Here is a 57,671-nt window from a genome sequence, read left to right on the forward strand (position 1 = left end):
TAGCTAAAATTTTACGTCTAAAATGTTCTGAATAACTCATTGCACCATTGTATTGGTTTTATAATGATTTGACTATAGTTGCAACTCTTTTATGACAAGCCATCAAACTGACGTCGAGCATGTTTAAAGGCGGTTCTAAGACCTTCTTCCAGCGTAGGGTGATAAAAGGGTTTCTTTAGGATCTGGTGAATATCCTGATCGGCATCAATCATCCAAGCTAATAAATGGGCCAGATGTTCTGCTTGTGAACAGAAGAGTTCTGCACCGAGTAATTTACCTGAGTTTTTATCAATATAAACTTCTACTCCACCTAAGTTCTCTGCCAAAACTAGGGCACGTCCTTGGTTTTCATAAGAGACGAATCCCCGAATAAATTCGACGTGTTGATCTTCTAGCTGTTTAAAACTTTTTCCGACAATCGCCATTCCAGGATGACAAAATACAATCGCCAATGGGGTTAAGGCAGGAATAGGCTTTACATCCGGATAATTTAAACAGTTATAAACCGCCTGTTTACCCGCATGCGCGGCTTCATGTTGAATGGGTGCATCAGGTGCGGCATCACCCACTATAAATATAGGTAGGTCTGCAAGTTGTTTGGTTTCTTTATCGATAGGAAGGTTCTTGATATCCTTGAATGTGGAATTTAGCTGATCTAGACCTAAATGATTTATATTGCTTTGCCGACCTGTGGCACCTAAAACATATTCAACTTCAATACTCTTAGTCTGATCATTTTCTGTAAAATTAATCTTTATTTTATCAGTTTGGATCTCAATCTCATCTGGTAAGGTTTTAAATTTGATATTGAGTTCTTTACTTAATTGCTCTTGTGCTAGTTTTTGTAAGATCGGGCTAGTTAAAGCACCTACTTTTTGGCTACGCGCAAACATCGTGGTTTTTACACCTAGTCGTTGCATGGCTTGAGCTAATTCAATTGCAATGATGCCACTCCCGATCACCGCTAAAGACTTAGGTAATTGGGAAAATTCAAATATTTCATTGGAAGTAATGTATTTTTCTCTTAATTTTTGTTTTAAAGTTTCATTAATATTGGGCCGTGAGCCTACTGCGACAATAAAACTTTTGGCCTGATAGGATTGTCCATTGACTTCGATCGTTTGGGGATCAACAAATTTGGCTTTTCCGGAAATTTTATGTGAGCTGTCCCATTGATCGACACCTTTCAAGGTTGCACGAATAAAACGTTCTCTAAAGACATGCACACGTTGCATAACATCTGAAGTATCAATGACAGCGTTATGCTTTAAAGCAAGTTCTTCAGCAGTTTGAATATCATGCATGCGATTTGCAGATGAGATCAGCAGTTTGCTTGGCATACAACCTACACGTGCACAGGTGGTATCCCAGGGGCCATCATTGATAATTAAAATATTCTGAGTATGTTTGATGGCTTCGTTATAAGCACTGATTCCTGCAGTGCCTGCGCCGATGATGATGAGGTCATGCATAAAATGTTTACTCAGTTCTCAACAACTAACTATTTACCTTAATATTTACAATGTTTTCGATGTAAATTATGTAACTACATTGCTTATTTTTGCTAATTTGAGTAAATTTTGTATAAAAGCCAGAAGACTAACTTTATGGCAGCTTAAATATTATATCTAGTGGGAAAAATCATGAGTTTGTTTATAAATTTAAAAAAATTAGGGGTAAACACAACAGTTTTAGCGACATCAATTTCATTGGTCGCTTGTGGCGGTGGGGGAAGTGATGGTTACTACAATAATGGTTCTCCAAGTGGCAATACTGGGGAAGGGAATACAAGTGATAACAATCAATCAGAAACAGATACTTCAAAGGTAGCAAATAGTCTTAGTATTTCATTACAAGATATTGAAGGCAAACCTTTACAGATTGCTCAAGATAATAGTCAAGTCAAAATAGCAGTTAAAGTATTAAATATAGATAAAGGTGGAATCGCAGGTAAAGATGTACGTTTAAGTATTGGCGGAGAAGATTTGGGGGTAGAAAGTACTAACTCTAAAGTTTCTTCAGATGAAAATGGGGTTGCATTATTTACATTAAATATTCCTGCATTACAAACTGATACTGGAAAGGTTCAACTAACAGCAAAGGTTGAAGGAACTACAGTCTCAATTCCTTATACATTGAATATCAAAAAAACAAGTACAATTATCAGTGATTATAATCTTAATGTACCACAAGGTTTAGTGTTAAATTTGCCAAAAGGCTCTACTGACGTTGTAGTACAAGTAACGGATGCCAAAAGTGGTGCAAAAGTTGGTCAGACTGTTGAATTAACTTTACCTCCTGAAATGAATGGTAAATTTATAGTTGAAACAGGTTCATCAGTAACAACAGATACTCAAGGTAAAGCGACTTTTAAAATTAGTGCAAATCCGAATCTGACATCAGATGATATTGCAAATTTTGTTGAAAGTTCACAAAAACTAAGTTTTAAGTTAATTGATGAGTATCGTGCTGAAAAAAATGCAGTAACGTCTCTTACATTTAAAGATATTTCAAGTGTAGTAAATAAACTCGAAATTATTACACCAGAAGATTCTATTGCAGCCAAAGATGGCACAGCAAAAATTCTCGTATTTGCAAAAAATAGTGCAGGAAATGTTTTAAAAAATACCCAAGTCAAGTTAGCTGTAGATGCAATCGCGAAATATTATGGGGTCCAACTTGATAAAAATGAGGCTACAACAAATTCAGAAGGTTATGCTGAGTTCACTTTAAAGAGTAACTCGAATTATCCAATTGCTCTTTCACAAAGAGGAATTGAGCTTACTGCCACATACGAAAATAATCCGGATATTAATGGTAAAGCAACGGTACAGGTCGTAACTGCTGATAGTAGTGTAAATAATCAAGAGGCAATTCAGCGTTTAGAAATCGCATCTGCATATAAAGTGAATGCAGTTAATGATAGTGTCGAAATTAAAGTTAAAGCAATAAATTATAAAGGATTAGGGGCTTCTAAGGGTAATATCACTCTCAGCTTGAATGCAGGGGCAACATCTAATGGTGTTACTTTTGATGGTGCTGCAACTCGTGATGTAGATCCAAATGGCTTTGTAACTTTTAAGCTTAAGACAATTTCTCTGACACCAACACCTACACAAAAGGCAATTGATGCTTTAATTGATGCTGGTATTGAAGCAACTTTTACTGCAGATAATGGTGCAAGCAATAAGATTAATATTATTGTAGATAATGAAATTGTCTCTGAAAAAACAATTGATTATTTACAGATCGATCCAATATTAAATACCTTTGACTATAAAAAAGATCAAACTATTACAGTAAAAGTTAAAGCTCTTGATGAAAAAGGTAGTCCTTTAATCGGTGAAAAATTACAATTAAATAAGAATACACAATTTCAAAGCTTGGGTTTAAGCTTAAATGGTAATGCAGAAGCAGCAACACGTGATGATGGCTATGCAATATTTGAACTAGATTATAAGTATAATGGGTCTGAGCCTCAAAGAATTGCTGCTGAACAAGGTATAAATATAGTTTTCTCTGCAGTTAGAGACAGTAAAAAAACTCAATCTATTAAACTTAACTTTGCTACACAAGCTAAGCCAGAACTGGACTATTTAACTGTTGATACTGACGGGATAAAATCTATTATCTTGGGTGTAGAAAAAATAGTAACAGTACGAGTGGCTGCAGTTGATAAAAATGGAGATGCCTTAGCAAATCAATTAGTAAACTTAAATGTGAAAGACAATATTTCACTAACTAAAGGTGTTTCTTATGCCTCACCAACCGAGGTGACAACAGATAGTAATGGCTTGGCTGTATTTAGCTTAAAAGTTAAAGCACAAAACCAAAGTGATTATGATGCCTTAATGAATGGTTTTGATATTGAAGTAACTCCTATCGGATCAGATACAAAAAAGATTAGTAGACATATTGAATTATCTGCATTTACAACTGATCCTGAAGCGAACAGTAAAGTCGCTCAATTAATGATTGATCCTATTACTAATGCATTTAGTTACGTTCAAAATCAAAATATTGTTATAAGAGCAAAAGCATTAGATGATAAAGGAAACCCACTCGTTAATGCACGTGTAAATATTGAATCATCCTTATCTAGTACAGATATGAAAGCTTTGCAATTAAGCCTTGTGAGTCAGGCTGAACAAGTTACAGATGCAGAAGGCTATGCGACATTTATATATAGTTATAAATATGATGGAACATCTACACAAGCTAATTTAGCGAAAGCAGGCGTAGAATTTACTATTCGTTCTGCTATTACTAATAAGGTAGATAATATTGCTATTAAATTTGCTACCTTACCAAAAGTGTTGGATTATTTTAATGTAAGTTTATCTCAATATGCCCTGGCTCTTGAGGGTGGGGAAAAAGTAATTAGTATCACAGTAGATGCTAAAGATATTAATGGGGATATTTTAGCTGGACAGCAGGTTTCAATTGGTTTAAATGATGCTGCATTACCAAATGGTATAAAGTTATTAACTCCAAGCTCACTTATTACTGATAATGCAGGTAAAGCTGTATTCCAAATAAGTATTGATCCAAAAACAGCTGAACAAATTGCAAATTTAGATGCAAATGATTTAACAATTGCAATTCTCGGTAAGCGCCCTGATGGTTCATCATATTCAGCAGTTCAAAAAGTTGAACTTTCGAAACCGGTTGAAGTATTACCAGACTTAGCTAATCTTCTGTTTACTACAATAGATGATAAACCATTAGATACAATTTCTGTACTTGGTGGTGAAACACGAGTTAAAGTTAAAGCAGTCGATGAAAATGGAAAACCAATTCCTAATACACCAATTGCAATTGCTTTATCTAGTCTCACTTCTAGTCGTGTGTCATTAAGCAATATACCAACTCAAACGAATAGTGAGGGTAAAGCTGAATTTACCGTGACCGTAGCCGAGGGAGAGTATGACCCTAGTTTGATCAAAAATGGCATTATCTTTGCTGTAGTAGGTACAAACTTAAATAATGGTGACCGTTTACAGCAAACAGGTGCAATTAATATTACTGCTCCTGCAAATGCGTTAAACCCACGTTTAACCTCAGATGTAAAAACAGTGACAGCTGGGCAAACAATTAAAGTGTATGCAGCTGTTAAAGATGAAATGGGAGTTAATACTGTTACAGGTACACCGATGCGATTAAGCTTGAATAAAGAAGCGATCGATGCTGGTGTTAAGTTAAAAGCCAATGGTGTTGATATAGAGGGTGTGCTTATACCAGCAGATAGTTCAATTGAATTTGCCTTAGAGGTACCAAAAGGTATAACGACGGATATATTACAATCTATTCGAGTTACAGGTGTAATTCGAGATCCAAAGGGTAATGAAATTCCTGCTATTTTAACGTTTACAGTTGAAGATGTCGAAAACCCAAACCATCTTGAAATCAATAGTTTTAAAAACACTTTGAATCCAGGTGATGACAGAACAGTTGTCGTTGTACGTTTACTCGATGCTTCTAATAATCCTGTACGTAATGAAGAAGTCACCTTGGCTGTACGTAAGACAAACACCACCACAGGTAAAAATGTAGGCTTTATTACTGAAGAAAATACTTCTGATGAAAATAATCATCCTTTACCAGAAAATATTGCTGAGAAATGGACTGTCAAAACTGATGAAGATGGACGAGGCTTCTTCACCCTATATATTCCAAAAGAAGGTTTTGATAAAGATGCTTTGATAGCAAGTGGTATTACCTTAGATGCAACTAATACTACGAATGGTATTGATGTGAAGCAGGTTCTTCATTTAAATGTTACAGATCCGACATCGACTACACCAAGACACAATATTTTCATCAAACCAGATCAATCAACTATTAATGTTGTCGATGGAACGGCAACTGTTAGCGTCAGTTTACGTGATCAGTTTGGTGGAGCAGTTTCTAATGAATATATTACATTGAATTTAAAGAACTCGAACTTCAATGGAGCTTATATTCAAGGCGCTTCCGGGATTGTGACAAATAATAATGGTGAAGCTAAATTCATCATTAAAATTGATGAAAGCTTACGTCGTAATTATACTGAGACTGCTTTTATCAATGAAGATTTGGAGCTGAGTGCAAGTTTTTCAGGTGCTACCCAAACTCATATACTGGATGTAGTCAGAAAATCTGTTAACAATCTAGTGATTAATATTACAGATAATCATTTAGAACCTGTAGCCAATGGTAATGCTTATGAGCAAACGTTAAAAGCTACAGTAAAAGATGAACTTGGAAATTTAGTAAAAGAACAGAATGTAAGCTTTGAAATTAAACCTCAAAGTTATATTAGAGGGCAAAATTTATGGGCATTAGCACCAACAAATTCCATAACTCCTCCAACTAGTGAAATGAAATGGGTGTTTGCTGGTCAAAGATATTATCAAGGTGATAATGCTGCTAATCCTGAATTAGTTAATCAGAGCTTGCACTGTAACTTTGCTGTAGATGTTACCCAAGTCACAAATGCGAATGTAGCATTAGATGTTGTTAAGTTTAAGGCAAGTAATGATGCGACATGGACTGGGGTTACAAATAATTCAGGTGAAATTAATTTTGTAATAACTTATCCAAAAACGTATGCTCAATGGTTAAATGTACGTATTGATGCTACAGCAGAATCAAATTCGTATAGAATGTCAAATAGTTATCCTCATCTTCTACGTAACCAGCAAGGTAATGATAAGAATTTCAATGGAATTTATTCGATTAATGCAATTAGTCCATTTGGTACAAATACTTCAGAGTGTACACCCTAAAATTTAATGAATTGTAGATAAAATTTACCTATAATTCAAAAAAAACAGCGCTTCGGCGCTGTTTTTTTATGGGAACTAAAATTTAAAAAACTAAATTGATGTTCCCATGCTCACACCCACAGTCGGCTTCAAATTCATCGAGTTACAGCCTGTAAAAGCCAAACTACAACATGCAATAATCAATAACTTATTCATGAATCAATCCTTGAGATTTAGCCTGATTAAACAAAGCTGCTGAACGTGTACCACTTCGGCAAACCATCAAAATCGGTTTAGGCAACTCATTATAATATCGAGCAAATTCTTCAATATTCGCCTGAGAAAGTTGGCCACTCATTACAGGCTGATAAATCACACTCACTTGAGATTTCTCTGCAATGGAGCGTAATTGACTCACCGTGACACTATTACCAGTTTCCTGATCAGGACGATTTACAATCACAGATTTGAAACCTTGTTGAATCAATTGCTGGAACTTGTTGGTGGTCATTTGCCCTGAAACACTGACTGTAGAGGTCAGTGCATGGCTTAGATTATTTGCAGCAACAACCAGTGAGGCACAGCTTAAACAGCTGGCCAGTACCACACCTTTCCAGAACAAATTAGTCATCCAGCAGATCCATCTGTTTTGCCAGTTGATATAAGTTATTCGAGCGGTTTCCAGTACGACAGAACATCAAGATCGGTTTTGGTAACTCATTATAGTGATTGGCAAAAGTGCGTACATCAAGCTCAGTAATCTGACCGGCTACTACTGGCTGGAATACATAATCCAGACCGGCATTGCGTGCAGCTTCCTCGATTTGTGCACTGGTCGGCTGCTCGGAACCCCCTTCCATGTCCGGACGGTTGTTGATAATCGATTTAAAACCTTTCTCAACCACTTGAGTTACGTGTTCCGGACCAATTTGACCAGCAAAACCTACATTTTCGCTCATGACGCCACTCCATCATTTCATTTATATCGATATGCTTTATGATAGCATTAAGCTGAAAACATGCTGAACCTGTTCTGAAATTTTTATAAATGATGATAACCATAAGATAACGCAATGGAGCGCGTATGCAGGCTTATACAGTTGAACCACTGTATGTTAAAAGCGGTCAGGACGTGATTGCTGCAGATTTTTATCGGCCTAAAAATATAGAAAAACCGGCCGTGATCTTGATGGCTCATGGTCTGGCTGCCTTACGTCAATTTAAACTGGTGCAATATGCCCAGCGTTTTGCCAGTGCCGGCTATGCGGTGGTTTTATTTGATTATCGCTATTGGGGTGGTAGCACCGGACGCCCGCGTGAACTGGTGTCGATTAATGCCCAGCTCGATGACTGGCGAACCATGATCAGACATATTCAGGAACGCAAATCGATTGACAGTAAACGGATTGTGCTCTGGGGTACGGCCTTAAGTGGTGGGCATATATTGACGCTTGCAGCGGAGCTGAAAAATATTCAGGCGGCGATGGTACAGGTACCTTTTGTCGATGGGGCTGAAAGTGCCCAACTATATCCTTTACAGCAACTCCCCAAGGCGCTTAAAGTTTCCAGTCAGGATTATATGGGGGCCAAGGTCGGTATGGCACCGAAGACCTTACCTGTGGTTGACCCGCATGAACTCTGTTTTATGCCGACGCAGGACAGTTATGAAGGCTATCTGTCGATTGTCAATCCGGATTATTACTGGAGTGGTCACATTCCTGCACGGGCATTCTTTCAGCTGATGCGTTATCGGCCAATTCAGGAAGTAAGAAAGATTAACATTCCAGTCCTGTTTATTGCGGCAAAACTGGATAGTCTGATTCCCATTGAATCCAGTCGTGAAGCTGCGACCAATATTGCACCATTTGTGCAATATCATGAGTGGAATATCCGGCATTTTGATATTTATCATGGGGAATGGTTTGAAAAAGCAGTTTCGACCCAATTAGAATTCTTACATCAACATATTGGAGTGCGCTAGATGATTATTGTATGTCCGGAATGTCTGGCCAAAAACCGTGTCCCTGAAGATAAACTCACTGCCAACCCTGCTTGTGGTCAATGTCATCAAGCCCTGATTCCACTGGTACCAATTGAGCTGAATGAGCAGAATTTCAGCCAGTTTGTCACGCATAGTGACTTGCCAATCCTGATTGATCTCTGGGCAGAATGGTGTGGTCCCTGTAAAATGATGGCACCGCATTTTGCGACGGTCGCGAAGCAATATCCAAATGTGGTTTTTGCAAAAATTGATACAGAAGCGAATCCTCGCTTAAGTTCGGCATTTAATGTTCGCAGTATTCCGACGCTGGTGTTGATGAATAAAAGCAACGAAATTGCTAGAATAAGCGGTGCATTACGGTCAAGCGAGCTGCAAAAATGGCTTGATCAGCAGTTAAATACCCAACCCTAATTCAAATGCCTGGAGTGAAAGTGTCAGATTCTCAAGTAAGACCAGAGGGGATTCTTTCCCTACAGACGATCGCAATGCCTGCAGATACCAACTGGAGTGGTGATGTCTTTGGTGGCTGGATCGTTTCACAAATGGACTTGGCAGGCGCGATTCACGCAGAGCGATTTTCAAAGGGACGTTGTGCCACGATTTCAATTAACCAGATGACGTTTCTGGTCCCGGTGAAAGTCGGGGACGTGATTAGTTGTTATACCAAAATTTTAAAAGTTGGCAAGACATCTATCCAGATGGAAATCGAGGTTTGGGACAGTCATGATGATTCACGCCCACCAATTCGGGTAACTGAAGGGGTGTTTACTTTCGTTGCGGTAGATGTCAAAGGTAACAAACGTCTGATTCCAGAAGAAGCAAAACAGAAGCTTTTAGAATCCCAAACAGCACAATGATGACTTGAAATAAAAAATCCCAGATTAATGATCTGGGGTTTTTTTTGTCTGTATTGATATCAGGTCTGCTTCAATTGCTTTTTGGCAATCCAGGCCCAGAGCATCTCGCATTGAATCGGTGCTTCACCTGATTCATCACTTACCATAACATGAACCAGTGTTTCACCTTTGTCTGAACTTTGCATAAGCCGTTGCTGTTCAGTAGTCAAGGTAGCAACTGCCGTCAGGGCACCTTTGGTCGGACGTTTAAAGTCTACTTTTAGACTCTTAATCAAAACCACTGCGCTATCCGGTACATTCATTGCGGTTACAAATCCTGTTGCTGTTTCTGCCAGCAGGGCCATTGCACATGCATGGATTTGTCCGATATGGTTCTGCATGGCTTTATGATTGGCCATACTTACTACCACTTTGGACGCACTCATTTCCTCATAACGAATCTTGGCAGAGCCGACCATCGGGACCACCCGGCCAAAAGTTTTACTTAACAAAGCAGTACGAATGCCTTGCGGTAATCGTGCAGTGGCTTTGACTAATCTGGCTAATCGGTTGTTCTTTGCCATAATTCCTTCTTCAAGACACAGGATAGTCTTAATCTTTAAAGTTATTGAACTGTAAAGGCAAACCAAATTGCTGTTCTTTCAAGAATGCCATTACTTGCTGCAAGGTATCGCGTTTTTTATCAGTCACACGAATCTTGTCGCCCTGAATAGAAGATTGCGCCTTAATCCCACTTTCTTTAATGGCTTTATTAATTTTTTTTGCGGTATCTGAGTCAAGACCATCTTTAAGCTTGATCACCTGAATCACATTTTTGCCAGAAGCCGTCATTTTTTGTGGGTCAAGCGCCTGAATATCGACTTTGCGTTTAAAGAAATGACTTTCCAGCATGCTATAGACTTGTTCACACTGGAAATCACTTTCAGTCGAGATTTTGATTTCCTTGTTTTTTTCATTCAGTTCAATAGAAACGTCCTGACCACGGAAATCGAAGCGGGTCGCAATTTCTTTTTGGGTGTTTTGAACTGCATGATTTACTTCAAAAATTTCTAATTCAGAAACAATATCGAAAGAAGGCATAGTTTAGACCTTTACAAAGGGAAAGAATATCTGAGATGCTAGGGATGTTTTCTTCATTTGCCAAGTGTTGTTTACATCAAAGGAGTGCGCAATGATCCGTAAACAAGAAATTACAACATTTGAGTTCCCAGAAAATGCAATTATCTGGGATGTACGCGATTCAAGTGCTTTTGCTGAAGCACACGTGAAAGGGGCGGTGAATCAGCCCATTAACGATCTTTCAGCAGAAAGCCTAACTCAGGTGTCAGCGGATCAACCCATTTACATCTTGTGTGGTGGGGGCAGTAAAGCTCCACGTGCTGCGGAAAAACTAGAGGGTTTTGACAGCTCACGTGAATATGTCATTCTGATGGGTGGTACTCGTGCTGCCCGTGATGCAGGCTTACCGCTTGAACAGGGTGTATAAGCATTCTGTCAAAAAAAAGCGCCGCAAGGCGCTTTTTTAATGGGTGAGATTTAATGCCTCCCAACCTCCCTTTTCTAAAGGGAGAAGCTACATCTATTCTATTTATTCATAAAAGTAGAGAAAAGTCCCCCCTTTTTTAAAGGGGGATTCATTCAAAATAGTAATTAAATTTGTAGCTTAAAATACGGTTTCTTCATTTTCACTTTCTTCTGAAAACGCGTCACACTGAGTTTTTTGACGAGACTCGATGGTATCGGACAGGCTTCTCCCAGAATCTGGGCTGCCAGAATTTCACTACAGAGCGGCGCAAACAGAAAACCTTTGGAGCCTAGACCGGCAAAGCTGTAAATTTCCTCATCCGCTTTCATCTTGCCGAGCAAGGGGAAATAATCCTGACTTTGCGCGCGTACCGAGGCACGACCTTGCCAGGTCTCGGTAGAAGCTAATGATTGTGCATATTCAGGAAAGACACTGTGGATCAGTTCGTAGTTGTGTACATGGTCTTCTGCCAGTACCTCTGCATCATCCCGACCTGGATAGAAAGAAGCGCCCAAGATCAGATGTTCTGCATCCAGTTGCATACAATAACCGCCATAGCTATAGGCAATATTTTCACTTAAAGGCTGGGCTTGATTATTCACCCAGCTGACCTGTCCGCGAATCGGTTTCAAAACCGGATAATCTGCAAAAAATTGTACTGTTTCTAGCGCAGTACAGACAATGACATGATCAAATTCACCTAGATTCTGTTCATTAGCAAATAGCTGAGGTTTTGTAACAGCTTCAATATGGCTAATTTTGGCCTGTTGATACTGAATATTCGGATGCTGCAAAATTTCATCACGCAATTGATGAGGTGAAACCGCACCAGCTGCTAACAGTTTTAAACTTCGAAATGCAGTTTGAATCTCTTGATCTTCTGTATCTTGTGCAGCAAGAATTTTTTTAGGATATTCGTCTGCCAATCCTAAAAGCTGTTCAGGATTTTTTAAGGCGAGTTGATTGACCTGAATTGGGCGGAAAGCCTTGAATTTTGCATAGTGCGTCAGAGCCTGTTGCCAGGCCAAGGTCATTAAATGCTCTGCACTTTGCTCAACCGGACAAAGTTTAGGATTGAGTAAGGCCAGTGGATTGCCAGAACCTCCGGAGAGTGGCGCTGACTGGTCGTAAATCGTAACCTGATGACCACGTTGAGCGAATGCCCAGGCCGCACTTAAACCCGCGATTCCAGCACCAATTACGGCAATCTGGCGAGGTCTGGTATTGGTCTCTGTCACTCGCTCAGTTTTTTTTTGAGTAATTTCTTGTATTAATGAACTCTCAGTCTCTTCAGCCGGATTCCAGATCGCTTTCAGCATTTCACGCTTATGCTTAAAACCACGTGGACGGGAAATTGAAATCCCATGATTTTTTAAGCCGCGTTTTAACACGCCAGCGACACTGAAAGAGGCGAAAGTTGTCCCAATCTCGGATAAACGTACAATATTATTTAAAACATTTTCTTCCCACATGTCCGGATTACAGGAAGGCGCAAAGCCATCCAGAAACCAGGCGTTTACCGGTGCAGTTTTTTCAATCATCGGGAAAACATCATGTGCATCACCCAGCCATAGATCCAGACTGAATCGTTTTTCAGGAAAACTGAGACGATGACAGCCGGAAATTGGCATCGGATATTGAGAGATGAGTTGATCGGCTAAAGGCTTGAGTTCTGGCCAGGCATTTAAGGCTCGAATCAGATCAGCTTTGGAAAGAGGAAATTTTTCAACTGAAATGGCATGCAGATGACTGTGATTATCCGGACGTACCTGTTGCCAGAGCTGCCACAGGGCCAGAATATTTAAACCAGTACCAAAACCCGTTTCACCCACACAGAAATATTCAAAAGGTTTTAAATCTGCCAGACGCGTACTGAGATCATTGCCATTTAAAAAGACATGCCGGGTTTCCAGCAAGCCATTGTCTTTGGAAAAATACACATCACCAAATTGCTTGGACACAGGCACATCAATGCCATCCACCAATTGCCAATCCAGATCGGCAGTTTGAATTGCGTGCGACAAAACGGGTACAACCTTAAAAATATCGGGAAGGACTATAGCTTACCATTGACGACGGCGTTTGGTATAAACATAGCTCGCGATCAGGAAGCCAAGCAATACACCGACAGCCAATGTTGCTGCACCGTAGAGGAACATCTGCGCACTGCGTTCACTTTGCAGCACCTGTACCTGCACCCCAAGATTATCATTCTTGAGCTGTAATTCTTGATTTTGCGATAGTGCTTCCAGATTGGCTTTTTCCAGTTGCTGCAAACGGGTGGCCTGATCTTTGACCAAAGCTTTCACCTTGGTATCTTGCTGGGCTTTGAGCTTGGCGATTTCTTCTGCAGTTAATGGCTTATTCTCGGCAGGTGGCACCGGCTGGGCAGAAGATGCTACGGCAGGAATAATGGCAGGTTTCGGCGTAGACTGGGTTTGGGCAGTCACCGCTGTCCCTTGAGGTTGTGCTGTCTGATTTTCCTGAGTCACAGGAGCAGGCGCAACTTCGACTGCCCATACTGGAGAAATCATAAAACATAGGCCAATGATACTGGCAGTAACAACACGCATGAACCTTATCCTTGAGGGAATGCTTTATTGAATGGTTTAACATCGATGTGTTCGTACACACCTTCTTTTAAGAAAGGTTCATCCTGTAGCCATGTATCCAGCGCTTCACGACTGTCAAAGTCGACAATAATGGTACTGCCATAAAAACCGGCCTGTGGATTGGCTGGATCCTTAGGCATGGCACCTGCAACAATCAGGCGGCCTTCAGCATTCAGCTTTTGCAAGCGGGCAAGATGTTGTGGACGAATCGCAAGACGTTTCTCCACTGTACCTTCCTGATCGGTACAGCTAACGACAAATAATGGCATGATGATTCTCAATCGTTTGTAGTTGGATTTATTCAGCAGTCTTAAAGTATTTACGCAATACAATAAACTGGATAATGATAAAGGAAAACATCACGATCATGTCACCGAATGCGGTAAATTCGCCCCAATATTTTCCATCCATCCACAAATAGGCGAAAAAGGTATGCAGAAATGACATCAGTACGAACATGGCAACCCAAGCATAGTTCAGCTTGAACCAGCCTTTTTCGCTTAGATTGAATACTGGACCAAATAACCGCTGGATCAGAGGCTTTTTATCCTTGCTAAACCAAGGGGATAAGAAAAAGACACCTGCAAAGACCAGATTCAATAACACGGCTTTCAGACGAATATAGAAATCATCGCTGAGGATCAGAGTGATGCCACCAAAAATCACCGTCATAAACAAGACAATCCATTGCTGCTTGTCCAGACGGAATTTTTGTATGACAAATAACGCACCATAGACGACCAACATGGAAATAATCAGACCTGTGGTTGCAACAAGAATATTATTATTGTCGACACCCCCCGCAGAACCGATCAATTGCAGCAATTGATGGTCAGTGTCTTTTGGATCTACAGTTTTATATAAATAAAAGAAAATAATGAGTGGCACAAAGTCTAAAAGTGCTTTCATGTTAGAGTATCTAAATCTGATCAAATAAATGTCATAGTATAGAGATGCACGGCGTAGATTTACATACACATAGTAATATTTCTGATGGAACTTTCAGTCCTCAGCAATTGGTCGAAGCGGCTGTGGAAAAACTTGTCCATACTTTGGCCCTGACGGATCATGACACCATGGACGGTTTGGTATTGGCGGAAGAAGCTGCCAAAAATCATGAGATTAAGATCATTTCCGGGGTGGAAATATCCAGCCAATGGTCACGTCCTGCCACCAAGAAAAACTATGGCGTGCATATCGTCGCGCTAAATATGCAAAATCCTGAGCCTTTACAAAAAGCCCTCAATCAGCAAAAGAAAATCCGGGCTGAACGTTCTAAACAGATTTGTGATCTGCTGGTTCCTTTAATTGGTGAAGATATTTATGCTGATGTACTGGTCAAAGTCGACCATATCCCTGATCGGGTGACACGGACCCATATTGCCAAAACGCTGGTAGAAAAGGGGATTGTGACGCGTCCGCAACAGGCTTTTGATAAATACATCAAGGAAGGTAAGAAAGCCTATGTCAAATTTGATGGCTTGAGTCTGGAAGATACCATTCAGGTAATTCATGAAAGTGGCGGCTTCGCCGTGCTGGCACATCCGACCAAATATGATTTATCTGCGACCAATATTCGCTACCTGATCGAGATCTTTGCCAAGTTCGGTGGAGATGCCGTCGAGCTGCCACCGGCGATTGAACCAAGTTCCACCCGGCAGATGGTGGATCGAATGATTACTGAATATGATCTTAAAGTTTCGATTGGCAGTGATTTTCATGGCGATCACATGCCCTGGATTAAACTGGGCAATGTCCCGAGTCTTAAACCGGGGCAGGTCGGGATTTGGGAGAGTTTTGTTTAGTCATTCCTTTACCTCGATCTTTTTCATTTGAGAGAAGATTTTCCCTTCGCTACTAATAACAAAGGGCGAGGAGAGAATTATAAATTAAAGCAAATTATGATCTTGAGCCTGAATCGGTGGTGGCGTCGGTTTACCTAAAGTCCCTAACAGTTCAATTTCAATCGTACGTACCATCGAGTCCAGCGGCAAGTCATTACTCTGAGTACCAAAAGGCTCTTCAATTTCCGAACTTAGAGCATCTAATCCTAAAAAGGTATAAGCCAAAATTCCAACCAGTAAAGGCGTAAACAGACCAAGCGTTGAACCTAAACTAAAAGGTAAAATAAAACAGAAAAAATAGACGGTACGATTGAGCAAGACCGAATAGGCAAAAGGCAAAGGCGTTGTTGCAATCCGGTCACAACCAGTCTGGACAATACTTAGTTCTGCTACATGATTATTCATCTGCATATAGATGATGTCGGAGATTTCACCTTCTTTGAGCGCCTGCATTAACTCCCATTGAATCAGGCTTAAGGTATATTGCGGCGCATTGGCCTGCTGATAGAGCTGGGTCACAGCCTGCTGGCTCATGCCGCTGGTTTCCACAAGTTCCGTCGGATTGGCTGTCTGATGGCGTAGCCGGTCACGGAGGACATTGGCAAAGACAATCACATGCTGAATTACACGTTCACGGCGACCTTGAGACAGCATCCGGCAATCACGGTCAAAATGACGTGAATTGGCAATCAAAATGCCCCAAAGTTTGCGCGCTTCCCACCAGCGGTCATAACAGGCCGAGTTCTTAAATCCGAGAAAGATCGACAGTACCACTCCAATCAGGGTAAAGCCGACCAGGGGTAATTCTGGAAAATGAAAATAACCAATATGTGACAAGCCACCGATGATGGCTGACATCAGCATCACTACGCCTAAAGGTGGCAAAACTTTAGGTAAAATCGTCCCCCGCCAAGAAAACAGCAGTTTAAAAACAGTCGGCTGGTCACGTACGATCATTTATTGGAATCATCACAATTTTTTTCATGATCTTGTGGAGTTGTGCCTGCTTTGTCAAGTGCTATTCAATACTGCATTTCCGGTTTGATGAGTTGCTGCTCAGCAAAGGAAAAGCTGCCCTCCAAAGCAATGATGCAATGGTCGATTAAATGGATATCTACCAGCTGGCAAGCCTGTTGAATCTGGCGGGTCAATGCCAGGTCAGCCTTGGATGGAGAGGGCCGACCCAGCGGATGATTATGTGCAATGACAATTGAGGTTGCCTGCTGGCTAATGGCATAACGTAGCAATTGATTAATAGAAATATCACATGCATTGATGGAGCCATAAAACAGTTTTTTAAAGGCAATTTTTCTTAAACTGGCATCCAGACACAGCACGGCAAACACTTCCTGAGTTTCACCGAGCAGTTCAAAACGTAAGTAATCTCTCAACCGCTTGGAATTGGTAAGTTCCAGTGCATCCTGTTTCAGGTGCTCGGCTATGTAACGCCGTCCCAGTTCCTTGACGGCCATCAGTTGGGTATATTTACTGATGCCCATGCCATGAAACTGGCTGACTTCCTGTAAAGGTGCATCGAGCAACGCAGTCAAATGACCAAAATGTTGAATCAGCAATCGCGCCAGATCAACTGCCGAATGTTGCTGGGAACCCGAACGCAGAAAGATGGCTAGTAGCTCGGCATCGGACAGACTTTCTGCGCCATATTGAATTAAGCGTTCTCGCGGCCGTTCTTGTTTCGGCCAGTTTTTAATAGAAAATTGCATAGTTATTAGACTTATTTATTATGAATTATCAGTTTTCCCGCAAGCTGATCTCTTGGGGATGCGATTATTTAATGCTATTGTGAGCCCCACTGCAACAGCAAGGTAATCTGTTCGTGAGCTTTGATCTAAGTGTAATTCCTCATAAAAATATCATTTTGGCCGTCACTGGCGGCATTGCTGCCTATAAAAGTGCAATTCTGGTCCGCCGTCTGAAAGATGCCGGATTTGATGTGCGGGTCGTCATGACTCACGGTGCACAGGCTTTTATTACACCTTTAACCTTTCAAGCCTTATCGGGCAATCCCGTACATACTGAATTGCTGGATACTGAAGCAGAAGCCGGCATGGGCCATATCGAGCTGGCACGTTGGGCTGATCTGTTACTGGTAGCACCGGCCAGCTGTGACACCTTGGCAAAAATTGCCGCAGGCCTGGCTGATGATCTGCTCAGTACTTTATATTTGGCGACGAAAGCACCAATCTGGGTGGCGCCTGCCATGAACCAGCAAATGTGGGCAGCCAAAGCAACCCAGCGCAATCTTGCGACACTGATCGAAGATGGTGTGCATGTGATCATGCCGGACGCGGGATCACAGGCTTGTGGTGATATAGGTTTGGGCCGGATGCCTGAGCCGGAAGATTTAGCGCATCAGGTGACTGAATATTTTCATAAAGCTCAACGTGCGATTGCGGAAAAATTTGGCCTGCTTGCTGGTAAACAAGTCACGATTACCGCAGGCCCGACCCGCGAAGCGATTGATCCAGTGCGCTATATTTCCAATCACAGTACCGGTAAAATGGGCTTTGCACTGGCTGCAGCCTGTTATGCGGCCGGAGCCAATGTGACCCTGATTGCAGGGCCGGTCAGTCTGGACACTCCAAATGGCGTGAAACGTAAGAATGTTTCTTCTGCCGTGCAAATGCTGAATGAAAGCATGCAAATGCTGGAAAATGGTTGTGATATCTTTATTGCGACAGCTGCAGTAGCCGATTATCGTGTGGCAGAAGTAGCCGAGCATAAAATCAAGAAAGCTGGTGATGAACTGAATGTAGCCTTGGTGAAAAATCCAGATATTGTCGCCACCATTGCCCAACAGGAAAAACGTCCATTTATGGTCGGCTTTGCTGCAGAAACTCGCAATATTGAAGAATATGCTGCCGGAAAGCTGGTTGCGAAAAAGCTGGATATGATTGCCTGCAATGATGTTTCACGTGCGGATATTGGTTTTGCTTCGGATGAAAATGCCATGACAGTATTCTTTGCCGAGCATTATCAGCTGGATAAACGTGATCTGGAAAAAGCCTCCAAGCAGGAGATTGCCCAGCAGTTGATCGAAGCCATTCATGATGCCTTGTATCGTGACCCATCCAGTGATGATAATTTTTAAAACGATCTGTATTGAAAAAACCCTGAATCCATCAGGGTTTTTTTATGGCTGATTTTTTATCATTAATTCAAAAAAACTATAGAAACCATAAATATTTAGTCTTAATCGAAGCGCTGTTTGTTTATTGTTTTTGCAAAAAAGCATAAAATGGGTCACAGAATAAGCAAAGATAAAAATACTGCATATATCGACTATAAGCAGGAAGTGGAAAGAAAAAAGAGGGGGCGCTATGAAAAAAATCATGATGTTATGGATGGTCGCCTGTCTGGCTGGATGCAGTTATTTTGTCTCGATGGATGAACTGGCCAGAAATATTCAAACGCAGATGCAACGTGAATTTAATTCCAATCGAGATTATCAACATTATCGTTTTACCGTAAAAAAAGTCAAAATTGTCCAGCGTCAGGGGAATGAGTTTCAGGCCATTTCTCATCTGAATTATCAGGGTGAGGAATATCCCATTCATGTAAAAGTCTTTAAGGTAGATGGCGGGTATAGTTGGTCGATTGAAGATGATGCCTTTGCTTTTATTGATGAAATTGAAATTGAAAAATATCGTCAGCAACTGGATCGGGAATTACAGCAACTGGCCTCAGCCTTGGATGATCTAGAGCCTGTAGATGAACCAAATCAGAATATCTCCGGCTCTCTGATCACACCAGTGGCTGAACCCGCATTACAAGATGTTTCTTATCAGGAAGAGCCGATTCCGGTCGGCAATATCACGGCGTATACGCAATAACTCATGTGCAATCGCTATAAAAAAGCACCGATCATCGGTGCTTTTTGTATTTAGGATTTAACTTGCTGATGTTCACGTACATAATCTTCGGTACGCTGCATGGCTTCCTGAATATTAAAGAGTGCAGTTTCTACATCTTTCAAGGTTTTAGCATTACCACCACTTAAAGCCTGACGCCATTTACGTGCACCCGGCAAGTTCTGGAACAGTCCCAAAATATGACGGGTAATAATGGATAAAGGTGCACCTTCGGCCATGCGCTGGGCAATATAAGGCAGCATCTGTTGCATAATGTCAAAACGGTCTGGTGCATCCAGCTTCCACAGTTGGCCCAGTTCAGCCAGTAAGTAAGGATTATGATAGGCTTCGCGGCCAATCATCACGCCATCCACATGTTTGAGATGTTCCAGCGTTTCGGCATAGGTTTTAATTCCGCCGTTGATCTCGATGAGCAGATCAGGACGATCCTGTTTTAAACGGTAGACATCTTCATAACGTAGGGGTGGCACGTCGCGGTTTTCTTTAGGTGATAGACCTTTTAATAAGGCAATCCGCGCATGCACGATAAAATTATTGCAGCCGGTTTTGGCCACGGTATCGACAAAATGCAGCATCTCTTCATAAGATTGCATATCATCAATTCCGATCCGGTGTTTTACGGTCACTGGAATATCCACCGCATGACGCATTTCAGCAATACATTCTGCGACTAGATCAGGCTCCGCCATCAGACAGGCACCAATTTTATTATTTTGTACCCGGTCACTTGGGCAACCTACATTTAAATTGACTTCGTTATAGCCCCAGTCCTGCGCCATCTTGGTACAGATTGCCAGATCTTTTGGATTCGAGCCGCCGAGTTGCAAAACGATTGGCTGCTCTTCCGCATTAAAGTCCAAATGACGTTTGGCATCACCATAAATGATCGCACCTGTGGTGACCATTTCAGTGTACATAATCACATTCGGGTTAAACAGACGTGCAAAGAAACGATAATCTTTGGTGGTCCAATCCATCATTGGCGCAACACTGATTCGTGGTTGAAGTTTATTTTCAATGGTGGTCAGATCAGTCATTCAAAATCACGCCTTAACGAAATGGAAGAAAGAAGAAGCAATTCATGCGATCACTCAGCTATTGGTTTTTGGCTTAAACTGGATCGGCTGACGTCGCAAAAAGAGGGCGTAATACTAGCATAAAATCAGAAAAACCACTCGGCGAACTTAAACCAAGCCAATAAATCCAGGGAATGAAACAAGAAATAAAATTGGAATTCCCAGTCAGGTTGGAATGGTATATTTTGATAGGAGAAAGATGAAGATAAAAATGCTAGAAATAAGGAGAATAATCATGTTGTTATTGGAGGAAATTTATAAAAGCCATAAAGCACAAAATTCGGCACATTTTAATCTAAGAATTCATCGGGGCTTAGGCTGGTTTAAAAAATCGCTAGACCTGGATCAGGATCTGGATTTTAAGTTTATCAGCCTGTGGATCAGCTTTCAGGCGATTTATGCAGATGATAGTGATCAGGTTCAAGATCAGAGCAAGCTGCAGCAGTTTCTGGAAACACTCTGCCAAAAGGATCTGGATCAGAAAATTAATCATATTCTCTGGGAAAAATATAACCAGCCGATCTGCTCACTCTTGGCCAATCCCTATGTGGAACAAAGCTTTTGGGATTATCGTCATCAAAAAATTAGTCTGGAAAGCTGTCAAGCTGATCTGGAAGCACAGAAACAGAATATAGAGAATGCTTTAAAAGAACGAAATTCTATCGAAATTTTAGCTGGAATATTTCAGCGTTTATCTACCTTGCACCATCAGATAATGCAGGGTGGCGCCACGTATCACAGCTCTCTGAATTATAAATCATTAGAGGAGAGCTGCCGGATCCTGGCAGCCTTATTGCCGGTTTTTATCTGTATTTTATTGGAAAATTCACAAACTCTTGATCTGAATAAGCCTTATTATCCGGCGGCGCAAGTCAGCTAAATATAGTCAAAATACTTATGCAGTTGTCCGGGCCTGATACCATTGATCCAGCAGGGCAAATAAGGTAGCGCACAAAGCTAGCCCAAGTCCTGCCATACAGGTCATGCTCCAGCCACCGTGATGCCAGGCATAAACCCCTAAGGCTGAACCACAGGCACCGCCAATAAAATACAAGGTCATATACAGTGAATTGACCCGTGATTTGGCATCCGGGCGCAGGCGGAAAATTACGTTCTGGTTACAGCTGTGCGTAATCGCGAGCCCAAGATTTATCAGCCCATAACCCAAAATATAACTCAGCAAAGACACTGCACCAAAATATAAAAACAGCCAGCTTCCCATCAGGATAGAACAGCCGATCCAGCTCAGCGTTTTGATATGGCCACGATCGGCCCATTTACCAATGAACTGCGTAGAAAGTGCGCCAAATACACCGACCAGCGTGACCAGTCCCACCATGACATCAGAAAGCTGAAAAGGTTCCTGCGTCAACAGCAGAGCGATGGTGGAGAACAACATACTCATGGCAGCAAAAGCACAGGCGCCAGTAAGTGAACGCAATACCAGACGTGGTTCCTGCTTGAGTAATATCCCCATAGATTTAAAAATTGCTGCATAGCTGATTCTCAGACGTGGCAGGCTCGGTAGTTTTCCTCTCAAATAAAAACTTAAGGCCAACATGCTTATGCCACTGAGGATATAAATCATTTTCCAGTGAAACAGGTCGGAAAGTAATCCGGCAATACTGGTCGAAAGTAGAATGCCAACCAGTAATCCGCTCATCAGGAAGCCCACCACTTCTCCAGTTTTTTCCGGTTTGACCGCCATGGTGGCCAAGGGAATCAGAATCTGTGCAGCTACGGAAAACAGTCCGGCAATGATAGTGCCGACCCAGAGCATTGGCAGATTCACTGCACTGGCACAAATAAATAAACCTGCTGCTGCACCCAGCATGAGGAAAGGGATCAGTTTGGTTTTATTCAGCATATCCCCTAAAGGCACAATAAAAAGCAGGCCCAGGGCATAAGAGATTTGAGCAAAAGTGACAGTAAGCGCCACTTGTGATTCAGGTACCTGATAATACTGCTGAATCGATGAAATCAGCGGCTGGCAATAATAGTTAGCGCCGGCACATAAGCCGCATGCAATCGCCATCAGCCATAATAAGGGCTTATTTTGACTAATATCGAGGGGCGTGTGCATAGGGCTAACCTTGTATTCAGACCGGAAGAATTGAAATGAGGAATAAGAATAATGTTCAAATTGAGGGCACTATAGGCCAGAAGTTCTCGCTTTAAAAGTAGAGAAATATTGCCAGCATTGAAAATTGTCAGCACTCAGGTAGCTTAAAGAAAGAAGTGCAATTTTAAATAGAAAATATGAGTAGATCTCTTGCGAAAGTAAAAAATTGTTTATACTAGCCTCATGAAATATGAAAATTTAACTCGATTTAATGATGGGGAATTTAAACGACTCGTTGGAGTTCCTCGTCCATTATTCTTAAAAATGGTATCGGTGTTACAACACGCTGAACTTGCCAAGAAAAAATCTGGAAGACCTCATTCGTTGTGTTTAGAGGATCAATTGTTGTTAACTTTAAATTACTTACGCTGTTATAGAACTCAAATTGAGTTATCCGCTGACTATAACCTAGCTGAAAGCAATGTGAATCGTACTATTCAAAAAGTTGAAAATGCTCTGATTCAATCACGGATTTTCGCATTGCCTAAAAGGAATCAAAAGTTTAGTGAGGGGGATTATGTGATCGTTGATGTCACTGAGTCACAGATTGAGCGTCCCAAAAAAACAAAGAAAATTCTATAGTGGTAAAAAGAAGAAACATACGCTAAAAACACAGGTCATTTTTAACCCAAGACTAAAGAAAATTGTAAGTATACAGGTCGAAAGTGGCAGAAAACATGATCTGACGATTGTGCGTAAGTATTTGAAGGAGATGATCATTTATCCTTGTATCATGGCAGATTTAGCCTATAAAGGATTTCATCAGATTAAGAGTAAGTTACTCATTCCAATCAAGAAACCTAAGAATTTATCATTACCCAAAATAGCAAAACAGATCAACCAAGAAATCAGTCGGCGTAGGATCACAATTGAACATATCAACGGCAAACTTAAATATTTTCGGATATTAACAGAACGCTATAGAAATAGACGGAAACGATTTGGTCTAAGAATGAATTTAATTGCTGGAATGGTGAACTGGACGCTCTTAAATTAACTTTCGCAAGAGATCTAGTGAATGTTTACAGAATTTTTTATCTTTTAATGATGGGGTTGCTTCATTAAAGCGCAGCTTGAGGTAAAAACAATAAAAAACGAGCACCAAGACCAAAAAAGTGGAATATTTACTCTATTTTATTGCGCAAATTTGGTGCGAAAATGGGATTTTCCATTTTAAATCAAGTTCAGTACATTAATATAATAAATAGTCATCCAGCTTTTTTTCTACCCTTTATCTGACTGTTTGAGACCTGAGTCTTATAAAATTTTAGCGATTACTTTTTGTCAGATCTATTAATTGTGTCTGATGAAGATCTGCTCAAAACAAATTCTATCATTTCATAAAATAAGATTTTAACATCTAAAACCAGTGCTCTTGCGTGAGTGCTAAATTTGTCAAAAAAGTCAAAACAAAAAAAACGGCGCAGCTAAAGGGCCGCTATCTATAGGGACTAGAGAAATTGAAAATCTACTTCTGAATCAAGAAATATAGCAATCATTGTCAGAATCATCAATGTAACAAAATAAATCAGAAATCTGCGCTTATTTACATCAGCAAAATCTGGATATTTCATTCAGCGGAATGAATATCGTTTATAAAAGCATCGAATATGAATAGCCGTTGAATTAAATGAATGTGTTATCACAGCATCATTTTTATGAATCATCAGTTCAAAATATAGGTATTTATTAAATAAATAGTAGGTGGTAATTTCAAACAGTTTGATTAGAATCCAAAAATTCAACAAGAACACATCCTGAGGGGAAGCATCGTTTACACGATGTTTACTTAAGAAAAATTAGCTTGAGGAACGCTCATGCAGATCGGAATTCCAGCCGAAACTGTTGTCGGTGAAAATCGCGTCGCTGCGACGCCAGAGACAGTAAAGAAATTGATCAGCGCAGGACATAGCGTGATTATCGAACGTGGTGCAGGTGTTAAAGCTGCCTATATCGATAGTGCCTATGAACAAGTTGGTGCCAAAATTACGGATGATGCCTATACCGGCAGTCAGTTGATTTTAAAAGTTCGTGCACCGAAAGGTGAGGAAATTCAAAAACTCAACCCGAACACCACTATCGTGGCAATGTTTGATCCTTACCGTAATACTGAGCTTGACCAATTCGCGGCACAAAACGTGTCTGCATTTGCATTGGAACTTTTGCCACGAACCTTGTCTCGTGCGCAGAACATGGATGTCTTGTCTTCTCAAGCCAACCTTGCAGGTTACAAGTCGGTGCTTTTGGCTGCGGCTGAATACCAGCGCATGTTCCCGATGCTGATGACTGCTGCGGGTACGGTTAAACCGGCTCGTGTGGTGATCATGGGTGTCGGCGTAGCGGGTCTGCAAGCGATTGCCACTGCAAAACGTTTAGGTGCCATCGTTGAAGCCACAGACTTGCGTCCAACTGCCAAAGATCAGGTTGAATCTCTGGGCGGTAAATGGTTAGACGTACCGATGTCTGCTGAAGAGCAGCAAAAAGCTGCAGATGCTGCCAAAAATGGTTATGGCTGGATGCCGGGTGAAGAATACATCCGCGATCAGGCTGCAATTGTTGATAAAGCGGTATCAAATGCTGACATCGTGATTACCACAGCGCTTTTACCGGGCCGTGATGCACCGCGTTTAATCCGTGCTGGAACAGTTGCGAAAATGAAACCGGGTTCAGTGATTCTGGACATGGCAGTAGAATCTGGCGGCAACGTCGAAGGTTCAAAATGTGGCGAAACAGTCCATACCGACAACGGCGTCAAAATTCTCGGCATTCCAAATATTCCGTCGACTGTATCAACTGAAGCCTCTGCTTTATACGCTCGTAACGTATTTAACTTCGTTGAAACACTATTTGATGCAGATAAGAATTTTGTCCTGAATCAAGAAGAAGAAATTCAAAAAGCCCTACTCGTCACTCATGGCGGCCAAGTGCTGCTGAAACGTGGTTAAGGAGAAGACTGATGGTTGAAACAATTACGATTTTTGTCCTTGCCATTTTCGTAGGTTACTACGTGGTGTGGGGTGTAACACCAGCATTGCATACGCCGTTGATGGCGGTCACCAATGCCTTGTCATCGATCATTATTGTCGGTGCAATGATTCAGACCGTTGGCCTGCCGGTGATCGGCGTTGAAGGTAGCGTGGATTTCCAGACCATTAACGTGGTGAGCGTACTTGGCGCGATTGCAGTATTTCTGGCCAGTATTAATATTTTCGGTGGCTTTGCAGTGACTGCACGTATGCTGGAAATGTTTAAACCTAAGCAAAAGAAAAAAGAGGGTTAATCCATGGAAATGATTCGAGAATATGCGGATTGGTTCTACCTGATTGGTGCCGTTCTTTTTATCCTGACGCTACGTGGTTTATCAGGTCCTAAAACTGCGATTGCCGGTAACCGTTACGGGATGATCGCGATGGCGATTGCGGTATTAACTACTTTCTTCGTTGCAGATAATCCTGTGGTCTGGATGATCATTGGTGCAATGGTACTGGGTGCAATCGTGGGGATTGCCCGTGCACGTACAGTTCCAATGACGCAGATGCCTGAAACTGTGGCGCTAATGCACTCATTGGTGGGTCTGGCTGCGGTCCTGATTGCTGTCGCTGCCATTATTCACAACAACAAATTGATTGAACTAGGTCCAGACCTGTTGGCTGCCAATGGTGTCAATTTCCATGAAATGAGCCGTGTTCATTTATTTGAACTGTTTGTGGGCTGTTTCGTGGGTGCGATTACCTTTACAGCATCAGTCTTTGCTTACGGTAAACTGGCTGCAAAGAAATGGGCAAAAACCATTTCAGGTGCATGGGTGAAACCGGTTCAGGCGATCATCTTTATTGCTATGTTAGGTTTTGGTGTTCACTTCTTCCTGACTGGCAATATGACCTCTTTCTGGGCGATGACAGGTCTTGCACTGGCATTTGGCTGGGTATGGATTGCACCAGTCGGTGGTGGTGATATGCCAGTGGTGGTATCGCTACTCAACTCATTCTCGGGTTGGGCAGCAGCTGGTATTGGTTTTACCCTAGAAAACAACATGCTGATTGTTGCAGGTTCACTGGTGGGTTCTTCAGGTGCGATTCTTTCTTACATCATGTGTAAAGCGATGAACCGTTCCATCATCAACGTTTTGTTTGGTGGTGCGATGGGCGGTGCAGCTGCGCCGATAGCAGGAGCAGGTGAACAGGTTCAACGTAATCACCGTTCAGGTTCGGCAGATGACGCAGGCTTCCTGATGTCAAATGCAGACAGCGTAGTGATTGTACCGGGTTATGGTATGGCGCAAGGCCGTGCCCAAAATGCGGTAAAAGAATTGGCTAACTTGCTGAAAGAGCAGGGTGTAACGGTTCGTTTTGCGATTCACCCTGTAGCAGGTCGTATGCCGGGTCATATGAACGTACTCCTTGCTGAAGCGGACGTACCGTATGAAGATATCCTGGAAATGGACGAGATCAACTCGGACTTCCCGGCAACAGATGTGGTGCTAGTCATTGGTGCGAACGACGTTGTGAACCCTGCGGCGAAAGATGATCCAACATCGCCAATTTATGGTATGCCAATTCTGGAAGCCCATAAGGCACGTACGATTATGGTGATCAAGCGTTCTATGGCAACCGGTTATGCGGGTCTGGACAATGACTTGTTCTATAATGACAAGACCATGATGATCTTTGGTGATGCCAAGAAAGTGGTGGAAGATATGACTAAAGCCATTAATGGTACGGGTCACTAATCATCTAAATCATTAGAATCCTCCTAAGTCCCCCTTTTAATAAAGGGGGATTTTTTATTTTATATCTTGGGAAAAGGATGATTGAGTGGTCATCGAACGTCTATGTTGATGATGAATTGATCCTAAAATACCAATCAAATCGGTGCATAAGACAAGATGGAAATTAAAAAATAGCGAACAGATTGAGTTGTATTAATGCTTATAAAGTTAGATGAACAGGCAATAAAAAAGCGACCTACACAGGTCGCTTTTTTGAATATTCGGTTTTTACGCTACAGAGTCAGTATCTGTAGGATTGCGCCATAAGCTTTCTAGGTCATAGAATTTACGCGCTGTTGGAAGCATACAATGAACCACCACATAACCAAGGTCGATGAGGATCCATTCAGCATCACGTTCGCCTTCAATACCAAGAGGGCGGAAGCCAGCTTTACGTGCTTCTTCAGCAACGTTATTGGCCAATGATTTGATGTGACGTGTCGATGTACCGCTTGCAATGACCATAGCATCAGCAACATTACTGATACCGCTGACATCAAGCTCAACAATTTCTTTTGCTTTTACATCTTCAAGTGCAGCATGTACGACTTTTAAGCAGTCCTGTACAGCTTGAGAATTTGAATTCATAGTAAGATCGTGAGAATTAGAAGCGCTGGGCGATGGTTCTAAATTCATGGGGAGTGTAATTTCCTAACAATTATGCATGGTCTAATATAGCGGTTTTAGTCCTGAATTTCAAATGAAGCCGCAGTCCACTCAGTCATGCTCCGGAAAGAACTCAGCTTTCCAGTCAAAGGAATCGTTGGAATGTCCGCTAGGTTTATACTCGGCAGCGACATAACCTTGATATTGACTATGTTTTAACCACTGAAATATATCATGATATTGAATTGAACCCGTATTGGGTTGATGCCGTCCCGGACAATCCGCAAATTGGATATGACCAATCGAGGCAATATTTTCTTGCAAAGTTTCTAAGACATCTTCGCCCATCATTGCCATGTGGTAACAGTCGTACTGCATTTTTAAGGCCGGATGATGTACCGCTTCCAGCATTTCCTGGGCTTGGGCAACATTTTGAATCAAAAAACGTGGCATATCGGTGCCATTGATCATTTCGAAGACCGGTTCAATTTGATGCTCAAGCAGCATTGAACAGGCCATTTTTAGGTTACTCGCCAGCGTATTCAGGCAGGGTAAAAGATCACAATCCCTAGGCTGTTTTCCTGCCAGAATGTTCACCCGAGGTACATTCAATGCGGTAGCATACTGGATGGCCTGCTCAACCGCATGACGAAACTCGATTTCCTGTCCTGGAATGCCAGCCAGACCATGACCACCCTGCATTAAATCACCTGCCGGCACATTAATCAGGCACAAGTTTAGCTGATGGGTGCTGAGCTGGTTTTGAATCTGGCCAATCGTAAGTTCATAAGGAAACTGGATTTCCACATGATTAAAGCCCTGTGCACGAGCCAGCGCGAAACGTTCGATCAGCGGCACTTCGGTAAAAATCATCGACAGGTTGACAGCAAGTTTAATCATGTCTTTCTCTTCAATATTCAGGGCTGTATAAATCAAGCGTTATGAGTGTTTCAGCTGCTGGATTACAGTGGCCAGATCTGCTTCGGCAAAGCCTTGAGCTTGATGAGCATGTAACTGCGTTAAAGCTTGAGTTGCGACCGGAACATCCAGATCAAAGCTTTGGGCCAGTTGCACGGCATTATTCAAATCTTTGGACAAGGTCTGTACTTTCCATTGCACCGGTTCAAAAGTTTGCGTGGCCATACGCGGTGCCAGAATCTGAAAAGGCTTGGAGTCGGCAAAACCACCTGCCAGCGCTGGTGCCAGTAAACGTGCATCCACTCCAGCAAGGCCAGCCAGAGCTACGGCTTCTGCAATCAGGGTACTATTGGCCGCAACAATCAGCTGATTACAGATTTTAGTCGCCTGACCGGTGCCGGTATCACCCATGCGGGTCACGCGCTGTGAAAGTACCGCATAGATCGGATCAAGATGTTCAATCGTTGCGGCATCACCACCGGCAAAAATCACCAGACTGCCTTGTTCGGCTCCAACTGTACCGCCTGAAACCGGAGAATCAATCCAGGTCACTTTCTTGGCCTGTGCTTGCGCGGCAAGTGTTTGAGTTTGTTGTACCGAAAGACTGGAAAAATCCACAATCACTTGCTCCGCAACCAAATACGGTTCGATCTGAGCAAAGATCGATTGCACTGCATGATCATCTGCCAGGCAGGTCAGAATCACCGGATAGTCGGCAATCTGGTCTAAAGATAGCGCAGTTGCCCCTAGATCCAGCAAGGGCTCACAGGCTGCTGGTGTGCGGTTCCAGACCGCCACCTGAAAACCTGCCTGAAGCAGACGCATAGCCATGCGAGTGCCCATCAGCCCCATCCCTAAAAAGGCAATTTTAGTATCGCGATTCAACAGCATACTTTGTTTTATTCCTTTCCTAGATTCAGACTGGGTTTATTTGTATTGGCGCGGTACAAACTGAACCTCTGGGTTTTTGTCCTTTTTACGGGCCAATTGACTGTTTTTACCCAGTAATAATTTCAGCTGCCATATTTTTTCCATACGCAAGGATTTATTTGGACGATGCTGCATGGCATCCAGTACAAATTTAGAGGCCATCAGCGCATCTGGAGAACGTTGCAGCATTTCTTCAGCCAAGGCTTGTGCTCTTCCTAGTGGCTGTTCATCGACATGGGTGATCAGACCGATTTCTTTGGCATATTCGCCCTCAAAAATCCGGGCAGTTAAGGTCAGCTCTTTGGCCAGATCAATACCAATCAGGCCTTTCAGGGAGCGGCTGAGTCCCATGTCTGGCACCAGTCCCCAACGTGTTTCCATGATCGACATTTTGGTGTCAGGATGGGCAATGCGGATATCTGCGGCCAGAGCAAGCTGCATCCCGGCACCAAAACAGAAGCCCTCCATTGCGGCAATCACCGGAACTGGTAATTCTTGCCAGACCAGAAATGCTTTTTGAAATAAGCTTTGACCAGGACGAATCAGTTCCCATGCGGCATAAGCACGATTTTTAGGATTATTTAAATCGGCCAGATCAATACCGGCACTAAAAACCTGGGCTTCACCCGTTAAAATCACACATCGGATACTTTTATCTTTTTTGATTTTTTGTGCAGTCGCGACCAGTTCGCGCAGTAGGGCAAAGCTCATGGCATTGCGTTTATCCGGACGATTCAGTGTAACAGTGGCAATGCCGTTATTTTTTTCCAAGCGTACAAGTGGCATGGCATTCTTCCTTATTTTTCCTGGCTTGAGCATAGCATGCAGCTTTTGGGCTTGCATGACAGCTCAGTCACACTTGAGTAAGTTCAGGACTGAGCCGCTTCAAATCTTTAATTCAAATGTTGCTTCAAAATTTGCTGGGCAGCCTGTTCGACCTGTTCGACTACAGCTTTGAGTTCATCAAAATATTTCAGCACGTCCTGCACAAAGCTTTCATCGGCCTTACGGCGTTCTTTGCGCAGGGTTGAAACGAACTGTTCAAAGCCACCGGTGACTTTCTGCAGAGTCGGTGCACCGACATAACGGGTCGCGCCATATAGACGATGCAGCACATGTTCAAGTTGCGGAAAATCTTCCAGTTCAATGAGTTGCTGCATTTCATCGAGTTCATCCGCAAAGCTGTCCACCAGCATGCGTAACAGGTCTACTGCCAAGTCTTCCTTATTGGCTGCCAGTTGCAGGCTTTGCTGCCAGTCCAGAATATTTGGATCCAGGGCATCAATCACATTGGCGCGTTCCAGTACCGGAATCCGTTTAAAATGCTCGGTGGTCCAGTGCGTCAAAATTTGGATAATCTGCTCGATCTGGATCGGCTTGGTGACATAATCATCCATGCCATTTTGCAGCAGTTTATGTTTTTCATCAGAAAGCGCATGCGCCGTCAGGGCAATAATCGGCAGTCGATTATGATTTTCAAAGGTCGATTCTAGCGAGCGAATGGCACGGGTGGTATCGATTCCGGACATGACTGGCATCTGAATGTCCATAAAGACCAGATCAAACGCCGGCTGTTCCTGTTCATAACGGCGCTGAATAATATCGATCGCTTCCTGTCCGCTGAGGGCTTTGGTCGTGGTGACATTGAGTTCACCCAGCAAGGCTTCCAGAACAATCAGGTTAGGCAAATGATCATCCACGGCCAGAATATGCAGGCCTTGACCATTAAATTCTTCATGCTGTTCCTGGTCGAAGACCGGCTGATTGCCGAGTAACTGAATCAGCGCGCTGCGGCTGAGTGGCTGATGCAGGGCACGGGCACGATGGTCATTGAGCATGCTTGGATCCAGTTGCATCTGATAACCATAGACAGCCAGATGACCCTGATAACGTGAACGGATTTCGCGTAACAAGACTTCACTGTCACCACTATGATCGACGATCAGCCAGGTATTTTCGCTATTCTGTAAATGATTCAGACGGCTAAACAGATCCAGAATTGATGCACATTCAATATGTTTAACCTGATAATTTTCCAGATAATGCCGCAGCACATTCGCAGTTGCCGGATGTGCAAGATAAGACACCACGGTCAATTCGCTAAAATCTGGATGCTCAATCACGGTATCTTCATCGACCAGGAACTGGGCAGTAAACCAGAAAGTAGAGCCTTTTTCGGTTGGAGCACGTTCCTGATTGTCTTCAAAACCAATCTGGCCATGCATCAGGCTGACCAGCTGTTTGGAAATTGCCAGACCAAGACCGGTACCGCCAAACTGACGGGTCACCGAGGTATCACCCTGCGAGAAGGACTCAAACAGCTTTTTACGGTCGGTACCACTCAGGCCAATGCCGCTATCCTGTACACTAAAATGCAGCACACACTGATCCATTCCATCATGTTCCATGCGTGCCCGGACAATGATTTCTCCATCCGGAGTGAATTTGATCGCATTGGAAATCAGGTTGGTCAGAATCTGCTTAAACCGCAGTGCATCACCAATAATGTGTTTTGGCACACCGTCTGCATAATAGAAGGCCATATCAATATGTTTTTGTGCTGCCAGCGGTGACAACATGTCCATCACATCAAAAATCGCTTCTTCCAGATCGAAAGGTGCAGTTTCTAATTCCAGTTTGCCGGCATCAATCTTGGAAAAATCCAGGACATCATTAATCAGTGCCAGCAAATGCGCCGAAGACTTACGAATGGTCTGCAAATACAGGCTCTGCTCGTTGCTGAGATTGCCCTGACGTAACAACAGATGAATAAAACCATCAATACTGTTCAGCGGGGTACGCAGTTCATGGGAAATATTGGCCAGAAACACCGACTTGGCCTGGTTAGCTGAAATGGCCTGGTCGCGTGCCTGACGATAGGTAATATTCTGGACTTCTAAAGTGTCGAGGGTACGGCGCAAGTCATCTTCGGTCTGTTCGGTATGTTCACGCAGTTCCAGAAAGCTGAAATGCAGACGTTTCACCACATTGGCAATATCACGTTGCAATAAACGCAGCTCGCCGGTGCTGTTAATCACCATATGCTGGCCGAGGGTATCGGCATTCAGGCGTTGCAATTGCATGCGAATCTCATACATTGGGGCGATCCAGCGCCGTGAGTAGAAATTCAAGCAAAGTAATAACAATAATAAGGTCAGTAATCCGGTCGCAATCAGTACGATCAGTACTCGGTAACGGGCAATTGCTAGCGGCTGGTTATCCAGTTCGATCGCCAGCCAGCCGGTAGAAAAAGTGTTTTCATTCACTTTAATGGCATAGATATGATTATCTTGATGCAGAATCGGACCAACAAAATTGCCGCTTTTCTCAAATTCTGGCCAAGGCGCCTGTTCCTGAAAACCGATGCCCAAACGGTTCTTGCCATTTTCATCCAGAACTGCTGCCCGAACCAGATGCTTTTCATTCAGCATGTTCTGCATGGCGTTGTGAGCTTGGTCATATTGCCATGGATACAGGTTCAAGATATCCAGGGCATATTCTGAAGTGCCTTGAAAGCGAGTCAGAATCGCAATGGCCATCTGCTTCTGCTGGGCACGTGCGGCATTTGAGGTTTCAGTCAACACCAGCATGGCACCGACACAGGCCAAAATGGTAATCGGCACAAAAATCAGCGCAATCAGCTGTCCATAGGCATGATTTAAGTGTAGGCGTTTAAACAGCTTTTTGTTGATCGTTGACATGATTTAAGCAGTATTTTCTTTATGCCTGGCATATTAGCATGCTTTAAATCGACAGTTAAAATTTAAGCATAATTTTTATAAAGCTTCGGATTAGCAGTTAAAAATACAAGAGATTTCAGTTAATTTTGCTCAGGTACAGCAAGACTAAGACGCACGAAATTTCAATCTGTAAAAGTGCCAGACTGAAATAGTATTTTCATCTTCATTAGCGAGCTGCTTCACCTGGCTAAATTATCGGGAAATGTAGTTTATGGCTTGATAGTGTGTGAGTTTTAGTGAGTTTTCTGAAAAAGCCTTGCTAAATGGGTGCAGGGAAAAGCATTTTTTCATACAATAGCCGCACCTCGATATAGGTGCAAATAATGAGTAATACCATCCCTGATTTTCAAGCAGATGAATTTTTGTTAGACCATTATGTAGGCAAAACGCCGCTGGTGCGTTTACAGCGTCTGGCAAGTCACACTCAAGCTACAGTACTCGCGAAACTCGAAGGCAATAACCCAGCAGGTTCGGTCAAAGACCGTCCGGCCTATAATATGATCATGCAGGCCGAGAAGCGTGGGCAGATCAAACCGGGTGACACCCTGATTGAGGCAACGAGCGGAAATACGGGGATTGCATTGGCGATGGTCGCAGCAATGCGTGGCTATAAAATGAAGCTGATCATGCCGAACAATATGAGTCAGGAACGTAAGGACGCGATGCGTGCGTATGGTGCCGAGCTAATTGAAGTAACCAAAGAGCAGGGCATGGAAGGTGCACGTGATCTTGCTGCTCAAATGCAGAATGATGGTGTGGGTCTGGTGCTGAATCAGTTCGGAAATCCGGACAATGTCGAAGCGCATTACCTGACCACGGGTCCAGAAATCTGGCAACAAACCGGTGGTAAAATTACCCATTTTGTCAGCTCAATGGGGACCACCGGCACCATCATGGGTGTGTCGAAATACCTGAAAGAAATGAATCCTGATATTCAGATCGTCGGTTTACAGCCATGTGACGGTTCAAGTATTGCCGGAATCCGTCGCTGGCCAGAAGAATATCTGCCAACCATTTTCGACCGCAGCCGAGTCGATCGCATTATTGATATTCCACAAATCGAAGCTGAAAAAACCATGCGCAAGCTGGCACAGAAAGAAGGCATCAGTGCCGGAACCTCTTCCGGTGGTGCAGTGTGGGCGTCGATTAAACTGGCAGAAGAACATCCGGATGCAGTGATTGTGTGTATTATCTGTGACCGTGGTGACCGTTACTTGTCTACAGGGTTATTCTCTGTACAAGATCCTGAATAATTATTTGAGCACTGCTTTATGCGCCTGCCTGTTTTAACTTTCGATATTGAAACCCAAACCGATCTCAAATCAGGCGCGCATCTGTTTGGTCTGGACCTGCCCGAGGCAGATCTGGATCAGGCCCTGACCAAATTACGCCGTCAGGATTCAGGCTCCGATTTTCAGCGTTTACCGCTGCATGAAATCGTCTGTATTTCCGGGTTATGGATCGATGAGCAGGGCATGAAGCTGTTTTCGTTTAGCCGAGAACAGCATTCTGAAGCAGAAATTTTGAAAAAATTCTTGTCGATTTTTGACAAGCGCCATCCGACTCTAGTGAGTTGGAACGGCTCACAGTTTGATTTACCAGTGATTTTATACCGCGCCATGTATCATGGGCTCTCTGCACCGAGTCTGTTCGATCAGGGCGAAATTGATACGCAAAAGCGTTATAATAACTACCAGAATCGTTACCATCATCGTCATGTCGACTTGATGGATGTGATGGCCATGTTTCATGCCCGTCATTTCCAGAAGCTGGATGATGTTGCACATTTGCTGGGCTATCCAGGCAAGCGCGGTGACGGAGCCTATCGGGTTCCGGAATATGTCCGCAATCAGCAATGGACCGAACTAACGTCTTATTGTGAAGGTGATGTCCTGAATACCTGGCTGGTGTATATCCGCTGGTTGCTGTTAAAAGGCCAGCTGTTGCTGCCGGATTATCAGCATCTGCTGCAAAGCACGATTCAATATTTGCAGACTCAACCGCAACATGCGGACTTTTTATCAGTCTGGCGTGAAACTTCACAACGAACTGAATTTACCCAATTTGATTTTCCCATCTCCACACCCTAGGTTTTCATGAAACATCGAGCACAAGCACGTCCTATCCAGCAACCCGAGTATATTTTTCAGGTTGAGTCACTATCGCATGAGGGACGTGGCATCGCTCATTATGGTTCACATCCGGATCATCCGCAGCATAAACATGGCAAGAAAGTCTTTATCCGTTATGCCTTGCCGGGTGAAACCGTGCGTGCCCGCATTACCCGAGAAGTTAAGAAGCTAGAAGAAGCTGACAGCCTTGAATTGTTGAGCGACGCTTCTGAGATTCGCGTGAAGCCGGTGTGTTCACATTTTGGCGTTTGTGGTGGCTGTAATATGCAGCATATCGCTGCGGATGCGCAGATTGAACTGAAACAGAATGTGCTGAAATCACATCTTCAGCATTTTGCCGGAATCCAGCCTGATCAATGGTTACCGCCTTTACGTTCACAACGTGAAGATTATCGTCGTAAAGCCCGAATCGGGGTGCGTTATCTGCCTTCCAAGGATCAGCTGGTGGTGGGCTTTCGTGAAAATCAGTCCAACAAACTCACGTCGATTGATCGCTGTATGATCTTGGATCGCGAGTTTGGCTCGGTTACACGTCTTAAACAATTGCTGCAAGGTCTCAATGGTAAGGCCGACATCGGTCATATAGAATTGGCTATGGGGGATCAGGACATTGCGCTGCTGGTGCGTGAAACTGCAAAATTATCTGCCGATGATGTCAACCAATTGCGCGAATTTACGTTACAGAAAGGCTGGCAACTGTATCTGCAGTCTGCTGGCAAAGAGACGCTCTCGCGGATAGATGATCCAGACGCATCTGCACGCTTACACTATAGTCTTGATGACTTTGATGTGAAATTCGGCTTTAATCCTCTGGACTTTACCCAGGTAAATTCAAGCATTAATCCGCAAATGGTACGATTGGCATGTGATTTGCTTCAGCTACAACAGGGTGAACGGGTTCTGGATCTGTTTTGTGGATTAGGAAACTTTTCTTTACCGCTGGCGCGCTGTGTTGGTGCGTCGGGTCAGGTGATTGCGGTCGAGGGAAGTGATGAAATGGTTCGACGTGGTGCGGAAAATGCCAAAAACAATGGTATTGCACAAATATCGTTCTATTCACAAGATTTAACCAAAGATTTCTCGCACCACACTTGGGCAAATCAAGGTTTTGATGCATTATTAATCGACCCGCCACGTGCCGGGGCAGAAGAAGTCATGCATTATATCCCTCAGTTTGGAGCTAAAAGAATCGTTTATGTGTCATGTAATCCTGCGACACTCGCCAGAGATGCAGGACTATTGGTACAACAGGGCTATCGTCTCACCCAAGCGGGCGTGATGGATATGTTTACACATACTGGACATGTTGAATCAATCGCATTGTTCGAAAAAGAAAATCAAATAAACGATTAAAGAAATGATGTTTTTAAAAGTAGGAGACGGGTATGGTCACAGTACGTGAGCAACTCCCTGGACGACTCAATGAGTTGTCACAGGAGACGACTGTAGAACATGCCGAACAAGCACACCAGGATCTGACTGAATGGTTGGATCGGGTTCGTGGCATATTAGATGGCGCACCTTTAACGCAGCTCGAAGAAGTCGCCCACTTAACATTAGAAAGAGAGCTGCAAAGTACGGTTCAGCACCGCTCTAATACCTTTTATACCGGTATTGAGATGGCGGATATTCTGGCACATCTGCATGTCGATGAAGATACTTTGTCCGCAGCCATGCTGTATCGTGCTGTTCGTGAAGGCGTCATGCCACTCAGTGAAGTACTGGAACAGTTCGGCGAACAGGTGCATAGCCTGGTCAAAGGTACGCTTGCCATGGGTAAGCTGTCTGAGCTGATCGAAAAAAATAAACGCCTGGAAGATCATTTCAATAATAACCAGCGTGAACATCTGTCTGGCATTTACAAAATGCTGATCTCGGTCACTGAAGATGTACGTGTCGTTCTGGTCAAGCTTGCCGAACGTACTTATGCCTTGCGTGAACTGGCCAATTCCTCGCGTGAGCGTCAGGAACGGGTGGCTCGAGAAATTCTGACCATTTACTCACCACTGGCACACCGCTTGGGTATTGCCCAGCTGAAATGGGAGCTCGAAGATCTGGCTTTCCGTTATCTTGCGCCGGAACGTTATAAAGAAATTGCTTCCTTACTGAATGAAAAGCGTCTGGAGCGTGAACAGTATATTCAGTTTGTGATTGATAAATTACGCAATGAATTGGCCGAACATGGTATCGAAGCTGAAATTAATGGCCGGGTGAAACACATTTATTCGATTTATCGAAAAATGAAAAGCAAGAACCTGAGCTTTGACCAACTCTATGATATTCGTGCTTTACGGGTACTGGTGAAAAGTGTACCGGAGTGTTACCACACTTTAGGTATTGTGCATCAGATCTGGCGCCATATTCCGCATCAGTTTGATGACTATATTACCAATCCGAAAGCCAATGGTTATCGTTCTTTACATACTGCAGTGATTGCCGAGAACAAGTCACTTGAAGTGCAGATTCGTACTCATGCAATGCATGACGAAGCTGAACTTGGGGTGTGTTCACACTTTAATTATAAAGAAGGCGCGAAAACTACAGATCGCTCTTTTAACCATCGTCTGCATTCCTTACGTGCGGTACTTGAGCATTATCAAGAACGCAATGAAAGCAGTGCACATAAAGAATCTGAAGATGAAATCGAGAATTTTGAGCATATTCAAGATTTTGAAGGCTTCGAAAAGATCTATGTGTTTAGCCGTGATGGTGATATCAAAGAGCTACCACGTGATTCAAGCGTGCTAGACTTTGCGTATCATGTGCATACCGAAGTCGGGAACAAGTGCTATGCTGCACGGGTGAATCAGCGCTATGTGCCGCTGACCTATACCCTGAAAACCGGTGAACAGGTCGAGATTCTGACCAAAAAAGACCGGGAACCGAACAGGGACTGGCTGGTTAATTCGCTGGGTTATATCAAGACAGCCCGGGCACGAGACAAGTTGCGTCACTGGTTCCGTCAGCAGGATCGTAGCAAGAACCTGGAAGTCGGCCGTGAAGTACTGAACAAAGAATTGTCACGTCTGGCAATTCACCCGAAATCGATTGATCTGAGTGATTATTGCAACCACTTCAATGTTAAAACCGGTGATGATATTCTGGTCAATCTGGTCAATGGTGATATCAGCCTGCATGCCCTGATTAATCAGGTGAATCGTCACATGCATCTGGATCAGGACGAACCTGAACTGGTGCTAAAACCTGCCCTGAACCCGCGTGCCAGTCATACACTGTCAGCGCACGGGATTCTGATCGATGGTTTGGATAACGTGGAACTACATGTCGCGCAATGTTGCCAACCGGTGCATGGTGAATCGATTGCTGGCTATATCACTCTGAATCGTGGTGTGAGCATTCATAAAGTCGCTTGTGCGGACTATGTGCGCATGATTACCCAAGAGCCTGAACGTGCGGTAGAAGCCGACTGGGAAATGCAGCCGACTCGTGGTCAAAGTGTGCAGATTGTGGTGGAAGCTTATGATCGACGCGGTTTGCTCAAAGATCTGACGCAAGTAATTTTCTCGGATCAGATCAATATCCGTCAGGTGAATACCATTTCGGAAGCGGATGGTATTGCCAATATGAAGCTGTTGATTGAAGTCAAAGGTCTGGCACAACTTTCCAAGCTTTTGGCTCGTCTAGAGCAGCAGCCGGGAATTATCAGCGCACGCCGTCTGGTACAGGGTACTTAATTTCCCTTATGTAAGTTTAAAAAGCCTGCAATTCAATTGCGGGCTTTTTTATTGTAAGGTATTTGAATCACATGCATAAAAAATAGACCAGCAAACCAAGATGAGCGCCACCGAAATATTTGAACGTAGACGAAATAATCTGGCCAAGGTGATTGATCTGCTGATCGAGACGCAGCAATTTAAAACCGGCAAAGAGATCTGTGAGCATTTCGGCTTGTCTGCATCGTATATCGCTCAATTGCTGAATAGCAAACGCCAGATCGGCGAGAAAGCAGCAAGGGAGCTGGAACAACAACTGGGTCTAGATGTGCTCATTCTAGATCAGTCGGCTGAGCCAAAAGTTGAATTAGCTCCAATTCCAGAGCAAGGCGTATTATTTCAGATGCAGGTGGTGCAACAGCAGGCATTTGCACTTATTCCTATAGATTCTGCATTTTCATTCAATCAGGATATTTTTCATCTGCAAGCACAGCATTATGCAATTCAGGTAGCAGGGCCGTATTATTTTCCCAGCTTAAAACCGGGCTGGTGGCTGATCTGTGACAAACAGGTCGAGTTATCCACTGCAGGCATACTCTGTGTGTATCTGGTTAATGGCCTGCAGCTCATTTTGCAGTTGGTGAGCGAAGCTCAAGATCATTATGAATTCCAAAGCCTGGATGAACATCGACAGGTGATTTTCCAAAAAACCGATATTGAGAAAATCCATCCAGTCATTGCGATTATTCCCACTGCCATATATTCAAACGGCAGAAATAATTCAGCCCATCATAAGACGGGCTGAACGATGAACATGAAACAGAACAGATTATGGAATCTGGTTCTCGTCTTCAAATTCTGGCTTCACCTGAACAATAAAGTCCTGACGGTTCAGACCACGCCACAAGGCAAAGGCTGTACCGATATAAATTGAAGAATAGGTACCAACAAAAACACCGACAAACATCGCGATCGAGAACCATTTCAGGCCATCACCGCCCATAACCATCATCGCAACCACAACCAGTAATAAAGTCATGGAAGTATGAATGGTACGACGCAAGGTTTCAGTCAGGGCAATGTTGATAATCTCGACCGGTTCTGCACCACGAATCTTACGGAAGTTCTCACGGATACGGTCAGAGACCACGATATTATCGTTCAGTGAGAAACCGATGATTGCAAGGAGTGCCGCAAGTACAGTGAGGTCAAATGGCCACTGCATCATCGCAAAAATCCCGAGGGTGACGATAATGTCATGGAATAGTGACAACACGGCACCCATGGCCAGCTTGAACTCAAAGCGGATAGTGACATAGACCAGCATCAGCAGGAGTGCCAATGCCACAGCACCACCAGAACGGACATAGAGCTCGTTACCGACCTGTCCACCGACGACATCGACCTTGGGTACTTCTGCCGCATTATTTGGCAGTTGAACCGCTGCTGTAACAGCCTTGGTCAAGTCTTCAGCTTCGATATCTTCCTGAACCGGCATACGCACCATCAGGTCACGTTCAGAACCTAAAGTCTGAACCACAGCATCATTAAAGCCTGCCTGGTTCAATGCCTTGGAGACATCTTCAGGTTTGACCGGATTGGTATAGTTTAATTCGGCTGCCACACCACCGGTAAAGTCTAAACCGAGGTTCAGGCCTTTGGTGGCAATAAAGAAGATACTCGCAACGGTTAAGAGGATTGAAAACAATGCCGCAGGCATCGCAATCTTCATAAACGGAATAATGCGTTCGTCTTCCGGGCGACCGTACTGTTTTTGATTCAGTTGAGTATTTTCAGTCATCATTGATCTCCTTAAATGCTCAACTTTTTCAAGTTACGTTTTTTGCCATAAATGATCTGTACGATTGCACGTGTTACTGTAATGGCAGTAAACATCGAGCAGACAATACCAATCATTAAGGTCACGGCAAAGCCTTTGATCGGACCTGTACCAATCGCGAACAGAATGAATGCTACCAGGAAGGTGGTCAAGTTCGAGTCAAAAATGGTGTTATAGGCCCGGTCATAACCGGCCACAATCGCCTGTTTTGGCGAAGCTCCCCATTTCATTTCTTCCCGTATTCGCTCACAGATCAGTACGTTGGCATCGACCGCCATACCAATGGTAATCACAATACCGGCAATACCCGGCAGGGTCAGGGAAGCACCAATCCAGGACATGACTGTCAGAATCATTGCCAGGTTAAATATCAGGGCAAAGTTGGCAATCAGGCCAAACACGCGGAAGAACACCACCATCCAGATGGCAACCAGGAGGAAACCGATCTGAGTTGAAAGCACCCCTTTGTCGATATTCTCTTGACCCAGACTTGGACCAATCACACGTTCTTCAACAAAGTACATTGGCGCAGCCAACGCACCTGCACGAAGCATTAATGCAAGTTCAGCCGCTTCCTGTGGCGAGTCCAGACCGGTAATACGGAACTGAGAGCCCAATACCGCCTGAATGGTCGCAGCATTAATCACGACAGCTTCAGTATATGGCGTACGGACTTCAGTTTGAGTGCCAGTTGCCGGGTCTTCCACATAGTTAATGCGCTGTTTGTTTTCGATGAACAGCACTGCCATACGTTTACCAACCGCATTACGGGTCGCATCCGACATCAGCTTGCCGCCTGCGCTGTCCAGCGTAATGTTCACTTCTGCACCGCCAGTGTCCTGGCTAAAACCACTGGATGCATTTTGAACACGTTCACCAGTTAAAATACGGTTACGGTTCAGAAGGAGCTGACGACCACTGTCCAGTGATTCATAGGCAAAGACTTCTGTGCCCGGTGGTAATGCACCTGTAGCCTGACCGGTATATGGATCGATGTATTGATCATTCAGGTCAGATACCAGACGGAACTCGAGGTTCGCGGTACGGCCAAGGACACGTTTCGCTTCAGCTGTATCCTGCACACCCGGAAGCTCAACCACAATACGGTTACTGCCTTGGGTTTGAACCAGTGCTTCAGCCACACCTAACTCGTTAATACGGTTACGTAAGGTGGTCAAGTTCTGGTTGACTGCATAAGATTCAATTTCTTGCTTACGCACATCGGTATAGTTCAGACGTAAGGTCGAACCGGTACTGGTTGCAACAGCCTGCTGGGTAAACTCATTGCCGTTACGGCGCAAGAAGTCCATCACTGCAGCACGATCATCATTGTTGGCAAACTGCATCACAATGGTGTTGTTGCTTAAAGTCAGGCTATTAAATTTCAGGTTGTTATCACGTAACTGACGACGGAGATCCGTCGCAGAGGTTTCCATACGCTGGGAAATGGCCTTGTCCATATCCACTTCAAGCAAGAAGTGAACACCACCACGTAAATCCAGACCAAGCTTCATTGGCTTGGCACCAATTTTTTGCAGCCATTCTGGGGTGGTCGGGGCAAGGTTCAGTGCAACCACGTAATCATCACCTAAACCACGACGTAAAGCCTCTTTGGCTTTAAGCTGCGATTCACTTGAATCTACACGTAATAAGGCTGCATTGTTGCCAAAGCTATTGTCATGGGTGGCAATATTTTCAGTTTTTAAAATTTGCTCTGCTTTTTGTACGATGCTTGCATCAATTTGAGTACCGGCTTTGGCACCCGAAATCTGTACAGCAGGTTCATCTGGATACAAACTTGGCAGGGCATATAAGGTACTGATCACCAGGACAACCAGGATCAGTACATATTTCCATGCTGGGTAACGCATTCGTTTTCTTCTTAAAATGAAAAAGTCGTGCGAGGGCACGACTATTTTTGATTAAAGGTTATTTAAAGTGCCTTCAGGTAGGACTGAGATCACACTTGCACGTTGAACTTTGACTTCTACACCACGGCTCAATTCAACCACTGCGAAGTCACCTTCAATCTTGGTGATTTTGCCCATTAATCCGCCTGCAAATACCACTTCACTGCCAACGCCAAGGCTGTCGACCAAAGCACGGTGTTCTTTGGCACGTTTAGATTGAGGACGCCAGATCAAGAAATAGAAGATTGCAATAAAAACAGCAATCATCAAAAGGTTCGCCATCATGCTTGGTTGTTGTGCAGCTTCACCTGCAGCGTGAGCAGTCGAAATAAAAAGGCTCATTACATTTTCCTAAAATAAAAAACTGGTGATCAACTCGATAATAAATTGACATATTCTTGCAATTTACATTGTCTTTTTCCTCAGCGCAAATGCTGATGGATTAATCTTGCGGACAAGGTGGCACTTCCAGGCCACGGCGGGCATAAAAGTCATGAACAAATTCGTCAAATGTACCGTTGTCTAATGCATCACGCATCGCTTCAGTCAAACGCAGGTAATAGCGCAGATTATGAATCGTACCGAGCATAGAGCCGAGCATTTCCCCACATTTCTCAAGATGGAATAAATAAGCACGGGTAAAGTTCTGGCAGGTATAACAGTCGCAATGCGGATCGAGTGGGCTCTGGTCATGACGATATTTACTATTACGAATGCGCACCAAGCCGTCTGTCACAAAATAGTGACCGTTACGTGCATTTCGGGTGGGCATCACGCAGTCAAACATATCGACACCACGACGCACCGCTTCCACAATATCTTCAGGCTTGCCGACACCCATCAAATAACGCGGTTTGTCTGCAGGCATTTTTTCTGGAAGGTAATCCAATACCTTGATCATTTCCTCTTTTGGCTCACCAACGGACAGACCGCCAATCGCATAACCATCAAAGTCGATTTCTAGCAGGCCTTTTAAAGATTCATCACGTAAATCTTCATACATGCCGCCTTGAATAATACCGAACAGCGCATTACGGTTTTTCAGCACGTCATGATGCTGGGTTTTACAGCGTTTGGCCCAGCGCAAAGATAGTTGCAACGATTTTTGCGCTTCTTCATGCGTCGCAGGATACGGTGTACATTCATCAAAAATCATCACAATGTCAGAGTTCAGCGTGTGCTGAATATCCATTGAAATTTCAGGCGATAAAAATACTTTTGAACCATCAATCGGCGAGCGGAAGGTGACACCTTCTTCTTTAATTTTACGCATTGCGCCCAGACTGAAGACCTGGAAGCCGCCTGAATCGGTCAAAATGGGACTATTCCATTTCATAAAGCCGTGCAGGCCGCCATGTTCACGAATTACATCCAGTCCTGGACGTAGATACAAATGGAAGGTATTGCCCAGAATGACTTGAGATTTGATCTCTTTAATGTCGCGTGGCAACAGGCCCTTGACCGTACCATACGTACCCACAGGCATGAACATCGGGGTTTCCACCACACCGTGTTCAAGCGTTAAACGACCACGACGGGCACGGCCCGACTGACCTAATTTTTCAAACTTCATAGGAGTTCCACATCAAGGCGAAAAAACAGTTCGCTGATTGTTATAGCTAAAGGGCGCTATTTTCCTTGATTCTTACACTAAACGCCAGCATTGTAGAGCATTCGCTCTGTAATTTTATTTATCGCTGAAGCTAGGGAACATCCGGAGATATTGGCGGATGGGCAGAAAACTGCTGCAAGCGCTGCTGGATATCTTCCCGGCTAAGGGCGCAGCTGCCATCCGGCTCAGAGGCCATTGCAGCGATATGCTGGATCAGTTTCTGGATATAAATATTGCTATCGACAAAGTAGGATTCCAAGGTCAGCAAATAGGCATCTTGTGCCACTTGCAAATAGTCATAAGGCTCCATCACCAGCATCTGCTCTAGATCAATCAAGATATCTTTGTCGTTTTGCGAGAGTTTCAAGCGTTTCTGTATGGCAGGTAAATGAGTAGTTTGTCTGGATGCCAGAAATTTCTGTAAATGAATATGCTCAGGATTAAGTGTCTGTGCAGATTGGCATTCAAATTCGACTTGGGTGGGCAGGCTCATGAAAAACAGGATGCCATCCAGATCCAGACCATAGGCCTCAGAAAGACGATGTTTGGCCTGTTTAAAACTATCCAGCAATAAATCCAGATGCGTCGCGTGTAGCTGTTTTTGCTGTGCCAAGACCGGATGGCCAAAGCCGTGCTGGGTTTTAAAATAATCAGCCAGCAAAGTTTTGAAGGGGATCAGTCCAGAGTCGGGCGCAGCTTGTGCCCGATAACGCCATTTTGGGACATTCCAGCGATCTTGTTCAGCCAGATATTGCCGCTGATCTTCCAGATCTTTAAAAATACTGCATTCAGTCGAAATGGCCAGATCATCCAGCAGTAAAAATTCGTCAAAGACCAGACTACAGGCATAGATTCCATCGTCCTGATAATGGTCATAAAGCTGATAAAATTCTTCCACCAGCGTCTGCTCTAAGCGCTCTACATAATTCAGCATAATTTTTATTCTTTATTTTATTGGTTTTATAAAGGTGTAGCTTCATCCTGGGTCATTTTATTATAAGTTGAGTACGCCAGGATGAGAAAGTCGATCAGATGAGATAGTTGCTCAGTGAAAATTTGGACGATAGTCAAAACTCTGGGTTGCGCTCTGATCGCGAAAAGGGCGAACTGCTTTTTTTCCTAACAGCATATTATTAATCACATTGTGTGGAAAAATCTGGATCTGGTTATTAAACAGTTCCACATTGCGATTATAAATGGTAATTGCCGCACCGACATTTTCATTCTGTTCTTCAATTTCAGCCATCATTTTCAGATAAATGTCATTGGCTTTTAGCTCGGGATAGTTTTCAACCACTACATTGAGGCTATGCATGAGTTGTTTGTTCAGGCTTTCAATGCGCTGTAACTGTCCAATATCGGCATCGTTGATATTTAAATTCATGATGTTCTGACGCAGTTCGGTGACTTTTTCTAGCGTACCTTTTTCGAAACTCGAGTATTGCTCGACCAGCGGTTGCAAACCATCCAGAATTTTCAGTTTTTGCCGTTCATAACTGGCGACATCCGACCAGGCGCGAATCGTAGCGTTATGATGACGGACAATACTGTTGCGGATCATGATAATCGCGACAATCAGTGCCACAATGACCAAACATAAAATCAAAAATCCCATCCGAGATCTCCCCAAGCTATATCTATATTTTAAAAATGATGCGAAAAATTTATTTTAAAAACTGCAGCAGATCATGTTGTAAGTTTTCGAGCTGTTTTAATTTAAACGTTCTCAGGTGGCCGCGCAATGTGGAAATATCGCTAATATTCTGCTGCTTGCTCGATACCTGAAATAAATCATGGGGCCCTAGATAGCACAGCATCTTATTTTCTGGATGAAACAGTAAATCACCCTGACGCTGTTCAAAAAAATCGGCCAGTCGCAGCACAAAACCCGGACTGAGTAATTTGGCAGTTTGCAGCGGATCACTGCCATAAAAGCTTAATCTCTGGTTGGTGCGAATATCGCTGCTGTGCCAGGGATAGCTATAAGGATAATAAAATTTCTTTCTGGAAGTCGTAACGGCCAGTCCCTGAATCTGGATATCAAACACAAATACGCCCCACAGGTCTTTATGGACCTGCATCAGTTTGACTGGCTGACCTTCCTTATTTCGGGCCTGTACTTCATCAATATAGTGGTATTGGAACAGTAGCACCTGATGTTGCTGGCCATTTTCATCTTCCCAGACCGTGCTGGCATAACGCTGAATCTCATTACTCAACGAACCTTGATTGAATACTGGAAATAATTGTTTTAAATGCCGGATAAAGTGCAGGGGATTGAGTGGCATGGAAATATGCTGCGGCTGTTGTTGAAAAGCAAGCTGATATTTCTTGGCCAGTGCCTGTTCTTCCAGAAAAGCAATGACTTCCTCTAAGGGTTGCTGCTGTTCATAGCAAATATAGGCCCAGAAGATACAGAGACAGCCGAGAAAAACACTGCTCTGAATCCAGATATTTCCCGGCGCAATAAAAATGCTGCCAATCAGAAAAAGCCCAATTCCGGCAAGCGCAAGCGGCAGGTTATTTTCAAACTTGAGCGTAATCGGGCCATTCCAGGGATGCAGCCCATCCAGCAATTGCTGATGCGTTTTGGCCTGTTGACCCAGATCCCAAAGCCGAGCGATATTTTGAAACACCACTGCATTTTTCTTGCGGCGAATATGAATGGACTGTTGTACAGACTCGATCGGCATGGGCAATGGTTCTCGCTTATTTCGCCTGATCAATCAGCATGGCATCGCCATAACTGAAGAAGCGATACTTGCTGTCTACTGCATGTTTATACGCATTCAGAATATTGTCACGATTGGACAAGGCAGACACAAGCATTAACAGGGTCGATTCTGGTAAATGGAAGTTAGTGATCAAACGATCGACCACTTTAAACTGATAACCCGGATAGATGAAAATCTGGGTATCACCTGTCCAGGCTGCCAGTTCACCGTTATGTGCTTGTGCTGCACTTTCGACTGCACGGGTGGCAGTCGTGCCTACAGAAATGACTTTATTACCGCGGGCTTTAGTCTGACGAATCATCTCGACCGCAGTTTCAGGGACGTCGCACCATTCGCTGTGCATGATGTGATTTTGAATATCATCGGTACGCACTGGCAGGAAAGTACCTGCACCAACATGTAGGGTCACAAAAGTTTTTTGAATCCCTTTGGCTTCCAATTTTGCCAGCAGATCGGCATCAAAATGCAGGCTGGCAGTAGGTGCTGCAACGCTGGCCAGTTTGGTCGGGTCATTAAACACAGTTTGATAACGTTCAGTATCAATCTCTTCTGCTTCACGGTTGAAATAAGGCGGAATAGGCAAGGCGCCGTATTGATCCAGCACATCGAGAATCGGTTGTGAAAATTCTACAATAAACAGATTTTCATGACGGCCTTGTACGGTCACTTTCACTGCATCCGGGCCAATAAAAAGTTCTGCACCGGCTTTCGGGGTATTGCTGGCCTTGATGTGACAATAGGCAATAAAGCGATCTTGCATACGCTCAACCAGCACTTCTACCGCACCGCCTGAAGCACGTTTACCTTTTAAACGGGCCTTCATGACTTTAGTGTCGTTCAATACCAACAAGTCGCCGTCTTCAAGTAAATCCAGAATGTCGGTAAATTGATGGTCATGATATTGACCTTGGGCATCGAGGTGCAGCAGGCGAGAGGCACTGCGAGTTTCCAGAGGATAGCGAGCAATCAGCTCATCGGGGAGATCAAAATTAAAATCAGAAAGTTGCATGATGATTTACGCTAAAAAAACTGCGGCTAGTATAAACTTTTTTCTTTTTTATGGCGGGAATTGCTCGATTTTAAAACGAAAAAATGCCATTTGTTTTAAAAATAAACAAATGTAAATATTCTGCGTTGACAGTGCTGAGAAATCGCGTATTATACCTTTCATCCACTCCCGAGGTGGTGAAATTGGTAGACGCGGCGGACTCAAAATCCGCTGTCAGAGATGACGTGTCGGTTCGAGTCCGACCCTCGGGACCAAAATTCTAAAAAACCCCAAGCACATTCAGTCTTGGGGTTTTTTATTGTCTGTATATTTAAAAGTATTTATTTTCATCATTTCTTAAAATGGTTTTTGACTGAATTTGAGTGGTTTTGTCAGTAAGATGATGATTTATATCTATAGCGAAAAATAGATTAATTGAATAACTTTGATACATCAATCAGAAATAAAAAAACCGGCGCCTAGACGCCGGTTTTTTTATTTTACATTACTGATCAAGTCAGTTTTGCAAAAGCTTAGATCGTAGCAAGTGCTGCATTCAAAGTAGCACTTGGACGCATCACTGCATTTACTTTTTCTTGATCAACTGCGTAGTAACCACCGATGTCTACTGATTTTCCTTGAACTTCTGCAAGCTCAGCAACGATTTTCTCTTCATTTTCAGCTAAAGTTTTTGCAAGAGGTGCAAACTTCGCTTTCAATTCAGCATTTTCGTCTTGAGCAGCAAGTTCTTCAGCCCAGAATTTCGCCAGGTAGAAATGGCTGCCACGGTTATCAAGCTCACCTGTACGACGAGAAGGTGACTTGTCGTTATCCAGTAATTTACCAGTTGCACGGTCTAAAGTTTTGGCAAGTAACTTGATGTTGTCATTGCCTTCTTTAATACCCATTTCTTCTAAAGATACCGCCAACGCCATGAATTCACCGAGTGAATCCCAACGTAAGTGGTTCTCTTCAACTAACTGCTGTACATGTTTAGGAGCAGAACCGCCTGCACCTGTTTCGTACATGCCGCCACCCGCCATTAACGGCACGATAGACAACATTTTCGCAGATGTACCCAATTCCATGATTGGGAACAAGTCAGTCAGGTAGTCACGCAGGATGTTACCTGTTACCGAAATAGTATCTAGACCGCGTGCAACACGTTCAAGCGTATAACGCATTGCACGTACTTGTGACATGATCTGGATATCAAGACCAGTGGTGTCATGATCTTTCAGGTATTTTTCAACTTTCTTGATCAGTTCGTTTTCGTGTGGACGGTACGGGTCAAGCCAGAAGATTGCTGGCATGCCAGAGTTACGTGCACGAGTAACTGCAAGTTTCACCCAGTCACGAATCGGTGCGTCTTTCACCTGACACATACGCCAGATATCGCCTTCTTCCACGTTTTGTGACATCAACACTTCGCCTGTTTCTAGGTCAGTGATGTTCGCAACACCTGTTTCAGGAATTTCGAAAGTCTTGTCGTGTGAACCGTATTCTTCCGCTTTTTGCGCCATCAAACCAACGTTAGGTACAGTACCCATGGTTTTTGGATCGAAGTTGCCATTCCATTTACAGAAATTGATCATTTCCTGGTAAATACGTGCGAAAGTTGATTCAGGCATGACTGCTTTACAGTCGTAAGGTTTGCCATCAGCGCCCCACATTTTACCGCCACCACGGATCATGGCAGGCATAGAAGCATCTACAATGACGTCGTTAGGAGAGTGGAAGTTAGTGATGCCTTTTGCTGAATCAACCATCGCCAGTGCTGGACGGTGTTCTTGACAAGCGTGCAGGTCACGGATGATTTCTTCACGTTGAGAAGTCGGAAGCGTCTCGGTTTTCTCGTAAAGACCGGCCATACCGTTATTGACATTAATGCCAAGCTCATCAAAAAGCTTGCCATGTTTTTCGAATGCTTCTTTGTAGTAGATTCTTACACAGTGACCAAAGACGATTGGGTGAGACACCTTCATCATGGTTGCTTTAACGTGTAAAGAGAACAGAATGCCTGCTTCACGACAGTCTTCAAGTTCTTTCTCGTAGAAGTCGCAAAGTGCTTTCTTGCTCATGAACATTGAGTCGATGATTTCGCCGTCTTGAAGCGCAACTTTTGGCTTAAGAACAATGGTTTCACCAGACTTGGTGATCAATTCCATTTTCACATCACGTGCGCGGTCTAAAGTCATTGACTTTTCGCCGTGGTAGAAGTCACCTTCGTCCATGTGTGAAACGTGAGTTTGAGACCACTGTTTCCACTCGCTCATAGAATGAGGGTGTTTTTTCACGTAGTTTTTAACGGCAGCAGGTGCACGACGATCTGAGTTACCTTCACGTAGAACAGGGTTTACTGCTGAACCAAGACATTTGCTATAACGTGCCTTGATTGCTTTTTCTTCTTCAGTGGTCGGGTTTTCAGGATAGTCAGGGATTGCATAGCCTTTAGACTGAAGTTCCTTGATACACGCTGTTAGCTGGCCAACAGAAGCACTGATATTTGGGAGTTTGATAATGTTCGTGTCTGGATCTTGTGTAAGACGACCTAGCTCAGCTAGAGTGTCAGGCACCTTTTGCTCTTCGCTTAGGTAATCTGTAAATTCGGAGAGCACGCGCACAGCTACAGAGATGTCACTTTTGACGATCTCAACGCCAGCTGGCTTAGTAAAGGTCTCAATGATCGGCAGCAGAGAATAAGTCGCCAGTAATGGCGCCTCGTCGGTCAGTGTGTAAATGATAGTTGACTTTCCACCAGCCATATATAGCCCCTTGCGTTGGATTGAGTTTCTGAGGACCGAACTTTTGGCCCAGCCTCTTTGAACCGATTTGCTTAAATAAAAACATTGAGAGTATCGTCTTTCAGCGCATTTCAGTCAACGAAATATGCCTTTAGATTGAAATTTGGGTGAAAATTTGTACAGATTTGTACAGATTTGTATGGTTTAGCCGTGTTTATATTTTGTACAAAAAAATAATCATCTTCTGCTGTAAATCCTGATGAAAATGATCGGAAATGATTCGCTAGCCAATTGTATTCACTGAAAATGGTTTTTTGAGTCCGACATAGACTTAAACTGATCCTCGAGATGTATATCGGTACCGAATGACTTCATGCTGTTTTGCGCAAATTCAGTCAGGCTGATGATGCAAATTTGTCCTTGGCAGATGGCTACATCATCATGGAATAGCTTTGCGCTATACTGGCAAGCATTAATGAAATGATCTTAAAGATTGACACTAACAAGGAAATGTAATGCCCAGCCTGTTTATTGTGATGCTCGGTGGTCGTCATGCCCGTGCCAATACAGAAGTTCATGATGTGGTTTTGGCAATAGGAGAGAGTCTGGAAGATACCTATCCGCAATTGAAAAATGCCTGGTTTGCGGAACAGAAAGGCTTGCATATTGATGCCTGGGCGCAAATCAACGGGCTAGAGTTTGAAGGCAAGTCCTATGCGCTGCAATTTACTGATGCACAGCCACAGCAATCCGATGAAAAACTTTGGCTGATTAATCTGGGTGGTTATGATCCACGTGAGTTTGGCGAGCTGCATCGTTATGTGCTGGTGGTTGCACAGAATGCCATGGTGGCCAAACAGCGCGGTAAAGCCTACTTCGCCCGGCACTGGCAAAAACAGCATACTGACCGTGTGCTGGATGTAGATGACTGTATTGCCATTGATCAGGTTTATGGTCGCTACGTACAACTGTTAGAGGGTAGTTTCAGTGGCAATCGTTGGGAAAATACTTATCTCACGATTTAAAGCAGTTTGCGATTGAATTAAACCTAGGGCTAGCTGAATGATTCGACGAGTGACTTAAAAAAATCTTTATCAAAATTTAATAATCGGCATAATACTGCCAAGGAAAAGCAGTTTTGACTGAGATGGAATGTCTTAAATGGATTTAATTCAGGCAAATGGACAACCGCGTTATGGACGTTTCAAGGAACTTCCAAAAAGTATTGACTATCAGGCATATCAATACAAGAATCCTTATGGTCATGTGCTGTCAGGCTGGCGTAAGCATCTAAAATATAAAAAATTCAAATTCTGTAGTATTCAGCACGAGCATTATACCATTGGACTGGCAATTGCCGATATCGCATGGGCAGGGCATGGTTTTGTCTATGTCTATAACCATATGACCAATGAAGTGCTGGAATGGAATGCGATTAATTTCCTGTCACGCAACACTGTGCTGGATGAACAGCCACTGTTTAATCATAGTTATTTCCATAAGTCACCTTTTCAGATCGATATCCAGCATGCCAACGGCGTGCGTTATATCAACGTCAGCAAATACGGCGAAATTAAACTCAGTGCGCGGATTTTCTGTGCCGGAACCGATCCACTGAGTATGTGCAGTCCGACCGGCATCAATGGCTGGACCTATACTCAGAAACTGACCACTTTGGGCTGTGAAGGCTTTTTCATTAACAAGCAGGGGCAAACCATCCAGTTTAATGAACGCAGCTTTGCCTCATTAGATGATACGTGTGGCTTTTTACGCCCGGAAACCGCCTGGTTCTGGCTGTCCTGTAATTTCTGGGATGTGAACCATAACCGGATTGGGCTTAATCTGGCTTCGGGCGTGAATGAAAGTTTTGGCAACGAGAACTGTCTATGGGTCAATGGAAAAATTTATCCACTGGCCGATGTGCTGTTTCAACAGGAATCGGAAAACCAATGGACGATTCAGTCGCTGGATGAAAGATTGAATCTGATGGTCAGCACAGGCTGGCGCCGTTATGAAAATCTCAACCTGCGTCTGGTCGGGAGCCAGTTTAGTCAGTGGCAAGCCAAGGTTTCCGGAACGATTCAGCAGGATGATCAGGAAATTATTTTACTAAATGAATATGCCTTGCTTGAACAGCATTATGCCAAATGGTAAAAGTGCAGGACATAAGACCTAATTTAAAAGCCTTCAATTTTGAAGGCTTTTTTGATTTGAGCTTAATCTTTGGCGGCCTGCCAGAAGGCTTCACCGGCCTGAATTGGATCATTGGTTTCGGCTAAAGTCTTTACCCAGACATCGTATTGCGCAATCACAGGATGCTGGCTGGGATGGAAGTCTTTTTTAAACCAGTCCCGATATTGTGGGCCCATACGGGTTAATTTCCCGTTACGGCCAAAAAACCAGGGCAGTCCTTTTAAATTCATTTGCAAACGTTGTAATGGTGTGAATCCATCATGTTTAAGCATGATGTTGGCGCGGTATATGGTAAAGCTGAACATGAGCAGGGTAGTAATCACCAAGCTATATTTTCGCAGAAGTTCTGGAGTTTGTGCCACATCTTTCATCACGTCAAAAGCCACATCACGATGTTCCATTTCTTCAATGGCATGCCAGGCAAACATGGCACGAACAAAAGGATGGGCATCTCTTAACGTATCTTTCTGTCCAAAAAAAGTCTCGGCCATGAGCGCAGTCAAATGCTCTGCAGCAGCAGTCACCGCAATATTGTATTCAGGTGAGCGGTTTTTCAAGTCGTAATTCATCATGTAATTGAGGCGCTGGATGAACTGATCTACGGGCATGCCTTGCTCGCGCATCAGCTGATTCATTTTTTCATGGGCAATGCCATGCTGTGCTTCCTGACGAATAAAATCTGCAACACGCTGCTGTAGTTCCGGGTCTGTGATTTGCTCGCGGAACAGGCGTACACTCTGAATAAAATAGCGCTCACCATCAGGAAATGTCAGGCTCAGGGCATCGAACATGCGGGTCAGAAAGGGATCACCGCCAAACCAGTAGCGCGGAATTTCATCCAGTTTAAAATCAAGCTGGGTCCGGACCACGGGCTTTATCAAAGATTTTAATACTGCATTCATCTTGTACGTTCTTTTTTATGACGATGTGAACAGTATGTCGGGGAATCCTGTAATTGTTTTGACAGTTATTGCCAATTTTTATACATTTTACGCCAAATGAAAATAAAACTTGTCAAATTGCTGCGCTTACTGAGAATCACATATGCAGGATATAAAAATATCAAATGGTTATATTCAGCTTTGGTCAACACATCTGCGAAGCTTGAATATGGAACCTCTGCAAGCTGATTTTCTTCAGGATCTGCATACGTCATTAAGCCATCTGATTGACCAGCCCTTTAATACTGAAGTTCCACTTGAGTTATTAAATATTGTTATTGAAAGAACCCAAACTCATCTGAATTGCCCGCAATTAATTTTTGAAATCGTCCAATCTATTCGCCCAGAACATTTTGGTGTGCTCGGTTATATGGCTTCGCGGAGCAGTAGTGTTTCGGAAATGATCCGCCATATCATGCGTTTTCAACGACTGGTGGTTGATGGCGGTGAGTTTGTACCTTTGCAGTTGAAGCAGCATGAACACAGTATTGAATTATACTGGGCCTATCTGGACGAAAAATATAATCTGCTAAATGAACTGACCATGGCCGCGATGGTGCAGTTGGGACGTGTCATTTTACAGGATCATCAACTGTTACTGCACTGTGTACGTTTTGCCCATGCGCCCGATAGGGGACAAATGCATTATCAAAAGTTTTTCGCCAGCGAGGTGAGATTTTCCCAAGCCTACTATGGCATAGAACTGGATCTACAAGGACTGGCACATCGGTCTGAGCAGGCAGATCCGATGCTGTTGCAGTTACTGGTGCATCAGGCAGAACAGGCGATTGCCGCCAAGCCACCACTTGAAAATCATCTGGAGCAGGCCCAGCAAATGATTGCCGAACAGCTGCGGACCCGGCATCAGGCCATTAAAGTTGAACAGCTTGCCCGGCAGTTGCTAATGTCGACACGGAGTTTGCAGCGCTTGTTCAGCACCCATGGCACCTCATTTAAAAAACTGCTGGAACAGCAGCGGATTAAACGCTGCGAGCTGCTGTTGCAACAGGGAATGGGGCTGAGCGAGATCGCCGAGCAGCTGGATTATTCTGATCAGTCGGCATTGGCAAGGGCTTACAAGGCAGCCACCAGACAGACATTGTTAGAGCGCAAAAGGCAGTTACACCAACAGCGCAGCTAAAAAAAGCGACCCAAACAGGTCGCTTTTTTATTTGAAGAAAATGATGAGGTTAAGCGCTGGCTTTGATTTGGGGGAATCTAAATGCAATCGCCGCAATCGCAAAAATGGCCAGAATCCAGCAGTAGTACACACCACCAATCAGTTCAACGGGCGAGATTTTTGCAATGGAACAGGCCAGTAGTAACTGTGCGCCATAGGGAATCAACCCTTGCACCACGCAAGAGAAAATATCCATCAGTGCGGCAGAACGCTTGGGATCCACGCCGTATTCTTTAGCCACTTCACGTGCCATATCACCAGACAGAATAATCGCCACGGTATTATTGGCCACAAAGATATTCGAAAATACGACCAGGAAGCTGATCCCGATTTCACCGGCACGTTGCTGGCCGACTTTAAACAGACGGGTCAGGCTATAAATACGCTCAATCAGCCAGCGTAAACCGCCTTCGCGTTGCATGATTGCCGACAGGCCACCCAGGAACATGGACAATAACGCCACTTCAAACATGCCGACAAAGCCATCATAAATTGAAGTATTCAGCTGGAGCAGATCAAATTCAGCTGTGGCAAACAGGCCAAACAAGCCGGAAAGTAACACCCCAATGCTCAGTATCACCAAGACATGCAGACGGCTAAAGGCTAAAATAAATACGGCGATATAAGGTAAAACCAGAAGCCAGTTGAAGTCCTTGTATTCCACTGCATTGCTACTACCGCTACTCAATACATAAATCAAAATAGTCACGATTGAGGCTGGAACCGCAATCCAGACATTGACTCTGAATTTGTCACGCAGTTGTACGCCCTGACTGGTCGTTGCAGCAATGGTGGTATCCGAGATCATTGAAAGATTGTCACCGAACATGGCACCACCGACGACCGCACCAACCGCATAAACTACATTGATCTCGGTGACCTCGGCAAATCCAAAAGCGATCGGCGCACAGGCTGCAATCGTGCCCATGGAGGTACCCATCGCCGTGGCAATAAAGGCCGAGATCACAAATAACATCGGCAGAATAAATGTAGGTGGAATCACTGACAAGCCCATCTGCACGGTGGCGTCGACGCTGCCAATGGCGCTACTGACGCTGGCAAAAGCACCTGCCAGCATAAACACCATAAACATCAGAATTAAGTTCGGATGACTGGCACCTCTGAGGAATTCCTCAATACCCTGGTTGAGTTTGCCGCGATACACTAATGCAGCCAAGATAATCGCAGGCAGGGCAGCCACAGGCGCTTTCACCTGATAGAACGCGAACTCGGTTCCGATCAGGGAATGATAGATCCCGCTACCCAAAAATATGGTTAAAAATACAATAAGCGGCAGCAGTGCAATGGCGCGTGCCTGCACTGTAGCCTCAGAATCAGTCTGCATAGGAGATAAAAAAGTAAGAGAATAGGACTAGTATAAAGCAGGTTTTGCTATTTCAGAAAACTTTAAATGAATGCGCTAACATCTGCATTTTTATTAATTTTTATATGATAAAAATAAGTTTATCTAAATATTCAGGATTTTAGGTAATAGCAAAATTAGGCATCTTTGATCATTGAGAAAAAAATCAAAATAATCGTAAATAGACCCTTCCGAATTGTTTTGAAATCTTCGCACAGGAAATGAAGTACTCGAGGTCGGTATCGCAGACTGTTCATTGGACAAAAAATAGCGTTACAATGCGATGTCTTGTATTTCTACATAGTCAATGCCTCAAGTTTGAAACACGTTAAGGAAAATACCACCCTATGTCACGTTTAGCCACACGATTTGGACAACTTAAATCTCAACAGCGTAAAGCTTTAGTTTCTTATGTCATGGCGGGTGATCCGCATCCAGAAGTCACAGTGCCTTTGCTGCATGAGATGGTGGAAGCGGGTGTCGACGTGATTGAGCTGGGACTTCCTTTCTCAGACCCGATGGCGGATGGGCCGGTGATTGCGCTAGCTGCCGAACGTGCTTTGGCAGGTGGAACCAATACGCTAGATGCCCTGCAGATGGTGAAAGAATTTCGTTTGAAAGACCGCGAAACACCGGTGGTGCTGATGGGTTATCTGAATCCGGTTGAAGTAATTGGCTATGAAAAGTTTGTGGCTTATGCCTATGAATGTGGAGTAGACG

51 protein-coding genes and 1 tRNA gene (1 of these 52 running past the window's edge) are annotated in these 57,671 nt (G+C 43.7%); 23 read left to right on the forward strand and 29 right to left on the reverse strand.

What is annotated here, in order from left to right:
* Positions 1–89: 89 nt before the first annotated feature.
* Entirely contained in the window at positions 90–1,472 is a 1,383-nt protein-coding gene (locus PV763_RS07920; RefSeq protein WP_420937607.1) for a dihydrolipoyl dehydrogenase, read from the reverse strand.
* Positions 1,473–1,643: 171 nt separating this feature from the next.
* Here PV763_RS07920 and PV763_RS07925 point away from each other — a divergent pair, with 171 nt between their 5' ends.
* The gene (locus PV763_RS07925; RefSeq protein ID WP_420937608.1) at positions 1,644–6,767 is read left to right on the forward strand and encodes a hypothetical protein; all 5,124 of its coding nucleotides are present in this window, start codon (positions 1,644–1,646) and stop codon (positions 6,765–6,767) included.
* Between the two features lie 187 nt (positions 6,768–6,954).
* On the opposite strand, the gene PV763_RS07930 is transcribed toward PV763_RS07925, so the two are convergent.
* A complete protein-coding gene (locus PV763_RS07930; RefSeq protein ID WP_005252921.1) occupies positions 6,955–7,377 on the reverse strand; it encodes a beta-lactamase hydrolase domain-containing protein in 423 nt (140 codons plus the stop codon).
* Positions 7,370–7,705, reverse strand: coding sequence for a TIGR01244 family sulfur transferase (locus tag PV763_RS07935; RefSeq protein WP_004281596.1), 336 nt, complete (start codon positions 7,703–7,705; stop codon positions 7,370–7,372). The genes PV763_RS07930 and PV763_RS07935 overlap by 8 nt, the downstream gene beginning before the upstream one ends.
* A 125-nt stretch (positions 7,706–7,830) precedes the next feature.
* Between PV763_RS07935 and PV763_RS07940 the strand changes: the two genes are divergently transcribed.
* The 3 genes from PV763_RS07940 to PV763_RS07950 are packed head-to-tail and all read left to right on the forward strand — an operon-like array spanning position 7,831 to position 9,605.
* Complete coding sequence (locus tag PV763_RS07940; RefSeq protein ID WP_420937609.1) at positions 7,831–8,727, forward strand: alpha/beta hydrolase; 897 nt, start codon at positions 7,831–7,833, stop codon at positions 8,725–8,727.
* Complete coding sequence (gene trxC, locus PV763_RS07945; protein WP_004281598.1) at positions 8,728–9,159, forward strand: thioredoxin TrxC; 432 nt, start codon at positions 8,728–8,730, stop codon at positions 9,157–9,159. It begins immediately after the preceding gene.
* 5 nt (positions 9,160–9,164) lie between these two features.
* On the forward strand, positions 9,165–9,605 hold the full coding sequence (locus PV763_RS07950; protein WP_153566559.1) for an acyl-CoA thioesterase: 441 nt from the start codon (positions 9,165–9,167) through the stop codon (positions 9,603–9,605).
* 59 nt (positions 9,606–9,664) lie between these two features.
* Here the strand turns inward: PV763_RS07950 and PV763_RS07955 are convergent, their stop codons facing one another.
* Together PV763_RS07955 and PV763_RS07960 are read right to left on the reverse strand one after the other, a co-directional pair.
* Positions 9,665–10,168 carry a DUF4442 domain-containing protein gene (locus PV763_RS07955; protein ID WP_005252918.1) on the reverse strand — a complete coding sequence of 168 codons (504 nt, stop codon included), beginning with the start codon at positions 10,166–10,168 and terminating at the stop codon, positions 9,665–9,667.
* Between the two features lie 28 nt (positions 10,169–10,196).
* Positions 10,197–10,685, reverse strand: coding sequence for a YajQ family cyclic di-GMP-binding protein (locus PV763_RS07960; protein WP_004281601.1), 489 nt, complete (start codon positions 10,683–10,685; stop codon positions 10,197–10,199).
* Positions 10,686–10,776: 91 nt separating this feature from the next.
* Here PV763_RS07960 and PV763_RS07965 point away from each other — a divergent pair, with 91 nt between their 5' ends.
* Positions 10,777–11,091 carry a rhodanese-like domain-containing protein gene (locus PV763_RS07965; RefSeq protein WP_005101788.1) on the forward strand — a complete coding sequence of 105 codons (315 nt, stop codon included), beginning with the start codon at positions 10,777–10,779 and terminating at the stop codon, positions 11,089–11,091.
* 164 nt (positions 11,092–11,255) lie between these two features.
* Here the strand turns inward: PV763_RS07965 and mnmC are convergent, their stop codons facing one another.
* From mnmC to PV763_RS07985, 4 genes are read right to left on the reverse strand one after another with little or no spacing between them, the layout of a single operon-like run.
* Positions 11,256–13,154, reverse strand: a complete 1,899-nt coding sequence (gene mnmC / locus PV763_RS07970) for an FAD-dependent 5-carboxymethylaminomethyl-2-thiouridine(34) oxidoreductase MnmC (protein ID WP_420937610.1) — start codon at positions 13,152–13,154, stop codon at positions 11,256–11,258.
* Positions 13,155–13,193: 39 nt separating this feature from the next.
* Complete coding sequence (locus PV763_RS07975) at positions 13,194–13,703, reverse strand: hypothetical protein (RefSeq protein WP_216986309.1); 510 nt, start codon at positions 13,701–13,703, stop codon at positions 13,194–13,196.
* A 5-nt stretch (positions 13,704–13,708) separates the two neighbouring features.
* Positions 13,709–14,011: a YciI family protein gene (locus tag PV763_RS07980; RefSeq protein WP_420937611.1), complete on the reverse strand. Its 303-nt coding sequence runs from the start codon at positions 14,009–14,011 to the stop codon at positions 13,709–13,711.
* 28 nt (positions 14,012–14,039) lie between these two features.
* Positions 14,040–14,651 (reverse strand): septation protein IspZ, encoded by a 612-nt coding sequence (locus PV763_RS07985; protein WP_004281606.1) that lies wholly within the window; start codon positions 14,649–14,651, stop codon positions 14,040–14,042.
* 44 nt (positions 14,652–14,695) lie between these two features.
* Between PV763_RS07985 and PV763_RS07990 the strand changes: the two genes are divergently transcribed.
* A complete protein-coding gene (locus PV763_RS07990) occupies positions 14,696–15,547 on the forward strand; it encodes a PHP domain-containing protein (protein WP_005252914.1) in 852 nt (283 codons plus the stop codon).
* A gap of 84 nt (positions 15,548–15,631) precedes the next feature.
* On the opposite strand, the gene PV763_RS07995 is transcribed toward PV763_RS07990, so the two are convergent.
* Both PV763_RS07995 and radC read right to left on the reverse strand, forming a co-directional pair.
* Entirely contained in the window at positions 15,632–16,543 is a 912-nt protein-coding gene (locus PV763_RS07995) for a bestrophin family protein (RefSeq protein ID WP_114541813.1), read from the reverse strand.
* A gap of 65 nt (positions 16,544–16,608) precedes the next feature.
* The gene (radC, locus tag PV763_RS08000; RefSeq protein ID WP_420937612.1) at positions 16,609–17,310 is read right to left on the reverse strand and encodes a RadC family protein; all 702 of its coding nucleotides are present in this window, start codon (positions 17,308–17,310) and stop codon (positions 16,609–16,611) included.
* Positions 17,311–17,423: 113 nt separating this feature from the next.
* Between radC and coaBC the strand changes: the two genes are divergently transcribed.
* Both coaBC and PV763_RS08010 read left to right on the forward strand, forming a co-directional pair.
* Positions 17,424–18,698 carry a bifunctional phosphopantothenoylcysteine decarboxylase/phosphopantothenate--cysteine ligase CoaBC gene (coaBC, locus tag PV763_RS08005; protein WP_420937613.1) on the forward strand — a complete coding sequence of 425 codons (1,275 nt, stop codon included), beginning with the start codon at positions 17,424–17,426 and terminating at the stop codon, positions 18,696–18,698.
* A gap of 229 nt (positions 18,699–18,927) precedes the next feature.
* Complete coding sequence (locus PV763_RS08010; RefSeq protein ID WP_005252911.1) at positions 18,928–19,440, forward strand: hypothetical protein; 513 nt, start codon at positions 18,928–18,930, stop codon at positions 19,438–19,440.
* Between the two features lie 50 nt (positions 19,441–19,490).
* On the opposite strand, the gene dusA is transcribed toward PV763_RS08010, so the two are convergent.
* Positions 19,491–20,516, reverse strand: coding sequence for a tRNA dihydrouridine(20/20a) synthase DusA (gene dusA / locus PV763_RS08015; RefSeq protein ID WP_420937614.1), 1,026 nt, complete (start codon positions 20,514–20,516; stop codon positions 19,491–19,493).
* 274 nt (positions 20,517–20,790) lie between these two features.
* Between dusA and PV763_RS08020 the strand changes: the two genes are divergently transcribed.
* Positions 20,791–21,435 (forward strand): hypothetical protein, encoded by a 645-nt coding sequence (locus PV763_RS08020; RefSeq protein WP_420937615.1) that lies wholly within the window; start codon positions 20,791–20,793, stop codon positions 21,433–21,435.
* Between the two features lie 15 nt (positions 21,436–21,450).
* Here PV763_RS08020 and PV763_RS08025 read toward each other — a convergent pair whose 3' ends face one another.
* On the reverse strand, positions 21,451–22,638 hold the full coding sequence (locus PV763_RS08025; RefSeq protein ID WP_420937616.1) for an MFS transporter: 1,188 nt from the start codon (positions 22,636–22,638) through the stop codon (positions 21,451–21,453).
* A gap of 222 nt (positions 22,639–22,860) precedes the next feature.
* Between PV763_RS08025 and PV763_RS08030 the strand changes: the two genes are divergently transcribed.
* The 4 genes from PV763_RS08030 (at position 22,861) to PV763_RS08045 (ending at position 27,406) form a co-directional block, all read left to right on the forward strand.
* A protein-coding gene (locus PV763_RS08030; RefSeq protein ID WP_420937617.1) for an IS5 family transposase occupies positions 22,861–23,674 on the forward strand; the annotation gives its coding sequence in 2 pieces (ribosomal slippage) (positions 22,861–23,247 and positions 23,249–23,674; 813 coding nt in all).
* Positions 23,675–24,494: 820 nt separating this feature from the next.
* Entirely contained in the window at positions 24,495–25,622 is a 1,128-nt protein-coding gene (locus PV763_RS08035; RefSeq protein WP_311204535.1) for a Re/Si-specific NAD(P)(+) transhydrogenase subunit alpha, read from the forward strand.
* A gap of 11 nt (positions 25,623–25,633) precedes the next feature.
* Positions 25,634–25,957: a proton-translocating transhydrogenase family protein gene (locus PV763_RS08040; RefSeq protein WP_004281642.1), complete on the forward strand. Its 324-nt coding sequence runs from the start codon at positions 25,634–25,636 to the stop codon at positions 25,955–25,957.
* Positions 25,958–25,960: 3 nt separating this feature from the next.
* Positions 25,961–27,406: an NAD(P)(+) transhydrogenase (Re/Si-specific) subunit beta gene (locus PV763_RS08045; protein ID WP_420937618.1), complete on the forward strand. Its 1,446-nt coding sequence runs from the start codon at positions 25,961–25,963 to the stop codon at positions 27,404–27,406.
* A gap of 267 nt (positions 27,407–27,673) precedes the next feature.
* On the opposite strand, the gene rsfS is transcribed toward PV763_RS08045, so the two are convergent.
* The 5 genes from rsfS to PV763_RS08070 all read right to left on the reverse strand — a co-directional run bounded on the left by rsfS (position 27,674) and on the right by PV763_RS08070 (position 33,600).
* Entirely contained in the window at positions 27,674–28,081 is a 408-nt protein-coding gene (gene rsfS, locus PV763_RS08050) for a ribosome silencing factor (protein ID WP_004645144.1), read from the reverse strand.
* An 81-nt stretch (positions 28,082–28,162) separates the two neighbouring features.
* Complete coding sequence (locus PV763_RS08055; RefSeq protein WP_005101810.1) at positions 28,163–28,951, reverse strand: hydroxypyruvate isomerase family protein; 789 nt, start codon at positions 28,949–28,951, stop codon at positions 28,163–28,165.
* Between the two features lie 39 nt (positions 28,952–28,990).
* Positions 28,991–29,860, reverse strand: coding sequence for an NAD(P)-dependent oxidoreductase (locus tag PV763_RS08060; protein WP_420937619.1), 870 nt, complete (start codon positions 29,858–29,860; stop codon positions 28,991–28,993).
* A 36-nt stretch (positions 29,861–29,896) separates the two neighbouring features.
* Positions 29,897–30,685 (reverse strand): crotonase/enoyl-CoA hydratase family protein, encoded by a 789-nt coding sequence (locus tag PV763_RS08065; protein WP_420937620.1) that lies wholly within the window; start codon positions 30,683–30,685, stop codon positions 29,897–29,899.
* A gap of 107 nt (positions 30,686–30,792) precedes the next feature.
* On the reverse strand, positions 30,793–33,600 hold the full coding sequence (locus PV763_RS08070) for an ATP-binding protein (protein ID WP_420937621.1): 2,808 nt from the start codon (positions 33,598–33,600) through the stop codon (positions 30,793–30,795).
* Between the two features lie 362 nt (positions 33,601–33,962).
* On the opposite strand from PV763_RS08070, the gene cysM reads away from it, so the two are divergent.
* The 5 genes from cysM (at position 33,963) to PV763_RS08095 (ending at position 40,250) form a co-directional block, all read left to right on the forward strand.
* A complete protein-coding gene (gene cysM, locus PV763_RS08075; RefSeq protein WP_420937622.1) occupies positions 33,963–34,892 on the forward strand; it encodes a cysteine synthase CysM in 930 nt (309 codons plus the stop codon).
* An 18-nt stretch (positions 34,893–34,910) separates the two neighbouring features.
* A complete protein-coding gene (locus PV763_RS08080) occupies positions 34,911–35,729 on the forward strand; it encodes a 3'-5' exonuclease (RefSeq protein WP_420937623.1) in 819 nt (272 codons plus the stop codon).
* A gap of 6 nt (positions 35,730–35,735) precedes the next feature.
* Positions 35,736–37,124 carry a 23S rRNA (uracil(1939)-C(5))-methyltransferase RlmD gene (gene rlmD / locus PV763_RS08085; protein WP_420937624.1) on the forward strand — a complete coding sequence of 463 codons (1,389 nt, stop codon included), beginning with the start codon at positions 35,736–35,738 and terminating at the stop codon, positions 37,122–37,124.
* Between the two features lie 32 nt (positions 37,125–37,156).
* Positions 37,157–39,466 carry a RelA/SpoT family protein gene (locus PV763_RS08090; protein ID WP_420937625.1) on the forward strand — a complete coding sequence of 770 codons (2,310 nt, stop codon included), beginning with the start codon at positions 37,157–37,159 and terminating at the stop codon, positions 39,464–39,466.
* Positions 39,467–39,566: 100 nt separating this feature from the next.
* A complete protein-coding gene (locus PV763_RS08095; protein ID WP_216986292.1) occupies positions 39,567–40,250 on the forward strand; it encodes a S24 family peptidase in 684 nt (227 codons plus the stop codon).
* Between the two features lie 24 nt (positions 40,251–40,274).
* Here the strand turns inward: PV763_RS08095 and secF are convergent, their stop codons facing one another.
* The 8 genes from secF to queA all read right to left on the reverse strand — a co-directional run bounded on the left by secF (position 40,275) and on the right by queA (position 48,551).
* On the reverse strand, positions 40,275–41,249 hold the full coding sequence (gene secF, locus PV763_RS08100; protein ID WP_171260795.1) for a protein translocase subunit SecF: 975 nt from the start codon (positions 41,247–41,249) through the stop codon (positions 40,275–40,277).
* A gap of 8 nt (positions 41,250–41,257) precedes the next feature.
* Complete coding sequence (gene secD, locus PV763_RS08105; protein WP_420937626.1) at positions 41,258–43,156, reverse strand: protein translocase subunit SecD; 1,899 nt, start codon at positions 43,154–43,156, stop codon at positions 41,258–41,260.
* 51 nt (positions 43,157–43,207) lie between these two features.
* On the reverse strand, positions 43,208–43,537 hold the full coding sequence (yajC, locus tag PV763_RS08110) for a preprotein translocase subunit YajC (protein ID WP_004645158.1): 330 nt from the start codon (positions 43,535–43,537) through the stop codon (positions 43,208–43,210).
* 100 nt (positions 43,538–43,637) lie between these two features.
* Positions 43,638–44,768, reverse strand: coding sequence for a tRNA guanosine(34) transglycosylase Tgt (gene tgt / locus PV763_RS08115; protein ID WP_005252828.1), 1,131 nt, complete (start codon positions 44,766–44,768; stop codon positions 43,638–43,640).
* A 130-nt stretch (positions 44,769–44,898) separates the two neighbouring features.
* Positions 44,899–45,741: a DUF4303 domain-containing protein gene (locus tag PV763_RS08120; RefSeq protein WP_420937627.1), complete on the reverse strand. Its 843-nt coding sequence runs from the start codon at positions 45,739–45,741 to the stop codon at positions 44,899–44,901.
* A 111-nt stretch (positions 45,742–45,852) separates the two neighbouring features.
* Positions 45,853–46,422, reverse strand: coding sequence for a LemA family protein (locus PV763_RS08125; protein ID WP_004281659.1), 570 nt, complete (start codon positions 46,420–46,422; stop codon positions 45,853–45,855).
* 49 nt (positions 46,423–46,471) lie between these two features.
* On the reverse strand, positions 46,472–47,500 hold the full coding sequence (locus PV763_RS08130) for a hypothetical protein (RefSeq protein ID WP_420937628.1): 1,029 nt from the start codon (positions 47,498–47,500) through the stop codon (positions 46,472–46,474).
* Between the two features lie 16 nt (positions 47,501–47,516).
* Positions 47,517–48,551, reverse strand: a complete 1,035-nt coding sequence (queA, locus tag PV763_RS08135) for a tRNA preQ1(34) S-adenosylmethionine ribosyltransferase-isomerase QueA (RefSeq protein ID WP_004645165.1) — start codon at positions 48,549–48,551, stop codon at positions 47,517–47,519.
* Between the two features lie 167 nt (positions 48,552–48,718).
* Here queA and PV763_RS08140 point away from each other — a divergent pair.
* Positions 48,719–48,805 (forward strand) — tRNA-Leu (locus tag PV763_RS08140).
* A gap of 258 nt (positions 48,806–49,063) precedes the next feature.
* Here PV763_RS08140 and PV763_RS08145 read toward each other — a convergent pair.
* On the reverse strand, positions 49,064–51,295 hold the full coding sequence (locus PV763_RS08145; protein WP_420937629.1) for an NADP-dependent isocitrate dehydrogenase: 2,232 nt from the start codon (positions 51,293–51,295) through the stop codon (positions 49,064–49,066).
* A gap of 494 nt (positions 51,296–51,789) precedes the next feature.
* Between PV763_RS08145 and PV763_RS08150 the strand changes: the two genes are divergently transcribed.
* Together PV763_RS08150 and PV763_RS08155 are read left to right on the forward strand one after the other, a co-directional pair.
* On the forward strand, positions 51,790–52,299 hold the full coding sequence (locus PV763_RS08150; RefSeq protein ID WP_420937630.1) for a DUF1543 domain-containing protein: 510 nt from the start codon (positions 51,790–51,792) through the stop codon (positions 52,297–52,299).
* 136 nt (positions 52,300–52,435) lie between these two features.
* Positions 52,436–53,428, forward strand: a complete 993-nt coding sequence (locus PV763_RS08155; protein ID WP_064095196.1) for a DUF2804 domain-containing protein — start codon at positions 52,436–52,438, stop codon at positions 53,426–53,428.
* Positions 53,429–53,490: 62 nt separating this feature from the next.
* Here PV763_RS08155 and PV763_RS08160 read toward each other — a convergent pair whose 3' ends face one another.
* Positions 53,491–54,369 carry a metal-dependent hydrolase gene (locus tag PV763_RS08160; RefSeq protein WP_420937631.1) on the reverse strand — a complete coding sequence of 293 codons (879 nt, stop codon included), beginning with the start codon at positions 54,367–54,369 and terminating at the stop codon, positions 53,491–53,493.
* Between the two features lie 142 nt (positions 54,370–54,511).
* On the opposite strand from PV763_RS08160, the gene PV763_RS08165 reads away from it, so the two are divergent.
* Entirely contained in the window at positions 54,512–55,549 is a 1,038-nt protein-coding gene (locus PV763_RS08165; RefSeq protein WP_420937632.1) for an AraC family transcriptional regulator ligand-binding domain-containing protein, read from the forward strand.
* A gap of 49 nt (positions 55,550–55,598) precedes the next feature.
* Here the strand turns inward: PV763_RS08165 and PV763_RS08170 are convergent, their stop codons facing one another.
* Entirely contained in the window at positions 55,599–56,933 is a 1,335-nt protein-coding gene (locus PV763_RS08170) for a Na+/H+ antiporter NhaC family protein (protein WP_420937633.1), read from the reverse strand.
* Between the two features lie 365 nt (positions 56,934–57,298).
* Here PV763_RS08170 and trpA point away from each other — a divergent pair, with 365 nt between their 5' ends.
* On the forward strand, positions 57,299–57,671 hold the 5' end (the start) of the coding sequence (gene trpA / locus PV763_RS08175) for a tryptophan synthase subunit alpha (protein ID WP_005252810.1). 431 nt of this gene lie beyond the right edge of the window; only the first 373 of its 804 coding nucleotides appear in the window; its start codon is at positions 57,299–57,301; its stop codon lies beyond the right edge, outside the window.

This window comes from Acinetobacter sp. AS5 (assembly GCF_048957595.1).
Taxonomy (GTDB): domain Bacteria; phylum Pseudomonadota; class Gammaproteobacteria; order Pseudomonadales; family Moraxellaceae; genus Acinetobacter.

Coding starts and splice junctions, on each gene's coding strand:
- PV763_RS07920 (WP_420937607.1), bottom strand. CDS start 1,472: ATGCATGACCTCATCATCATCGGCGCAGGCACTGCAGGAATCAGTGCT.
- PV763_RS07925 (WP_420937608.1), top strand. CDS start 1,644: ATGAGTTTGTTTATAAATTTAAAAAAATTAGGGGTAAACACAACAGTT.
- PV763_RS07930 (WP_005252921.1), bottom strand. CDS start 7,377: ATGACTAATTTGTTCTGGAAAGGTGTGGTACTGGCCAGCTGTTTAAGC.
- PV763_RS07935 (WP_004281596.1), bottom strand. CDS start 7,705: ATGAGCGAAAATGTAGGTTTTGCTGGTCAAATTGGTCCGGAACACGTA.
- PV763_RS07940 (WP_420937609.1), top strand. CDS start 7,831: ATGCAGGCTTATACAGTTGAACCACTGTATGTTAAAAGCGGTCAGGAC.
- trxC (WP_004281598.1), top strand. CDS start 8,728: ATGATTATTGTATGTCCGGAATGTCTGGCCAAAAACCGTGTCCCTGAA.
- PV763_RS07950 (WP_153566559.1), top strand. CDS start 9,165: ATGCCTGGAGTGAAAGTGTCAGATTCTCAAGTAAGACCAGAGGGGATT.
- PV763_RS07955 (WP_005252918.1), bottom strand. CDS start 10,168: ATGGCAAAGAACAACCGATTAGCCAGATTAGTCAAAGCCACTGCACGA.
- PV763_RS07960 (WP_004281601.1), bottom strand. CDS start 10,685: ATGCCTTCTTTCGATATTGTTTCTGAATTAGAAATTTTTGAAGTAAAT.
- PV763_RS07965 (WP_005101788.1), top strand. CDS start 10,777: ATGATCCGTAAACAAGAAATTACAACATTTGAGTTCCCAGAAAATGCA.
- PV763_RS07975 (WP_216986309.1), bottom strand. CDS start 13,703: ATGCGTGTTGTTACTGCCAGTATCATTGGCCTATGTTTTATGATTTCT.
- PV763_RS07980 (WP_420937611.1), bottom strand. CDS start 14,011: ATGCCATTATTTGTCGTTAGCTGTACCGATCAGGAAGGTACAGTGGAG.
- PV763_RS07985 (WP_004281606.1), bottom strand. CDS start 14,651: ATGAAAGCACTTTTAGACTTTGTGCCACTCATTATTTTCTTTTATTTA.
- PV763_RS07990 (WP_005252914.1), top strand. CDS start 14,696: ATGCACGGCGTAGATTTACATACACATAGTAATATTTCTGATGGAACT.
- PV763_RS07995 (WP_114541813.1), bottom strand. CDS start 16,543: ATGATCGTACGTGACCAGCCGACTGTTTTTAAACTGCTGTTTTCTTGG.
- radC (WP_420937612.1), bottom strand. CDS start 17,310: ATGCAATTTTCTATTAAAAACTGGCCGAAACAAGAACGGCCGCGAGAA.
- PV763_RS08010 (WP_005252911.1), top strand. CDS start 18,928: ATGAAAAAAATCATGATGTTATGGATGGTCGCCTGTCTGGCTGGATGC.
- dusA (WP_420937614.1), bottom strand. CDS start 20,516: ATGACTGATCTGACCACCATTGAAAATAAACTTCAACCACGAATCAGT.
- PV763_RS08020 (WP_420937615.1), top strand. CDS start 20,791: ATGTTGTTATTGGAGGAAATTTATAAAAGCCATAAAGCACAAAATTCG.
- PV763_RS08025 (WP_420937616.1), bottom strand. CDS start 22,638: ATGCACACGCCCCTCGATATTAGTCAAAATAAGCCCTTATTATGGCTG.
- PV763_RS08035 (WP_311204535.1), top strand. CDS start 24,495: ATGCAGATCGGAATTCCAGCCGAAACTGTTGTCGGTGAAAATCGCGTC.
- PV763_RS08040 (WP_004281642.1), top strand. CDS start 25,634: ATGGTTGAAACAATTACGATTTTTGTCCTTGCCATTTTCGTAGGTTAC.
- PV763_RS08045 (WP_420937618.1), top strand. CDS start 25,961: ATGGAAATGATTCGAGAATATGCGGATTGGTTCTACCTGATTGGTGCC.
- rsfS (WP_004645144.1), bottom strand. CDS start 28,081: ATGAATTTAGAACCATCGCCCAGCGCTTCTAATTCTCACGATCTTACT.
- PV763_RS08055 (WP_005101810.1), bottom strand. CDS start 28,951: ATGATTAAACTTGCTGTCAACCTGTCGATGATTTTTACCGAAGTGCCG.
- PV763_RS08060 (WP_420937619.1), bottom strand. CDS start 29,860: ATGCTGTTGAATCGCGATACTAAAATTGCCTTTTTAGGGATGGGGCTG.
- PV763_RS08065 (WP_420937620.1), bottom strand. CDS start 30,685: ATGCCACTTGTACGCTTGGAAAAAAATAACGGCATTGCCACTGTTACA.
- PV763_RS08070 (WP_420937621.1), bottom strand. CDS start 33,600: ATGTCAACGATCAACAAAAAGCTGTTTAAACGCCTACACTTAAATCAT.
- cysM (WP_420937622.1), top strand. CDS start 33,963: ATGAGTAATACCATCCCTGATTTTCAAGCAGATGAATTTTTGTTAGAC.
- PV763_RS08080 (WP_420937623.1), top strand. CDS start 34,911: ATGCGCCTGCCTGTTTTAACTTTCGATATTGAAACCCAAACCGATCTC.
- rlmD (WP_420937624.1), top strand. CDS start 35,736: ATGAAACATCGAGCACAAGCACGTCCTATCCAGCAACCCGAGTATATT.
- PV763_RS08090 (WP_420937625.1), top strand. CDS start 37,157: ATGGTCACAGTACGTGAGCAACTCCCTGGACGACTCAATGAGTTGTCA.
- PV763_RS08095 (WP_216986292.1), top strand. CDS start 39,567: ATGAGCGCCACCGAAATATTTGAACGTAGACGAAATAATCTGGCCAAG.
- secF (WP_171260795.1), bottom strand. CDS start 41,249: ATGATGACTGAAAATACTCAACTGAATCAAAAACAGTACGGTCGCCCG.
- secD (WP_420937626.1), bottom strand. CDS start 43,156: ATGCGTTACCCAGCATGGAAATATGTACTGATCCTGGTTGTCCTGGTG.
- yajC (WP_004645158.1), bottom strand. CDS start 43,537: ATGAGCCTTTTTATTTCGACTGCTCACGCTGCAGGTGAAGCTGCACAA.
- tgt (WP_005252828.1), bottom strand. CDS start 44,768: ATGAAGTTTGAAAAATTAGGTCAGTCGGGCCGTGCCCGTCGTGGTCGT.
- PV763_RS08120 (WP_420937627.1), bottom strand. CDS start 45,741: ATGCTGAATTATGTAGAGCGCTTAGAGCAGACGCTGGTGGAAGAATTT.
- PV763_RS08125 (WP_004281659.1), bottom strand. CDS start 46,422: ATGGGATTTTTGATTTTATGTTTGGTCATTGTGGCACTGATTGTCGCG.
- PV763_RS08130 (WP_420937628.1), bottom strand. CDS start 47,500: ATGCCGATCGAGTCTGTACAACAGTCCATTCATATTCGCCGCAAGAAA.
- queA (WP_004645165.1), bottom strand. CDS start 48,551: ATGCAACTTTCTGATTTTAATTTTGATCTCCCCGATGAGCTGATTGCT.
- PV763_RS08145 (WP_420937629.1), bottom strand. CDS start 51,295: ATGGCTGGTGGAAAGTCAACTATCATTTACACACTGACCGACGAGGCG.
- PV763_RS08150 (WP_420937630.1), top strand. CDS start 51,790: ATGCCCAGCCTGTTTATTGTGATGCTCGGTGGTCGTCATGCCCGTGCC.
- PV763_RS08155 (WP_064095196.1), top strand. CDS start 52,436: ATGGATTTAATTCAGGCAAATGGACAACCGCGTTATGGACGTTTCAAG.
- PV763_RS08160 (WP_420937631.1), bottom strand. CDS start 54,369: ATGAATGCAGTATTAAAATCTTTGATAAAGCCCGTGGTCCGGACCCAG.
- PV763_RS08165 (WP_420937632.1), top strand. CDS start 54,512: ATGCAGGATATAAAAATATCAAATGGTTATATTCAGCTTTGGTCAACA.
- PV763_RS08170 (WP_420937633.1), bottom strand. CDS start 56,933: ATGCAGACTGATTCTGAGGCTACAGTGCAGGCACGCGCCATTGCACTG.